Raw genomic sequence first — 57,671 nt, 5'->3', positions numbered from 1 at the left:
CCGGGCTCAGGGAGATCGCCAACGGTGAGTGGGAGGGTCGCATGCCTACCGAAGTCGAGGCGAGATGGCCCGACCTTTGGAAACGCTACGGAGCCGGTGAGGACGTGTCGAGGCCCGGGGGCGAATCGTGGGCAGACGTCGGACGGAGAGCCGTTGCCGCCGTGCAGAGCCTGGCGGACACCGGGGACCGCATGATCGCAGTGTTCACACACGGAGGCCCGATCGCCCAGATCCTTCGATGGGCAACCGGGCTACCGCACGACACGCACGTCTACACGGGTCCGATGGGTGCCATGGCCAACACCGGCATCAGCACCATTTCACTGCCTGAGGTCCGGCTGCTCGGCTACAACGACGTCGGCCACCTGGCCGGACTCTTGCGCCACCCCGACACCCCGTTTTTCGGATGATCCGCGCCTGAACCTTCCCCATTATCTTCCATGATCGAGCTTGCGCTCATTTGACGCCGGACCTAGCCTGCGCTTGTTCCCATTATCACGAGCATGCTGACTCGCGGGACACAGAAGGCGGAGTGGATATTCGGATGCGACTCGTTCGTTTGATCGCGTTAGTTGCATGGGCCGGCGTAGCCCTCCTGGCAGTAGCCGGGTTTGCAGCTTTCTCCCCCGACACCACCGACAACCCAGCCGTTCAGGCTGCAACGTCGGACGGCGTGGCGGGGGTTTCTGACGTGCGCGGAGGAGCAGCCGGACTCGTCGCCGCCCAGGCCTTCTCCGAGCTGCAACTCGTCGGCTCGGAACCCGGGGTCGCCGAGTTCTCGGAGGCGGCGGAGCTCGAGTTGTACGCTCGCCTGGTACCGCCGCAGAGCATTCCGACGACGACTACCACCGTCCCCCCGACAACAACGACGACGGTCCCCCCTACGACCACCACGACTTCTCCGCCGGCGACCACCACCACGACGATCACCGAAGACGGTGAGGTACTGTCACTGGGCGGCGTCGGTCCTTGCAAGGCTTCCTACTACGGCGATGCTTTCGCCGGACGAACGACTTCGAACGGTGAGATATTCGATCCGAACTCGATGACCGCCGCCACGCACTTCGTCGACTTCAACACGATCGTCACCGTGACTCGCCTCGACACCGGCGCATCGGTTCAGGTGCGCATCAACGATCGCGGCCCCTACATGCCGGACCTCAAGACACGACACAGCACCCGTTGCATCGACCTCTCGAGGGCTGCGATGGAGGCTCTCGGCGGAACCGAAGCAGGTGTTATCAGGGTCTCGCTCACAATGGCGTTCGACACCAACGGCCTGGCCCGCCTGCAGGCGAAGTACGGCGCCCTCTAGGTCCGCAATCCCCGGGCCGTGATCCATTGGCCGTCCGCAGTCGGCACCCGGATCTCGCCGCCGATGATCCAAGCGCCGGGAACGGTTGGGATAGAACCCGGAACCCACGACCCTGACCCAGCAGGTCCTCCTACCTGCCACGCGGGATCGCTTCGCCTCTAGACTTCCGCCGTGGCAAAACGTGCATGGTTGCCGATTTCCTCCAGCTATCCGATTGGAATGTCCGAACGGGTATTCGGCTCATCCGAGTTTGCGGTGCTGGTTGCCTCTCTGGCCTTCGGCGCGCCGGCGCTGATGGCGAGCATCGAGTTGCTCGGATTCGATCCCGGCCTCGGCCTGACCGTCTCACAACTGATTCTGGCGGCGCCGCTCGGTATCGTCATCGCCGCCGCCCTGGTGTCCCTGGTCGCGTGGCTGGCTTCCGAAAACGGGGTGCCGACGGGCCTACTTCTACGGCCGGCGCTGGGGGTCGCCGGCTCCTGGGCGGCCATGATTCTGCAGGTCACGTTCCTGGTTGCCTGGATTGCCCTCGAACTCGAGTTCGGCGGCTCCGCCATCGTCGGCGGTTTGAAGGCCCTGGATCTCGGGGAAATCCACGAAAACGTGGCGATCGCCGGACTCGCTCTCGCCGCGATTGCCCTGCTCGTCGCCGGCCTTGCCTGGGTGACTCAGATCTGGCTCTATCGCTTCGCCTTCTGGGCCGCCCTGATATTGACGGTCGTGCTTGCCTGGAGATATCTCTCCGTGGTGGATCTGGCGCCGTTGCTCGAAGCCACTCCCGAAGCCGGCAACTTCTGGTTGGGGGTCGATGGAATCATGGTGCTCGGCATCATCTGGTTTCCCGTGGTGGCAGACACCGCCCGGTTCGCCGTTGCCGCCCCGGCGGCCGCCTCGGGCGCCGGGACCGGATTCAGCGTCGCGGCGCTGATCCTCGTGCTCATCGGAGGCATGCGGACGGCGTCTATCGGCCTCCCCAGCGACGACCCGACGTCCCTCCTCCTCGATGGGGTATCCACCTTCGGAGCGATAGTCGTAGTGGCTTGGTTCATCGTTGCCGGGATGGACCAGCCGTTTCTCCTTGCATTCAGCAGCGGGACGGCCCTTTCAACCCTCAACGACCGTTTCGCCGGCCGGATTCAGGCAATCATGCTCGTTGGAATCGGCACGCTGGCCGCTCTGATGGTTCCTACCGGGATCATCAGGGAAATCACCGATCTGGTGGTCGTGCTCATCGCGCAGCTGCTGTCGGTTCTCCTTGCGGATTACTACGTGGTGCGCCGCCGGCACTACGAAACCGACGACCTCTATCGCAGGAAGGGCATCCACTCGGGTGTGAATCTGTACGGGCTGATCGCCGTCGTGGCGGGGTTCGCGTCGGCTGCGGTAATCCGGCCGGTCGGCCCTGAGAGCTGGGTTGCTTTGCTCGAGTCCTGGATTCCCGGCGAAGCCTCGATCGCCGAGTCCGTCGGCCTTCCCCCGATAATGATCTCCATGACGCTGAGCTTCCTGCTCTATGCGGGCCTCGGACGCTGGAAGATCCGCGAGCCGGAAGTCGTATCGAGGCTGAGGGTCTAGCTCCGGAGAGCTCCCTGGAGGAGTCTCAGATTCGCTGCCGTGCCTGAGCCATCCAATCGGATATGCGCGTCTCGGTGGTGTCCAATCCGGATGCGAGCTCATCAATCGAACCGGCGGCGAGGTCGGCGAACGAAGTAATCCCCAGGTCGGCCAACTTGGCGGCAAACACCGGCCCGATGCCTTTGATCTCCTGCAGGTCGTCCTTCACCAGCGGCTCGAGATCCTCATGCGCAGCCTGGTGCGGTCTATGGGGAACCCGTGGATGGTCCTCCGGATGGCGGAGCACCGGCGGTTCGGGTTCGCGAGGCAGAGCCAGAGAGATGAACCGATCCCTCATGGCCCAGATGATGGCTGCAACAGCTGCGGCGAAGGACATGAGGCGAACCAACCGTTTCATGGCGTCGATTCTAGGAGATCGAGTCCGGGACCGGGCCGGCAGGTGCGCCGGGTCCCGCCACCGGCCGTCACCGGGTGCCGATCGCCGGTTGCGAACGGCCCTATCGCCCGGCCGGCCGGCAGCCGGATACCGGTTACCCTGTCTCTGTGCCCTATCTGACCCATCCCGCAGAGCTTGCCGGCCTCTTCCCCGACGAGAACCCATATCGCGCCAAGCAGCTGTACCAATGGCTGTACCGCAAGCCGGCCCTGGCTCCGAGTTCCATGACAGACCTCCCGCCCTCGATGAGAGAGGCCCTCGAAGAGAGTCTGTGGCCGTTCGACGTTGAGGTCGAGCAGAACGCGGACGGCGGGTCCACCATCAAATGGCTGTTCAGAGCCCCGGATGGTGCGGCCATAGAGGCTGTGCTGATGGGTTACCCGGAGCGCACGACCCTGTGTATCTCGAGTCAGGTGGGTTGCGCCCTCGCCTGTTCGTTCTGCGCTACCGGACAGTTCGGTTTCGAACGGCATCTGCAGGCCGGCGAGATCGTTGCCCAGGTCGCGTACGCCCGAGCGTATCTGCGAGACGTCGGCCTGCCGGTGGGACCCAACCAGCTCACCAACATCGTGTTCATGGGAATGGGCGAACCGCTCGCCAACTACGATCGAGTCCGGGAGGCGACCCGGCGGATCGTGGAGGACATGGATATGTCGCCGCGCCGGTTGACGGTCTCCACGGTCGGATTGGTACCCGGCATGCTCCGGCTCGCCGAAGAACCGTGGCCGGTGAACCTCGCAGTCAGCCTGCACGCCGCCGATGATGAACTCCGCAACACGCTGGTCCCGATCAACAAGAGGTATCCCCTCGCCGAGGTCGAGGCGGCCGCCGCCAACTACTTCGAACGCAAGGGACGGCGCGTCTCCATCGAGTGGACGCTGATCGACGGCGTGAACGACACCGTCGAGCAGGCCACCAGGTTGTCCAGAATCGCTCGCCGTCTCGGCGCTCATGTCAATGTGATCCCCCTCAACGCCACGCCGCTCAGCCAGGATCAGCCGTCGCGCCGATCCCGGATCCAGGCATTCGTCGGCCACCTCCGCGCATCAGATGTCAATGTGACGGTCAGGGACACCCGCGGTGCCGATATCGACGCCGCATGCGGGCAACTCCGGGTCGGCCAGGCCGCCCCGCCGGAAATCCGTTTGCGGAACTCCTAAAGCGGTAGCATGGGATTTCCGATTTCTTGATCGTGGCTCCCGCGCTGGGGTTGAAAAGGCCACCAACGAAGTAGTTGCGGGATTCGACGGGCGGAGCATTTGGAGGACGGATGCTCGTGCCATCATCGACACGCCGCTCGATCGCTGCAACGGCGGTTGCCCTGTTCGTGTTTGCGGCCGGGGCGACCTACACCGTACAACCCGGCGACACGCTGTCCGGCATTGCCAACAAGAACGGCACGACCGCGACCGCCCTGGCGCGAGAGAACAACCTTTCCAACCCCGACCGTATCTACGTCGGCCAGCAGCTGTTGATACCGGGAGCAGCGACCTCGGCAGGAGCGGCTTCCTCATCGACTCATACCGTCAAATCGGGTGAGAGCCTGTCAACCATTGCAGCCAAGTACGGAATGACCACCGAAGAGCTGGCGCGAGCCAACGGGATAACCAACACCAACGTGATCTACATCGGCACACGACTGAGCCTGTCCGGCGAAACGATCGATTTCACGCCGGGATCAGGATCAGCCGGATCGCACACCGTCGCCTCCGGGGAGACTCTCGGCAAGATCGCCGCCGCCTACGGCACGACCGTCGACACCCTGGTGGAACTCAACAGTCTGACGAACCCCGACCTGATCAGAGTCGGGCAGGTCCTGGTAGTCCCGGGCGGCAGCTTCATCTGTCCGGTTCCGGGAGGCACCTTCTTCAACGACTACGGGTTCCCGAGATCGGGAGGGCGCTTCCACGAGGGGATCGACCTCTTCGCCGCCGGCGGTACCGAGGTAGTGGCGCCCGTCTCGGGACGGGTGGAGTTCAAGATCGGCTCCATCGGAGGAATGCAGTTCAATCTGTACGGCGACGACGGCGCGACCTACATCGGCTCCCACATGGACAGTTTCGGGGCCTCCGGATACGTTGCCGCCGGAACGGCAATCGGCACGGTCGGGGACTCCGGCAACGCGGTTGGTTCGCGGCCGCACATTCATTTCGAGATCCATCCGGACGACGGTCCGGCAGTGAACCCGTACCCCTACCTGGAGGACGTGTGTAAGTAGCCGCCGGTCGCCGTCTACCGGCTTTCTCCGAGCATCACTTCGCGCAGGTGGTCGAGGCCCAACGGGCCGCAACCCAGTAGGTCGGAGTGGAACTTCTTCACATCGAAGCTATCACCGTACCGCTGCTCCAGGCCGGCCCTGATCTCCCGGATGACACGCTCCCCCACTTTGTAGGAGATCGCCTGCCCGGGCCACCCGAGATACCTGGTCACTTCTGAACGGGCATACGACGGGTCGAGGAATGCACGCTGCTCGAGGAGTTCGACCGCCAGGTCGTAGGACCACACCTCGCCCGGATGGAATCCGGCATCGTCCGGAATCGCATATCCGACATGACAGCCGATGTCGATGACCACCCGGCACGCCCGATGCATCTGATTGACCAGCAGCCCCATCACGTAGTCGGGCCTGTCGTAGAACCCGAGTTCATCCATGAGTTCCTCGACGTACAGCGCCCATCCTTCACCGTATCCCGGATACCAGACCACCATCCGGTGCAGCCGGCTGAGGTTGTCGGCAAGACCAACCTGGATACCGATCTGAAGGTGGTGGCCCGGGTAGCCCTCGTGATATGCGGTCGAGACCTCGTCGTAGATCGATATCGGCCTCCGGTCCGGCAATGCGTAGAACACGGCGCCAGGCCTGGAGAAGTCCTCCGAGGGCTGCATGTAGTAGGCGCCGAGGGCGCTGCCGGCCGGGGCGAGCTTCACGTCGACATGACGCATCTTGTCCGGTATCTCGAAGTGACTTCCCGACAAACGTTCAACAGCATCCACCTGTCGATTCCGGATGAAGTCGAGAAAAGCACCTTCGTCGGGCACACACCTGTCGGGATCCGTTTTGAGCAGCCGGAGCACATCCGCCACGGATCGGCCGGGAGCGATCTCTCCGGCCACCCTCTCCATGCGGTCCCAGAGTGTCCGAACCTCGGACCATCCCCAGGCATAGGTGTCGAGAGTGTCGATGTCGGCCCCGAGGAAATGCCGTGCAGCCCGTACGTACCTCGCTTCGCCCACCGCATCCTCGATGGGGGCAACGGGTAGATACTCCTGCTCCAGATAGTCGGCCAGGCTGCCGAAGGCCTTACGGGCGGCCTCGACGGCCGTGGAGAGGGATGCAACGTCGGCCTCCTCGCAGGCGGTCACGCGACTCGCCAGGTTCTCGAGGAACGATCCGTGCCCTGCATGCGACCGGCACTCCTCGACGGCAGACGCGACCTGACGGCGAGCTGCAAGAAGGTTACGTACGACACCCTCTTCCAATGCATCCCGGTAGGAACCGAGGACCTGCTCCATGGATGACAGCCGCCGGACGATGTTCGAACACCCTTCCGCCGACTGCGCATCCATCATGTCGAACACCTGGACGACCATCTGCAACGGCGAAGCACTGTTGTTCACGTCGCGCAAGTGATCGCCGCTCTCTATCTCCGAAAGGGACCGGCCGACGAAGTCGAGGAGGACTCTCCTGGCGAGTCTCTCCCAATCATCTCCCGAATCGTCTAGTCGGAGCGCCGCCGCCTCATACGTGCGCAGCATGTCGGCGGCGCGTTGAACTCCCTCCGGGCTGAAGTCCTGCCAAAGATGGTCGTATCCGGGGATGCCCATCAAGGTGGCGGCGATCGGCGAGAGCGAGGCAATGTCGTCGACGAGCCGGTCGCTCAGTTCGAGAATGGACATCAGGTCTTCCGCGAATGCCGGCTCGGAGTCACGTCTGCATCCTAGATGCACGCCGGGCTCTCACCGGTCGGACTCAGGGGCCACCCGAACCGGACTCAAACGAGACGGCGGGCCGCGATCTCGATCGCCTCCGGGTTGATGTCGACGAGCAGGTACTCGCGCCCGAGTTCCCGGGCGGCCACACCGACCGTCCCGGACCCGCAGAAGAAGTCGGCGACGAGGTCGCCCGCGTTCGACGACGCAGCGATGATCCGCCTCGCCAGCGCCAGGGGCTTCTGGGTGGGATATCCGGTTCGCTCGGCACCGCTGGTAGGAACGATCGTCATCCACCACACGTCGGTGGGCAGCTTCCCTCTCGCCGCCTTCTCCGGTCCGACGAGGCCGGGAGCCATGTAGGGAATCCTGTCGATGTCGTCGCGATTGAACGTCCAGCGGTCTCCTTTGGCGTACCAGAGAATCGTGTCGTGCTTGCGCGGCCAGCGATCCCGATGCCGTCCGCCGTAGTCGTACGCCCAGATGACCTCGTTTAGAAATCGGTCGGCGCCGAAGATGACATCGAGCATCACCCTCACGTAATGCACTGCGTGATGGTCGAGGTGCAGATACAACGACCCATCGGGTTTGAGCACACGATGCATTTCACGGAGTCGTGCCTCGATGAAGCCGAGGTACTGCTCGAAGGGAAGGTCGTCTCGATACTCCATCGAGCCGACTACCTCGAACGGATACTCGCGACCTCCGAAACCCCGACGAATCCCGTCACCGTTTCCTGTGCGAATCGTGTCGAGGCGCCGGCGCTTCCCGGTTCCGAACGGAGGATCGGTGTAGATGAGATCGACCGACCCATCCGGCAGATTCCGCAACACTTCGAGATTGTCGGCGCATTCCAAACGTGACATCGAAGCGATTATCCCAGGGCTACTCTGCTCTCGTGATCATCGTTCCCATGACCCAGGGGGATTGGGCGGCTGTGGCCGCCATCTACGCCGATGGAATCGCCACCGGTGACGCTACCTTCGAAACGCACGTTCCCGACTGGCCGGACTGGGATGCCGAGCATCTGCCGGACTGCCGGCTGGTCGCCAAAGAAGCCGGCACGGTCGCCGGCTGGGCCGCGCTGAGCCCGGTCTCCGACAGATGTGCCTATGGAGGCGTCGCCGAGGTGAGCGTCTACGTTGGGGCAGGAGCAAGGGGGCGCGGCATCGGCAGGGCGCTTCTGAGCGAGATCATAAAATCCTCGGAAACGGCCGGAATCTGGACTCTTCAGGCGGGTATCTTCCCCGAGAACGAACCCTCGATCGCCCTGCATCGCGCGGCGGGATTCAGGGTGATCGGTACCCGCGAGCGCCTCGGCGAGATGAACGGAACCTGGCGCGATGTGACGCTGCTCGAACGCAGAAGCAAGACCGTAGGCGTATGAATGGTCGACCGGGCGAACCGTCGACCACTGGCAGAACCTAGAACCTGCGGCTCACTTATACCGCCAGACGATCCGGCCGCGAGTCGGATCGTAGGCAGAGAGCTCTAGGTCGACACGATCTCCGGGCAGGATACGAATGTACCGACCCCGCCGCATCTTTCCTGCGGCGCGGGCGAGAACCTCGAGACCGCCATCGACCTCGACCCGGAACGTCGCATTCGGGAGGGTCTCGACGACGACTCCCTGCACCCGGATCACATCATCCTGCTTGGCCACTCAGGCTCCTTGAATCTACAGACAACCAAGCAAGGGTACCTGGTGAAGTGCCGAGAACGAAGTCGGAGTCGACCCGTCCACTCCTCGAGGAGCGTGACGCGTTGCAGGCTACGGGTCATGTCCCGTCCCGGGAAAACCACTCGGGACCGGCGACCCAGGGACCCGCCGGAGCGGCCTAGCCGCGCACGAAGGACAGCTGCAGTTCGATCAAGCCGTGGTCGTTCACGCCCACCAGGATCGGCGCGGTGGGAAGCGCTATACCGAAGTCGCCGTAGACGACGTCGACGCTTCCGACGACGACGATCTTGTCGCCGACTAGTTGCGCTTCGAGCGGGAACTCCAGCCTTTTCGTGACGCCGTGCAATGTGAGGTCGCCTGTGGCCACCACGGAGATGGCCACTCCTTCTTCCGGGATCGCCCCGAGATCGATCGGTCCGGCCAGAACGAATGAGGCGGTCGGGAACGCGCCGGTCTCCAGGGCCTGGCGACCCATCGCCCCGTCCCGGCGACTGTCATCGGATCGGAGAGAGGTCATGTCGACCTCGATAAGCACCTCGGTCAGCGTCGCACCCTCCAGCTCGAGATACCCGGAAACGGCGCTGGTCCTGCCGACGGCCTCGGTCACCCCTATGCCGGCAAGCTCCTCGCCAACGCGATATCCCGCGAATGAGCTGCCATCGGCCAGAACCGACCAGGTCCCATCCAATCCGGCCTCTACCGATTCGTCGTTAGCAGCGTCGTCGGCGCCACCAGGAAGGGACTGCACCGGGGCAGCTTCATCCGCCGGAACACTTGCCGCGGCAACGGCGTCATCAAGCGACACACGCTCCGGATTGTCCGAACGAAGGAAGAAGAACCACAGCGCGGCCAGAACGACAATCACGACACCGCCAAGTGCCATCCAACGTTTGCTCATTCGGGATCCTCCCCAACGACGAAGTGGACAACAATACGGCCGGCACCGGCTTATGTCTCCAGAGCTTGCGGCCTACCCGCCACCACCGCCTCCGAACCCCCGGCCAATCCGGGAGTCTCCGAAGATGGGCCGGCAGATCTCGCCGGCTGCGATGAAGGTCGGATCGTCCCTGTCCTCGAGCCCTCCGAAGATGCCGCCTCCGCCTCCGCCGCCCGGCCCGGAACCCGGTTGGAAAGCGCTCAGATCCGGGTCGGGCATGTCGTAGCCGTTGTCTCGCATGCAGGCCGCAAACTCGAGAAGCATGTCCTGGAACTCGGTTGTGTCCCGATCCTCGAAGCCGATAGTCACGCCCTCGAGGTGCTCGGAGCAGGCAGCCCGGGCCGCTTGCATAGCCTCGCGGTCTGGTTCGGAGTTCGGTCGCGGAAGTCGCAGCTGACCGTCCTGCCCTACTTCCGGATCGTCCACCTCCACACCCTCTGCGCGGAGACACTCGGCGAAAGACAAGAGAGCCGCCTCACGATCGACTTCCTCGGCGGCCGGTGCCACGAGGTCGTCCTCGGCGGCGGTGAGCGAAGCAACCCCACTCTCATCTGCTCCTGGAGAACAGGCGGCGACCAGCAGGGAAAGCGCAAGGACGGGCAGTAGCGGACGTCGCATCGAGATTCACACTCCTTGTATCGGTCGGATCATGACCAAACGCCCTAAGTCGAAGGTGAAACCGGGATGAGTAAACGATGAGAAGCACCATTCATGCGTTTCTCATGTTGCTCTCAACCTCCTCATACAGGAGCATCGTACGGTGAACGTCATGGATTCAGGAACCGGCCATACTGGCGGGATGCGTGTGCTCATCGTGGAAGACGACGACCAGGTCCGCACGGCGCTGTCCCGCGCTCTGAACTTCGAGGGCTATGAGGTAGAGACGGCCCACGATGGAGCGGAGGGACTCGAACGGGTTCTATCGACATCTCCCGATGTCATCATTCTGGATGTGATGATGCCGCATGTGGACGGGCTCGAAGCCACTCGCCGCTTGCGAGCACGCGGCGACACAACACCCGTTCTCATGCTCACCGCTCGCCATGAGGTGTCGGATCGAGTGGCAGGACTCGACGCCGGAGCGGACGATTACCTGGTCAAGCCGTTCGCGCTCGAGGAACTGCTGGCACGACTGCGCGCCCTCCTTCGCCGATCTGAACCGGAGACCGGCGATCTCATGCGCGTCGGCGACCTGACTCTCGACCCGCCAACCCGCGAGGTCCGCAGGGGCGACAGCCCGATCGAGCTCACCAAGACCGAGTTCCAGCTGCTCGAACTCCTGATGTTGAACCAGGGGATCGTGTTGACCCGCGAGACGATCTACGAACGAATCTGGGGATTCGACTTCGGGACATCTTCGAACTCACTCGACGTGTACATCGGCTACCTGCGCAGAAAGACCGAGCCGAAGGGCGAGCCGCGGCTCATTCAAACCGTCCGGGGCGTCGGATACGTCCTCCGCGCACCATGAGCCTCAGGCTTCGTCTCACCCTATTCGTGGCCGGAGCCGCAGCCGTCGCGGTTGCCGCGGTATCGACCGCCGGATACATCTTTGCCGCCAATGAGGTATACGACGAAGTCGACCTCTTTCTGGAGCAGCGAATCGGATTCCTCGGTGCATTCTCCCTCTTCCCCGGCAGCGGGGATGACCCTTTCCACCTCGGCGAGGATCCCATCATGGGGATGGGAATGGGAATCGGCGGACGTGGCTCACGTTTCGTTCAACCAGACTCCATAGTTCAGATCCTCACAACGGACGGAACGGTCTTTGCCACTTCGGGCCCGTTGCCCGTTGACGAATTGGATCTGGAAGTAGCCGGGGGCGAGAGGCCGGCCACGATCCACACGATCGACGTCGACGGCGAGCAATACCGTGTCATCACCGCTCCCTTCAACCTTCCGGCTCTCAGCGGCCACCCGCTCGGAGCCGTTCAGGTAGCCCGATCCCTCACCGAAGCAACCTCCGTCCTCGACGGCATGAAAGCTCGAATGCTCTCCACCGGCGGCATCGGTGTGGCACTGGCGGCGTTGGCCGGCTGGCTCATCGCAGGTAGAGCCCTGCGACCGGTCGGAGAACTGACGGCGGCAGCCGAACACGTGGCAACGACCCAGGATCTCGACTCACCGATCGACGTCGCACAAAACGATGAAGTCGGCCGCCTGGCGAGCTCATTCAACGCAATGCTGGCCGCCCTGGCAGACTCGAAACGCCAGCAGCAACAACTGGTGGCAGATGCCGGCCACGAACTCAGGACCCCCCTGACGAGCCTGCGCACGAACATAGAACTCCTGGCGCGAGCCGATACTCTGCCCGAGGACCAGCGGCGGGAGTTGATGGACGATGCGACGACCGAACTCCAGCATCTATCCGAACTGGTGGCCGAGCTGGTCGATCTCGCCACCGACCGATCCGTGGAGGAGCCATCCGCCGACATCAGGCTGGATCAGCTGGTCGCATCGGTCGCCAACCGGGCGCAGCGACGATCGGGCCGGCAGGTGAGGGTCGATACGGAGCCGGTGGTGGTGTACGCCCGCGCCGGCGCAATTGAACGCGCGGTCGCAAATCTCCTGGACAACGCGATCAAGTGGGGCCCACCCGGCCGGCCGATCGAGGTTGCCCAGCGTCGGGGAGAGGTGACGGTTCGCGATCACGGACCCGGTATCCAGGCAGGAGATCATGATCGGGTCTTCGATCGGTTCTACCGTGCAACGAACGCGCGCAACATGCCGGGATCCGGGCTCGGTCTGGCCATCGTGCGCCAGATCGCCGAAGAGCATGGAGGATCCGTTTCAGCCACGAATGCCTCCGACGGCGGAGCCGTTGTCGGATTCGTACTACCCGGGGCGGAAGAAGTAGGAAGCAGGTAACAGAACCGGCAGGTTACGGGTTCTGAGTCCTGAGCTCCCGGCCCATCACGCCCCCGGCGGTCGGGTCATTAGCCGTGGGTCAATCCGGAGCAGAATGCCAATCGCCAGCTGCCACGGCCTCTCACCCGCTGCGTGCTACCAGGATCAGGTCCCCGACGTTTGTACCCGTGGGGCCTGTCACGATCACGTCGCCTACAGCGGAGAGATACGAGTATGAATCGTGTCTCCTCAGGTAATCGGCGGCATCGAGCCCGAGTTCCTTCCCGCGCGCCACGGATCCGCCATCGGCGAAAGCCCCCGCTACCTCTGTCGACCCGTCGATGCCGTCCGTGCCGGCGGCCAAGAGGACAACGCCACCGTCACCGGCCAGACCGAGCGCAGCCGCCAGCGCCAATTCCTGATTGCGCCCCCCTCTTCCGTCGCCGTCGACGGTCACCGTGGTTTCGCCCGCGTAGACGAGCATTTCCCCCGGCCGCAGGTGAGATGCCGATGCAACGATGCGGCCCGCTACCTCGCGCGCTTCGCCGGTCACGTCCACAGCTGCCACCGCTGCCTCCCAGCCGAGCGCCCGGGCTCGGTGCACCGCCCCCTCAGCAGCCCTCCTCGCCGTAGCTACCAGCTCGATTGACTGCGTCGCGAAGACGCCCTCGTCCTTTACCGTTTCCGGAACGCGGCCGTCGGCTCCGGCTTCGAGGTGCTCGACGACCCGCCCCGGAACGGTCCGCCGGAGATCGAATCGGTCGAGAACGGCGAGGGCGTCGGCAAAGGTCGAGAGGTCCGGGACCATCGGGCCCGACGCGATCACCGTCAGGTCGTCACCCACGACATCGGAAATCACGAGAGTCACTACCGCGGCGGCACCCGAAACGGTCGCGGCGAGGCGCCCCCCTTTGACGGCCGACAGATGTTTGCGAACGGTATTCAGCTCCTGAATCGACGCCCCGCAACGCAGCAGTAGCGAGGTCGTGGTTGCGAGGTCGGCGAGCGACACGCCGGCTGCAGGCAGGGTCAGCAACGCCGAACCTCCACCGGAGATCGCAACGAGGACGACATCACGCGGGCCTGCGGTTGCAGCCGCCTCCGTCAGTCTCCGGGCTGCGGACACGCTCGTCTCATCGGGTACCGGGTGGGCAGCCCGCAGAACGTCCAGATAGGGCACGTCCCTCGGGTCGTTCGAAACGACGACCCCATCGATCGGCAAGTCGCCGAGAATCGAGACTATGGCACCGGCCATCGGCACCGATGCCTTGCCGAATGCGAGCACCAGGACGCGGTCGATCTCCTCGAGGTCTATCGCCCGCCTACCGGCGAACAGGAATCTGCCATCCCGCCGCAGAGCCGCCCCGACCGCCACGCCGGGGTCTACCGCACGGAGGGCAGATTGGAACACGCGGGCCAGACTCCCCCGCCTTCCGGGATCGTTGGCCAGCGCGGCATGATCCACAGTCGGCCCGGTCACGAGTCGAGTTCGGCCCGACGACGGTATCCGTCCACCATTTCCGCCAGGTACCGCTGGGAATGCTCATAGCCGCGCAGCGCCCGGGTTGCCGTGTAGCTGATCACGCGCGCCACCCAGAGCCGGAACAGCACCGCCTCCCAGTCGGGATCACCGGGCACGAAGGCTTCGAGCAGCGTTCGAAATGAGAGGAACCATGCATCTTCGTCCAGGAACAGGAAGGTCGGCGCCGATCGATTGGCGAGCATCCCTTCCTCCACGCCCGTCGGGAAGTGCCCGAGCAACTCGGCCTGCCGGGGGGTCCAATCCGCGCTGAGTAGATGCAGGGTGGCTTCGAGGTTGTATCCGACCTTCTCGGTGATGGATGACGGGACCGGAGCCGCTGCCTCGATCTGGTGGGTCGCGCCCGGGCCAACAACCTCGCCGGTGAGGCTTTGAATAGCCGAAAAGCACTCCACGAGCATCGTCCGAAGGTCGGTCAAACCACCGTACAGTGCATGTTGTTTGCCCTGCGGAACGTAGGTCTCATATACGGAGAACCCTGCCTGGACCGTGGAGAAGGTGTAGAGGGTGTCTATGCCCCAGTCGCTCTGGTCGCGGACACGCGCGTCTGCGACCAGCGCCTCGACGACCGGGCGGGTGAAGAGCAACTCGCCTCCGAGCGGTTGCTCGATGCGCGGCAGTTCGGTGTGGGGCCAGAGGAGGGCAAAGCCCGTCCGGGTGATCATCCAGGTGATCATGGCGTCGGTGCTGGGGCGCGGAAAGAAGTGCCGCACAACGTCGTATCCGCGGTCGGCCGCCCTCTCGGCCTGGGTGATCCAATCGGGCCCGAAGCTCGTGATGTCTGCGTCGTAGAAGTGGATTCGCCCTGCGTCCGTCTCATTGAGGAAATAGCGGAGTCCCGTGTTCATGCCGTCCCCCTTGCCCGGCCGCTTCGAACCTATCCGGTCCTGAAGAATGAGATCCACGGGAGTACCGGTTGTCGAGGCGAGCTCAGGCCCGAACGACTCGACGGCCCGATAGGTCGACTCCACTTCGGCTCCCACGGCGAGAACTCGCTCAACCGCCGGATGCGATGCAGCAACCCGGAGATTGAACTCGACGACCTTCGGATCTTCGGTCCGGAACGGGAACACGACGAGGGACATGACCCCCCACGCTACTTGCCGGCGAGCATTCCCGGCCAGCGGCCCGGCACTCCCGACCTTTCAGTTCGCGAAATCTTTTCTTAGATCCGGTTCGTATCCTTGGAGACAATCGCCCATAATCTGAGACGTGACTCAGGCGTCAACTCTGAAGGCAGCGGTCACCGCCCCTCCGACCGCGCGCGGTCGGGCGACCAGACAGGCCCTGCTCGACGCCGCCGAATCGGTATTCGGCGAAGTTGCTTTCGAACGGGCATCGGTGTCTGAGATAACCCGGCGCGCCGGCGTGGCACAAGGCACCTTCTATGTCTACTTCCCCGACAAGAAGGCCGCCTTCGCCGAACTCGTGCGCCACCTGAACCATTCCCTGCGCGAAACGATCGCACGGGCCGTCGACGGCTTGAGCGATCGAAGAGAGATCGAACGTGTCGGGTTTCGCACCTTCTTCGACTACGTCCGCGATCATCGGGCTCTGTACAAGGTCGTTCGCGAAGCAGAATTCGTCGATCCGGTGATCTACAGGTGGCACTACGAAACACTCGCCATCGGATACTCGACCGGCCTCGAGCGCGCCAAGCAGGCCGGGCAGTTGCCGCACGACCTGGATTCGGCGACGATTGCTCACCTCCTGATGGGAATCGCCGAGTTCATGGGCGGCAGATATGTGCTCCGCGAAGAGGCAGAACTCTCGGACGAAGTGTTCGAACAGGTGATGGCCTTCGTGGATCGCGGTATCAATTACCAGAACGGCGTCGCTCCATGAGCGTCCCCACACTCCCCGGGATTCGCACCGAGACCGTCACAACCTCGCGCATCACCACCCGTGTGCTCTTCAGCGGACCGACCACCGGCGCTCCGGTGCTCTTCCTCCACGGGAACCTCTCGTGCGCGACCTGGTGGGAAACGACCATGTTGCGGCTCCCCGCCGGTTTCCAAGGCGTTGCGCCGGACCAGAGGGGATTCGGAGAGGCGGATTCGGAAAAGAAGATCGACGCTACCAACGGCCTCGGCGACCCGGCCGGTGACGCACTGGCACTGCTCGATGAACTCGACATCGAACGGGTCCACCTCGTGGGCAACTCGATGGGCGGCAGCGTCGTATGGCGACTGATCGCAGATGCTCCGGAGCGAATCATCACGGCGACCCAGGTCGCGCCGGGCTCGCCGTTCGGGTTCGGCGGCACCAGAGACGTCGACGGCCGCCCTTGCTGGGATGATTTCGCCGGATCCGGCGGCGGGCTCATCAACGCGCAAGTGGTCGAGCGGCTTCGAGCGGGCGACGACGGTATTGAAAGCCCCTTCTCTCCCCGCAACGCCCTCCGCTCGCTCATAGTGGTACCCGGTTCGGTGCCGGAGAACGAGGACGGCCTGGTCGCCGCGATGCTGTCGACGCACCTCGGCGAACAGGACTACCCCGGCGACATGACCCCGAGTGCCAACTGGCCGTTCGTGGCCCCCGGCACGATGGGTGTCAACAACGCTTTGTCTCCCAAATACACATCCGGGCTGGTGGATCGACTCCTGGCGGCAAACCCGAAACCTCCGATCGCCTGGGTGCGCGGCGAACTCGACAGAGTTGTCTCCGATCAGGCGGCCGGCGATCCCGGCACCCTCGGAGCATTCGGCCTCATCCCCGACTGGCCGGGCGCGGAGACCTATCCTTCGCAACCCATGCTCGGCCAAACCCGGCGCATCTTGGAACGCTATGCCGAGATGGGTGGAGAATTCTCCGAGACCATCATCGCCGCGACGGCCCACGTTCCCTTCATCGAAGAACCGACAGAGTTCGATCGTGTGTTCCATGCACACATCGAGAAACCAGGAGGAAACCGAGAATGAGACGAACAACCCGGCGCATCCCGGCGCTACTGCTCGTATTGGCGCTGATCCTCGCCGCATGCGGCGGTGACAGCGACGACACGACGACCACGGTGGCGGACGCGACCACCGAGACGACTGCAGCCGACACGGTCACGGAAACAACGACCGCCGAGGAGACAACAACAACGACCCTGGCCGAGATGACCGGCCTGACCTGCGACGAACCCGTCACGGTCGGTGTGGTCACCGACCTGACGGGGCCGCTGGCCATCTACGGCGCCCACATCAACCGTGGTGTACCGATCGGATTCGCCTACGCCACGGGCGGCGAGGTCGGCTCGGGCCTCGAGCAGAGCTACATGGTCGACGACTGCGAGATCCGGGTGATCTTCAAAGACGACCAGAGCAATCCGGAGCTGACCGCCACGGCGGGACGGGAGCTCATCGAGATCGAGGGAGCCGACATCATCATCGGCACCGTCAGCTCGGGAGCAACAGCCAGCCTGCAGAGCCTGGCAATCGAGAACAACATCATTCTGATTGCAGCACCGGCCGCTGCCACCGACATCACCGGCAAGGATTTCAACGAGAACACCTTCCGGGCCAGCAGGAACAACTATCAGGATGCAATGGCGATCTGTGAACAGTTCGTCAACGGCGACGGGTACAAGACCTTCGTCCAGATCGCGCCCGACTACTCCTTCGGTTACGGCGGAGCGGCCGGTTACAAAGACGCCTGCACGTTTGCAGGCGGCGAGTTCATCGCAGACGACGTGTTCGCGCCGGCCGACACAACGGACTTCACTTCCTACCTCGAGCCGCTGGCGGACACCGACGCGGATGCCTTCCTGGTGACCTGGGCAGGCGGAGGCTTCGTGCCGCTGCTCCAGGGCGCCCTCGACCTCGGTGTCGTGGACGAGGACACCGTTCTCGGTTCCCCGTTCGTGGACAACATCGTCATGCCGGCATTCTTCGCAAATGCGATCGGTTCGACAGCCTCGATCATCTATCACTACACGGCTGCCGACAATGCCATCAACGATTACCTGATCGAGAAGGACGCCGAACTCGGAGCCTTCCCGGATCTGTTCGATGCCGACGGCATGAACGCGGCGATCATGGTCGTCGAGGCCATCAGGGCCACGAACGGGGCCGTGGACGCCGACTCGTTGCGGGCGGCACTCGAAGGGATGTCCTTTGAAGGTCCCAAGGGCACGATCGAGATCCGCGCAGAGGATCACGTCGCCATACAGGACATGTATATCGTCAAACTCTTGAACGTCGACGATCCCGAGTTCAAGTACTACGAGTACGTCGGAACGGTCCGTCCGGAGCCGCCCTGCCTGCTCGAAGGCGATTTCACCGCCCGTTGTGGCAACCTGCCCACCGGCAGCCTGAGCGGAAGCTAGACACGATCGGGTGGGGCGGCTCCGGCCGCCCCACCCCTCACACATGGTGAGGCGATGAGCAACGTCATCCTCGAAACCCGCAACCTGACCAGAGAATTCGGTGCGCTCGTCGCCGTGGATGACGTCTCGGTCTCTATCGAAGCCGGCTCACTGCACTCGATAATCGGCCCAAACGGAGCCGGCAAGACCACCTTCTTCAATCTGGTGAGCGGGACGCTGCGGCCGACCGGTGGTCGCGTCTTCTTCAAAGGCGACGACATCACTCAGCTACCGGTGCACAGGACCATCCACAGGGGTATCGGTAGATCGTTTCAGATCACCAACCTCTTCCCGAATCTGACCGTACTGGAGAACGTTCGCCTCGCCGCGCAGGCCATGGGCGGCGATAGCCTCCGGTTCTTCCGTTCGCACCGACGCTTCGGTCAATACTTCGATCGGGCCATGGATGTGCTCGATCAGGTCGGCCTGACCGACAAAGCCGCACAGTTGGCCGGAACACTTCCGCACGGTGATCAACGGAAGCTCGAACTGGGCATGATCCTCGCCCCGGATCCGGAGGTGCTCATGCTGGATGAGCCCACGGCAGGTATGGCTTCCGAACAGGTGCCGGAGCTGATGCGCCTCGTCCAGTCGATTCAGGAGTCCGGAGACAAGACCGTCGTCCTGGTCGAGCACAACATGAACGTCGTCATGTCGGTATCCGATCGAATAACCGTCATGCACCAGGGAGCCCTGCTCGCCGAAGGCAGTCCGGCTGCGATATCGGCCGATGAACGAGTGCAGACCGCCTACCTCGGCGAGCTCTACAAAGACCCCCAGGGTGACCGATGAGCCTGCTCCGCTTGGACGAGGTCCATACCTTCATCGGTCAATACCACATACTCGAAGGAGTATCGCTGGACGTCCCTGCCGGAGACATCGTCGCGCTGCTGGGCCGCAATGGAGCCGGCAAGACCACCACCCTCAAAACCATCCTCGGACTGACTCCCGCCCGGAGAGGGACGATCCAACTGGATGGCCGGGACATCACGCTGCGCCGCAGCTTCGACATCACCAATATGGGCATCGGCTACGTGCCCGAGCACCGGGCGATCTTTGCCGAGCTCAGCGTCGAGGAGAACCTGCGTATCGCCGAGCGCAACAAGGGCGATCTCGCTGCACGCGCAGACCTCATCTTTGGCCTCTTCCCCGACCTCAAACGCTTGATTCGCTTGCCGGGAACCAACCTCTCCGGCGGACAGCAACAGATGCTGGCCGTCGCCCGGGCACTGGTCGCGGACAACCGGCTACTCCTGATCGACGAGCCGAGTGAGGGCCTGGCGCCCGTGATCATCGAGCAGATGATGGACGCCATCACCCGGTTGTCGGAACACTCGACGGTCCTTCTCGTGGAGCAGAACTTCATCGTCGCCAGCCGGCTCGCCCAGCACTACGTGATCATCGAAGAGGGCAAGTCGGTCAAGGCGGGCTCGATGGCCGATCTGGTTGACGACGAAGAGACGATCAAGAGATACCTGGGGGCGGCATGAAAGCTCGCAACCGTCGGCCAGCAGCCGTCGGCCGTTGGCCGCACGCGTCCGTGAACGGACCAGAGGCACTCTCCCACCGTGCCACGTGGGGGGAGTCCCGGGCTCTCGAGGCAAGGGGGGCACAGCGGTGACCACCGCAACCTCCTCCCCTGCACGCCGGCGTTCTGATTGGTTCAAAGAGAACCGCAATCGGTTCGCCACGCTGGCGATCCTCGTCTTCTTGCTCCTCGCCGCGCTGTCGGGGGTGGAGCGGGAAGACTGGTTCTCAACGATCATGCAGGGGTTGTCGGTCGGTGCCATCACCTTCCTCGTGGCCTCCGGCCTCTCCCTCATCTTCGGCCTGATGGACGTCCTCAACCTCGCGCACGGAGAGCTGTTCATGCTCGGCGCGTACGTCGGCTGGACCGTCTACACGAGGTTCGACACGGTGGTCGACATACTCGTTCCCCTCCTCATCTTGTCTGCCCCATTCACGCTGCTGCCGCTGTGGCGCAGCCTCGCCGCCGCCATCGGGTCGAACCCGCTTCGCCGCCGCTGGGCGGGTCTGGGATTGCTCGCCGCAGGTGCCACAACGACGTTCGTTTCCGTGACTCGCTTCCCTCTGGTCATCTGGGATCCGGGCAATTTCGCGATGAGCCCCAGCAACTTCTCGGTTCAAATCGACCTGGGCACGCTCGCTCCCCTCCCACCGGATACATTCGGCTGGCCGGCGGCGATCGCCGTCCTGGCGACTCTGGCCGGAGGGTCCCTCCTGGCGCTGGGGTTCAACGTGCTCCGCGCTCAGGTCGACGAACGAAGCATCGTTACTCGCAGACATCTGCTCGGATTCGGGTCTCTGATCATCGCCGCAACCGTCCTGCTGGCAGTCAAGGAACCCCTGAACGAGTGGGTCTTCGGACTCAGCACTACCTGGCGCTTCTTCCTGGCGATGGTCGTATCGGTGGCGGTTGGTTCGGCGGCGGGGGCACTGATCGAAGTCGCCCTCATTCGCCCCCTCTACGACCGTCCGATCTATCAACTGATGGTGACGCTTGGAGTCGGGTTCATCCTGATCGAACTAGTCCGCGAGGTGTGGGGCCGCCCGGAGTTCACGATGAGCAGACCGGCAGCCTTCAACGGTACCGGCCCCGGCTGTCCCGGAGAAGGGCTGGGCGGGTTCTTCAGCGGTTGTTCGACCCTCGAGGCCTTCGGGAGCCGCCTCCGGGTCTACAACGAGGGGTTCGTGATCCTGGCCGGGATTGTGGTGCTGATCGGCGTGACCCTCCTACTCAAACGCACCCGGATCGGAATGATCATCCGGGCAGGTGTTCAGGATCCCGAGATGGTCGAAGCGCTCGGCATCAACGTTCGCCGGGTCTTCACCCTGGTCTTTGCCCTTGGATCCGGACTGGCCGCCTTCGGTGGTGTACTGGCGGCCCCGTCCATCGGACTGGGCACCGGCATGGGGGCCGTGTTCCTCCTCTCGGCGATCGTGGCACTGGCCATCGGCGGGCTGACGAGTTTCCCGGGGGCGGCGGCGGGTGCCGTGCTGGTCGGCCTCCTTCAACAGATAATCATTCGCTACGGGCAGTCGGGCATCAACCTGCCTTTCCTCGATGAGCCGTTCAAGCCGTCCCCCACACTCGTTCCGGCAGCCGCGATACTGCTGATGATCGTCGTACTGCTGGTCTTGCCGGCGGGTTTGTTCGGAAGGACCGAACGATGACGGCTTCACGGAATGACGGGAGCCTGCAGTCGATCGTACGCCGCTGGTTGATCCACCGGCGCGGCCTCCTCATCGCGACGGGCTTGATGGTGCTGTTCCCGTTCGTCGTGTCACTGGTCGTGGACGGTCAGGGCGTCGGCGCCGTGTTCGCCAATGACGAAGGCAATGCCAGGTTCCTCCAGGGTCTCGCCATCGAGATCTTCATTCTCGCGCTGTACGCCCTGAGCTACGACCTGATCCTCGGAGTGACAGGATTGCTGTCGTTCGGCCATGCGATGTTCTTCGCAGTTGGGGCGTATACCTTCGGCATCATGCTCAAGACCGCCGAACTGGCATGGCCTACCGCGCTGCTGGTGGTCCTGGCGGCGGCGATCTTGCAGGCTCTGCTGTTCGGCGTCGTGCTACCGCGCGTCAGGGGCATTGCATTCGCACTGATCACCCTTGGCATAGCATCGATGTTCTGGATCGTGATCCAGTCCAGTGACCTGGCGGACTTCGCCGGCGCCGAGATCGGGTTGCAGGGCATTCCTGCTCCGGCGCGCTTCCTCGACAGCACGAACGAGCGGTTCGTCTTCTATCTGATCACCCTCGCCATCCTGGTCGCGGTCTACATGCTGTACACCAGGATCGCCGACTCCCCGCTCGGGAAGGTCGCCAACGCCATCCGGGACAACGAGGATCGGGCATTGATGCTCGGGTTCAATACGTTTTGGTTCAAGCTGGTTGTGCTGGTCATCGCATCGGTCACGGCCGCACTGGCCGGCACGATTCACACGATCCACCAGCCGATCGTGACGCCGAACGTTGCCGGCCTCGGCTACACAGTCACCGCTCTGCTGGTGATCCTGATCGGCGGCGTCGGAACAATCAGTGGGGCCGTCGTCGGTGCCGCCGTCTTCCGGCTGCTCCAGTACTACCTGGACCGCTGGTTCGGTGGTTCTTCCGATCTGCTCATCGGAGCCGCCTACGTCGTCCTCGTCCTATACCTGCCCTACGGGATCGTCGGCACATGGAGGGTCAAGCGGCCGCAGATCGCCGACGGCCGCAAACGGCTGCTAGCGCTCTTTCGGCCATAGGAGGGTCGATGCCCATCAACACACTGTTGTCTCGCCACTCCCGTTACTACCCGGGCAAGCTGGCCGTCGTGTTCGAAGATCACCGGCTCACATTCTCCGAGTTCAACAAGAGGGTCAACCGGCTGGCCAACGCCCTGCTGGGGTTGGGGATCGGCAAGGGCGACAAGGTGGCAACCATCCTCGGCAACTCGCTCGAGGTGTTGGAGATCTACCAGGCCGTGGCGAAGACCGGAATAGTCGTTGTGCCGCTGAGCCCGCTGCTGCGCGGCGAAGGGCTGGCGAATCTGATCACCGACTCAGAGTCGATTGCAGTTATCAGCCAGGCCGACATGGCTCCACACATCCGCGAGGTGCGAGAACGCCTCACCGCCGTCGCCGACGATCGATTCATACTCACCGATGCCGACCTACCCGGATTCCGGTTCTACCCGGATCTGACCGGAACCGCCCCGGATTCCGAACCCCCCGCGGTCGCCATCGACCGGGACGACACCTTCAACATCATCTACAGCTCCGGGACGACCGGCCAGCCGAAGGGCATCGTCCACACGCACGAGATCCGCGAGGCCTACTGCACCGGCTTCGCCTCGTCCTACAGGATCAAGCCTGAAAGCGTGATCCTGCATTCCGGGTCGCTCGTGTTCAACGGGGCGTTCCTCACGTTGATGCCCGCCTTCTACCTGGGCTGCACATACGTTCTCCACCCGTCGTTCGACGCCCGCCGCATGATCGACTCGATGGCGGCCGAGCGGGTGACTCACGTGATGCTGGTTCCCTCCCAGATCATCGACCTGCTCCAGCACGACGACTTCAACGAGGAGCACCTCCCGAGCCTCGAGATGATCGGATCGGTAGGGGCGCCGCTGCTGCTCGAACACAAACAGGACCTGGCCCGCCGGCTACCCAACCGGTTCTCCGAGTTGTACGGCCTGACCGAAGGCTTCGTGACGATCCTCGATCGTGACGACTACGAGGCCAAGCCGGGATCGGTCGGCGTTCCTCCCCCGCTCTACGAAATGCGAATCGTGGACGATCACGGCAACGACCTTCCCCCCGGGGAGGTTGGTGAGATCATCGGGAGAGGCCCTATCACGATGCCCGGCTACTACAAGCGCCGGGACCTGACCGCCGAGGCGATCAAAGAGGGCTGGCTCTACTCAGGTGATCTCGGATACGTCGATGAGGACGGATTCCTCTTCCTGGTCGATCGCAAGAAAGACCTCATCATCTCCGGAGGAGTCAACGTCTACCCGCGCGACATCGAAGAGATCATCATCCAGCATCCCGACGTGACCGACGTAGCCGTGTTCGGCGTGTCCCATCCGAGGTGGGGCGAAACGCCGATCGCGGCAGTCGTCCTCAAGCCGGGGTCGAGCATCGACGGCGACGGGGTGCGCGACTGGGTCAACGCCAGGGTTTCGGCAAGATTCCAGAAGGTGAGCGAAGTGCTCGTCCTCGATTCCTTCCCACGCAGCGTCGCCGGCAAGACACTGCGCAGGATCATCAAACAAGATTACGTCGAGGAGACCCCGTGACGGACCGCTACGTTGGCACCAACGGCATCCGGCTGCACTACATCGAGCACGGCACGGGACGACAAACCCTGGTGCTGACCCATGGGCTCACCGCCAACGCCCACTCGTTCGATGGGCTGATCGCGGCCGGGCTGGCGAGCGGCCTGCGGGTTCTCGCGATCGATCTACGGGGCCGCGGTGAGAGCGACAAGCCGGAGTCCGGCTATACGATGGCCGACCACGCCGCCGACTTGCTCGGACTCTTCGATGCCCTGGGTCTCGGGTCGGTGGCCCTCGGCGGTCATTCGTTCGGCGGACTCCTCACGTATTACATGGCGGCCAACCATCCCGACCGAGTGGACCGCTGTGTCGTCATCGATGCCCCGGCCGAAGTGCATGAGGGAATCCTGGATCAGATCAAGCCGTCCCTCGATCGCCTCGAAGTCGTGCTGCCTTCATGGGAGGCCTATCTGCAGTACATCCGGGCTCTGCCGTATTTCGACGGTTGGTGGGATCCCGTCATCGAGAGCTTCTACCGGGCCGACGTCGAGGAGAACCCGGACGGAACCGTGCAGGCCAGGTCGTTCCCGGACCACATCCGCCAGGCCAGTGAAGGAACGCTCGCAGTGGACTGGCCCACCCTGGTCGCAACGATCGACCGGCCCACCCTCTTTCTGCGGGCTTCGGGCTCATTCGGCCCTCCGGGAGCCCCTCCGATCGTTCCAGAAGACCAGGGCGAGGCGACGGTCGAACGCATCAGGAACAGCCACCTCGAATCGTTTCCGGGCAACCACCTAACGTTCCTGTTCGGATCGAGTGCACCACTCGTTGTCGCCGCAATCCACAGGTTCATGGAGACTGCATGACCGCCGTCAATATCGTCGACGTGGCGTCCTGGCTGCCCGAGCATTGGATGACCGCCGCGGAGATCGGGGAACGTTCCGGGATCGAGGAACGAATCATCGTCGAACGTTTCGGTCTCGAAGGAAAGCACATCGCCGGCCCAGAGGATCACAACTCAGACATGAGCGCCCGGGCCGGTCTGCTGGCGCTCGAACGGGCCGGTGTGGAGGCCGGAGAGGTGGACGTGGTCGCCTACTTCGGATCGATGTGGCGGGATTACGAGGTCTGGTCGGTCAGCCCGAAGATCATGCAACTGGTCGGGGCGACGAATGCCTGGGCGCTGGAGATGGCCAACGTGTCGTGTGGGGCACCGGTGGCACTGAAGGTGGCATCCGACTTTCTACGCGGCGCCGCCGACGTCGACACGCTGCTGCTCGTCGGGGCCAGCAGGGAGTCGCACCTCCTGGACTACTCCAACCAACGATCGCGCTTCATGTTCAACTTCGGCGACGGTGGAGCAGCGGCGGTCTTGTCGAAGTCGCGCCCCGGTCACGAGATCGTCTCTTCGGCGATCATCACCGACGGCCGGTTTGCCGATGATGTGGCCGTCTATGCCGGCGGCAGCAAACATCCTGCCAGTCACGAGACCGTCGAAACGGGCATGCACTATCTGGATGTCGGAGATCCTGCTTCGATGAAGGAGCGCCTCGACCCGGTCTCGGGACCGAACTTCATCAAAGTGGCCCGGCAGGCGCTCGAACGTGCAGGCATCACCTCCGGTGATCTCGCCCTGATGGTGCCGCTTCACTTCAAACGATCGTTCTTCAACTGGGTCCTCGAGGAACTCGACCTTCCCGAGGAGAAAACCGTCTACCTCAACACGACGGGACACATGTCGGGCATCGATCCAATCGTCGGCCTGGCGCAGCGGCGTGAGGACCTCCGTCCCGGCGACTATGTGCTCTTGATCTCGGCTGGAACCGGCTACACGTGGGCGGCAAATGTGGTGAGGTGGTAGCGAGATGGCAGTACCGGCATACGATTGGATCGGTTTCCATGCGGATATCCGTCCGGATTCCGTGGCTCTGATAGACGATTACTCGGGCAAGACTCACACCTACGCCGAACTCGACGATCGGGTGCGCCGGATGGCCGCATGGCTGGCCGGAAAGGGCGTCGGCGAGGGTGACCGGGTGGCTTTCCTGTCGGAAAACACGATCGACATCTTCGAAGTGCTGTTCGCCTGTGCACACCTGAAGGCGATCATCGTCCCGCTCAACTGGCGACTGGCGGTACCCGAACTGCAGTTCATCGTCGGAGACAGCCGCCCGACCGTGCTGATCTACGAAGAGCAGTTCCGGCAGGCGGTCGACCAGCTCGTGGCGCCCTCCTGCCTGAGCCTCGGCGACGCCTACGAAGCTGCCCTCGCCGGAGCAGACCCTGATGCTGCTCCCTCCGTCACGGCCACCCACGACGACCCGCTGGCCATCATGTACACCTCCGGCACGACCGGCCATCCCAAGGGTGCACTAATCACCCACCGGATGTTCTTCTACAACGCGATCAACATCGGCGATGCCGTCGGACTCACTTACAAGTCGCGCAACCTGAACGTGTTGCCGACCTTCCACACCGGAGGATTGAACCTCTACACAACGCCCTGTCTGCGGCTCGGTGCATCGTCCGTCAACCTCAGGGAGTTCGACCCGGAGAGGCTGCTGCACTGGTTGGGGTCCGGGGAGATCACCCACTTCTTCGGGGTACCGGCCGTCTATCAGTTCCTGGCAGAGTACGACGGCTGGGAGTCCACCGACCTGTCCAGAGTCCAGTCGTGGGCGTGCGGCGGGTCGGCCATGCCTGTGACTTTGCTGGAGCGCTATGCCGGCAGGGGTATCTACATCAGGCAGGGAATGGGACTGACCGAAACCAGCCCGACCTTGTTCCTTACAGACGAGGAGCACGCTCTGACCAAAGCCGGCTCTGTCGGAAAACCCGTCCTCCACACCTCGATTCGCATCGTCGACGAGGAGGGTAACGATCTCCCCGTTGGAGCCATCGGCGAACTCTGGGCCAAGGGACCCAATGTCACTCCCGGCTATTGGGAGCGACCGGACGCGAACGCCGAATCGTTCACCGACGGTTGGCTGCATACCGGCGACGCAGCCCGCGTCGATGAGGACGGGTACGTCTACATCGTGGATCGGTGGAAGGACATGTTCATCTCCGGCGGCGAGAACGTATACCCGGCCGAGGTCGAACAGCTGCTGTTCAGGCACGACAACGTGCTCGACGTGGCAGTGATCGGGGTGCCCGATGAGCGGTGGGGAGAGTCCGGGCTGGCCGTGGTGGTGCCGCGCGATCCGGAGATGTTCGACGCCTCCGACATAATCCACTTCTGCGACGGCAAACTCGCCCGCTACAAGATACCGAAGCGGGCCGTGGCTGTGGACGAGTTGCCCAGGAACGCCGCCGGCAAGATCCTCAAACGACAGCTGCGAGAAGAACTGGGCTGAACCCGCGCACGATCCACCGGACCACAGCCGGCAGCCGCCGGCCGGCGGCGCGGCTCGATTTCCAACCACCCCACCGCCACAACCCGCCCCGAACCGAGATGTCCTCAAGCACGGCGGGCGATTCCTCCGATGATGGCCGCCAGCTCGCGCGGTCGCGACCACATCGGCCAATGGCTGGTGGGCAGGTCGACGTAGGCAACGTCGCGCAGTTCGGCCAGGCCGCCGAGCCACGTGTAACCCTCCGTGACCGCGGCCTTGATCTGTGCCGAGGAAAACCCCGTGCACACGACGACGGAGGGCACGTCGAGCCGGGCTTCGTTGGTCAGCTCCGCCGACTCGCGCAGGGCGGCGCCCGGCTCCGGAACGGCCCTCCGCCGAAAGGTATCGAGTTGCTCCTCGCTGAGACCGTCTAGGTTTTCCTCCTCCTCGAGTTCCTCCCGAGAAGGCAGCGGCACCTCGATCGAGGTGAGGTCGGGGTCGAGGGGGCCCTTTGCCGGGCCGGAATCGACGTAGACCATCGCCGCGATCTGCTCCGGAATCCGGTCGGTTGTCGCATACCCGGGGGCCCCGGCGCCGCTGTGCACTGCGAGCACCACCGGAGGCCCCGCAGTAGACACCGCCCGGCAGATGGCGTCGATGTGATCGGTGAGGGTGATATTCGACCGGTCGGCGTCGGCCGATTCGAGACCGGGCAGCGTCACTGCCGTGACATCGTGCCCGTCGGCACGCAAGGCGGCGGTAACCTCGTCCCACGCCCACGCGCCCAGCCAGAAACCGGGAACCAGAACAATCGGTCTACTCATGCCGGAAAGTTAGCGGCGTTCAATCCGATTTCGTGTGGATCATTCGGAGACGGAGAGTCGAACGCCGGCTGCGCCCGACGCGTCAGAAGCAGTCCACAGTGGCCTGAACAACGCTCCGGCGAGGAGTCCGAGGAAAAGCGTGATCGATATCAGGGAGATCACCTCGGAATCCAGATTCCCGGGTCTCGGTTGCGCGAACTGGAAGAAGAAGTCCATGGTGGGAACCAGCACGACGAGCGTCGGAACCGCAACGGCCAGCGTCCGGAACAAACCGAACGGCCGGACTGCTCCGTCGGCCGGAGTCCCGAGCACAACCACGCCGGCCAGCGCAGGCAATGCGAACAGGTAGCCGGCGCCCGGCAGCGTTGCACCGGTGAGAACTGCCAGACCGACCCAGATCAGGACCGCACCTCCGGCCGGGTCGGCACGCCCGGACCGCCGGCCCGATCGTCGCATCAGGAAGACGAGAACAGAGGCCCCCACGGTCAGCAGAACCGCCAGGTATAGGTAGCTCTCCCACATGCCGGGCGTGCGTCGCACACCGGTCAGCAACCACCAGATCACGCTGGAAACGACCGTACCGGCCAGGACTGCCGATAGCACGATCCCTGCGCCGGACAGCAACCGGCGGACCGGTCGGCGACCGGCCGCGGCCACAAACCCGATCGCTATCAGGATGGCGAACGGCAGCGCCCAGGACGCCGGATAGCGGACTACCCACGACCCGGCAGCGGTGAAGAAGACCACCTCGCCGTCGTCGGTTGGCCCGGCGAGATCCAAAGCGCCGAAATGGCGCGAGAGAGACAGGGCGTTCGAACCATGGTGTTGCAGACTTCGCAAGCTCACGCTCTCAACGTCGTCGGCAGGGGTGTGGTAGATGGGTGAGCCGTGGATGTAGGCGAAGTCGAAACCGGCGACACCCGCATCGCGGAACTTGGAGAAATCGGTGTTGGACCCGCCGATGACCCGGTTCACCTCGGTGATCAGGGAATAGGCGGCAGGACTGGGGACCACCGCAGCGTACCGGTCGATCATCGATCGAGCGGGGCCGCTCAACTCGATCATCACCGAAGGTCCGGAACCACCGATTGCCTCGAAGTTGAGCACGAAGCCGACGTCGTCCATCCACGGGTGGCCGGATACGAAGGCAACGGACCCGTAGCGGGGTGCAGGTTCCTCTCCATCGGTGAACAGCAAGATGACGTCGTTCCGCAGGTCCTCTCCGGCCAGCAGCGCCCGGGCAGTCTCGAGCAGCGTCGCCACTGCCGTTGCGTTGTCGTTGGCTCCAGGGCTCCCCGGCTCCGTGTCGTAGTGGCCCATCAGCAAGACGGCACCCGTTGAATCAGTTCCCGGAATACGCGCCATCAAGTTGATCACATCCACCGTGTTGCCCGGATCCCCGAAGTAGTCCGCAGCCACAACGGACTGCAGTTCGGGGTCCAAACCCATGTCCGAAAGGACCTCGACGATGTAGCTGCGAACGCCGGCGGAGGCTTTGCTCCCCATCGGATGGGACTCACGTGCAACGACCCGCACGTGCTCTATCGCCCGCTCTGCCGAGTACTCAACCGGGTCGGCGTCGACCGCCAGGGGCTGTGGCGGGATGAGCGGCATCACGCTCAAGAAGAGAGCTACTCCGATGCCGGCCGCTACGGCGGCGCCGTATCTCATGTCTCTCGGTCGGCGTCCGGAGGCTGAGTTCGAGCCTCCATCGTGGATTGCCATACAGGCATCCTATGCCGTGGGCCATCCGGGATGCCGGGCCTCGCGCCCATCGCAGCGGTACAATCACTCAGAGTTGCTTCCCAAGTCCGGAATACCTGCTATCGTTCCGCAGGCCGCACCGGGTGGAGGCCAGCGCTCTGTCGCTTCCCCGGTGGATCAACGGCTCAGTTTCTCACCCGGTTGGACCGCCTCTTCGGCCGATTCTCGATCCGTCGAGCGATAGACGCAGCGTGATCGAGAGCGAGACCGAAAGTCCAACTACGTCCCCACCGGGACCAGGAGTCACCATGTCTACCAAGTTCGCCCACCTCGGGCTGCCCGATTCGCTCGTCGATGCCCTGTCCAAACGAAGCATCGTCGAATCCTTTCCCGTTCAAGAAGCCACGATCCCCGATGCACTGGCCGGCCGCGACGTGTCCGGCAAGGCACCGACCGGCTCCGGCAAGACCCTCGCTTTTGGACTTCCCCTGCTCGCCAGGGTCGAGATCGCCAAATCACAGCGTCCCAGAGCACTGATCCTGGCCCCCACTCGTGAGCTCGCCGAGCAGATCAAGGAGGAACTGGCCCCGCTCGCCAGGGCAGTCGATCGCTACGTGTCGGCCGTATACGGCGGTGTCAGCTACGGCCCCCAGAAGAGTGCGCTCAGGAAGGGCGTCGACGTTCTGGTGGCAACCCCCGGGCGACTCGAGGACTTGATAGAGCAGGGGTCGGTGAACCTCGGCCAGGTGGACATCGTCGTCGTCGACGAAGCCGACCGCATGGCAGACATGGGATTCATGCCGGCGGTCAGGCGGATCCTCGACCACACTGCTCGGAAACGTCAGACACTTCTCTTTTCGGCGACGCTCGACGGTGACATCGCCGTGCTCAGCCGTGACTACCAGCATGATCCCGTGCGCCACGAGACAGGGTCTGTGGAGCCGGAGACCATCGATGCGCGACACCACTTCTGGCTCGTGCAGCACCACGATCGCGTTCAACACACTGCCGATCTGGTGAGAGCGGCGAGCCGCTCGATTGTGTTCACACGCACCCGCCACGGCGCCGATCGCCTCGCCAAGCAACTCGACCGGGTGGGCGTCCGAGCAGTAGCAATGCACGGCGGTCGATCCCAGGCTCAGCGATCCAGAGCACTCCAAGCGTTCTCGTCTGGCCGAGCCCAGGCGCTCATAGCCACCGATGTAGCTGCGAGAGGCATCCACATAGAAGCAGTTGCCTCCGTGATTCACTTCGATCCCCCGGCGGACCACAAGGATTACCTCCACCGATCGGGCCGGACGGCGCGTGCCGGAGCTACAGGAACCATCGTCAGCCTGGTCACCGGCGAGCAGCAGCGAGCCGTCCGCAAGATGCAGAAGGAACTCGACCTGCACGTGCCGATCGAAGCACCCCGAATCGAAGCGCTGAATCATGATGGACACCCGGTTCCCGTCCCTGCCGCCAAGCAGCGAGAGCACAACCCTGCTCCAAAGCGGGCAGACGCCCGGCGGGAGAGACGCGACGACACCCGCCCGGAGGAGCGCCGCGAGTCAAGCCCTCGCCGGCAGTCCGGAACACGAGATCGGACTCAACCCCACCGTCAGACGACCGGCGAGCAGAGCGTCTACGTCGGCAACCTGCCTTGGGGAGCCACCGGAGAAGATGTTCAGGCCCTGTTCGGACGGTTCGGTAAAGTCGAGAAGACGACCGTCGTCCTGAATCGTCGAACGGGCCGATCGAAGGGCTTCGCATTCGTAGATATGCCGCAACGCGCCGCCAACGATGCCGTTGAAGCCCTGAACGGATCGATGTTGGGCGGTAGGGATCTCACCGTTCGGCTCGCCCACCCCAAGCCCGGCCGCGACTGACCGGCGAACTCAACAACTACCTCAGCACGTCGGGCCTGCACGGCCCGCAACGAAAGGAGTGCCGATGATGGCACCAACCACCTCGCGCGCCAGCGCACCCTGGCAGTTCAATCAACTTCAAAGAGGAGCCGTATACGAGGCAACCACCCGCTTCCGAGTCGTCATCGGGGAGTACCTGGGTATGGCATCCCCATACGGTGAGCGGGCGATTCTTCTTCGCAACGCGGCCGGAACCGAGTCAATCACCCTCAACTACGTCACATCTATCCAGCCGGCGGCCGCCTGACCCGGTCGGGTAGATTCCCCGGGATGACCGGTGGAGGTACCCAATGCTGAGAACCCGATGGCGGGCGATACTCGCCGCCTCCGCCGCGACAATCTCGCTGGCAATCGGGGTCGCCGCCGTGAAGTGGTACATATGGGACATCGCCATCAGGCAGGCCGGAGAGCCCGACAGGTCGATGCTCTTCTGGGGCCTCCCGATCGTGTTCATCGGAGGCGGCGCTCTCGCCGCCGGAGGCAGCCTGGCGGTTTTCGCCGGACGCCGCTTCACGAAGACAGAGGCGGACGACCCTCCGACTCCCTATCTATGACACCACCTCATACTCATCTTGAATCCATCCGTTCTCGTACGACGTCGACCCGACCAGGGCGAGATCGATATCGGCGGGGACGGGCCCGAACAAGGGGATACCCGAGCCGAGGAGAACGGGCAGTCGGGTGATGATCATTCGCCGGACCAATCCGGCGCCCAGGAAGCTCCGAATAGTCTCACCGCCGTCCACGTACACATGGTCGAAGCCTCGCCGGTCGCATTCGGCCGCCACGGCCCGGGGTGAGAGATTCACGACTTCCGCTCGACCGGAGAAGCCGTTGGGGAGGTCGAGGGGGCGATGGCTGAGCACGAGTACCGGCTTTGCTCCGTATGCCCATTTCCCGGTGGCCAGGACTGAGTCGAATGTGTTCCGGCCCATCACCAGAGCATCGACTGAAGCCAGAAACTCGGCGAAGCCGTAGTCGGCGTCACCCGGGTCCGCTCCGGTCAGCCACTCGAGATCTCCGTCATCCCCGGCAAGGAAGCCGTCCAGGCTGGTGGCGACGTAGACGGAGGCATGCATGGATCGTTCACCATAGCCAACGGCAGAGCGGACCATGACCCGGACCGGGTTGCGACATCGACCGGCTCTCGTGCCAGAATCCGTCTTGACGCGGACACATGTGAGGGATAGTGGCAAAACGCATCCTGGTCATCGACGACGCTGAACCCACTCTGCGGCTTCTTCAGGTCGCGCTCGGACGGGAAGGCTACGAAGTGGTGACCGAGCAGAACGGTGAATCGGGCCTCGTGTCGAGCTTCGAACAGACTCCGGATCTGATAATCCTCGATATAGCCCTTCCCGACATCGACGGTTGGGAGGTCCTTGCCAGACTCCGCGACAACGAGCAAACGGCCTCCGTTCCGGTGATGATGATGTCGGCGCATGACTCGGACGAAATCCGCGGCAGGGCGGACCTGACGGAGGCATCGGGTTTTATCGCCAAGCCGTTCGCTCCCGAGCACCTTCGCCAACGAATACGGCGAATCCTCGACGACGACTAGCCGGCCTCAGGCGGCTCGGTCAAACGGACACCGTCCCGGGGCAGCATCGCCGGTATGACCGTCAACGCCGCCAGAGCTGCGGTGATCATCGACACCCACATCATCATCGATACCTGCGGATGAATCGCAAGCGGCGACAACCAGAGAGCGCTCAGCGCGATGGCAATGCCCAGCGCGTTGGCGACGATGGGCCGGCCGGCTCGATCGATGGCGCGGAGCACGTAGCCGTCACCCTCGCTCCGGGCGTTGTCTATCGCAGCAACGAAGTGAATCGAATAGTCGATTCCGACCCCCAGCACGATGCTGGAGATGATGGCCGTCAGGAGATTGAGCTGTATCCCTGAGACTGCAATGAACCCGAGCAACGTGGCGATCGTCAGCGCCACGGGCACCAGCGAGACAACCGTCTCCCTGAAGCGGCGATAGGCGGCCATCAGCATGATGAACACGAGAACGAACGCGACGGCCAGCGACACGACCTGGGCGCGCAGAACCATTCTGGCAATCTCATCCCAGATGATCGGCATACCCGTCAGCAGACGAACTCCGTCGTTCTCCTCGACGAAGTCGAGCCAGCCTTGAAGGTCCTCGTTGGTGAAATCGGAAGGCAGGAGCGTGAACCGCAAGCCGTCGTCCGACACCAGATTGCCGACCCGCAGATCGAGATCCCCACTGAGGGCTGCCTGGAGCTGTTCGGGTGGCAACGCAACGGCGATGTCGGCAACCGAGAACACTTTGCGGACCCCCGGCAGAGCCTCCATCTCCTGCGACAGGGCGGCGACGACCGCCAGCCCGCCAACGCCCTGCGCGGGGTCGAAGGCGAACTCGCCGGTCAGAGGAGTCGCTCCGCCGAAGAGCTCTTCCGTCCTGTTGAAAGCCTCGCGAACGGGGTCGTCGCTCTTGAAGAAGAACAGCTGGTCCGAGTTCACGGTGAGTTGCGGGACGGTGAACGCGACGAAAGCCAGAAGGCCGAGGGTCAGCACGATTGCCGGAACTCTGGTCAACACGAGCCGCTTCAATCCCGCCGTCAATCGGGGACCCAGGAGCGCAGTGTGATGCTTCGCCTCCACGGTGATCCGGCTCAGCAACGCCGGGAGCGAGAAGAACGAGATGATGCCGGCGAAGACGATACCGGTCGCGGCGAACGCTCCCATCTGCCGGATGGGCCGGACGTCCGTGAAAGTCAGGGAGAGGAATCCGGCCGCGGTAGAGATCGTGGTCAGGATCATCGGGATTCCGACGTGCCGCAGCGTCGACCGGACTCTTTCCACCGTGTCCCCGGTTCGTTCTGCGACCTCCTGGTAGTGGGTCACGAAATGGAGACCGTCGGCCGAACCCATCACGATCACGAAAATGGGGACTATCACGGTCACCACGTCTATCTCACGCCCGAGGGCGAAAATGAAACCGAAAGTCCAGATCGCACCGAGCAGCGCAGGGATCAACGCCAGGATGCTCAAACGCCGGTCACCGATCGTCGCGTAGAACGTGCCGATCAGGAGCATCACGATGACCGGGGGGATGATCAAGAGAAACCAGGACAGGATGTCGAGCACTTTGGCGAAGACAACCGGATTGCCGGACAACACGAGGTCGATATCGCCGGGCGGTTGATAGTCGGAGAGTTCCTGCGCAACGTCCAGGCCATCATCGGCAGGCACAACCATCAGCATCGAATGCCGGCCGTCTTCGCTCAGCAGGAGCTCGGTCAGCGGGTTCGCATCGAGGACGCCCGACAACTGGGCGTCCGGTATCAGCTCGAGCATGGCAGCAGTGATCGGCATGCCCGTTAGGGGGTTGACCTCCGGAATGAGCGACGCGACCGAGGTGACACCGGAAACCCGGGAGAGCTCGTCCCGTATCGTGACCAGCGACAACAACGACTGCCTGTCGGCGAACGACCGGCCTTCCGGGAGCGAGACGACCACGTTGATGGGATCCAAGGTGGCGTACTTGCTCTGGAGCTCGCTGAACTCACGGCCGACCTCGCTGCCTTCGAGAATGAAAGAGGAGACATCGGCGTTGAAGTCCATCCGGAACAACATCAACAGCGCCAGAACCGTCACCAGACCGGTGCCCACCAGAATGCGTTTGGAATGTCGGACGATGATGCGAGCCACGCGATCCATGCAACGCAGACTAGGCGCAACAGGTAACGGTCAACGGGCGGCTACTTCCTGCGACCCACCACCCATGCTGCCAGGAACCAGGCGCCGATCGTCCAAGCTCCGAGAATCATCCAGGAGATGCCGGCCGATTCGACGAGACCGTTCGACAGCGAGTCGCGCAACACCTGCGCCATGTGATAGAAGGGCAACACCCGGTGCACCGAAGCCCACCACTCAGGGAACTGGGCAATGGGAACGACGATCGGAGCAAACAGAATCGCCAGGAACATGATGATGTTCGTGAGCAGGTTGGTGAACCGCGGCTCCGGGATGGCGTGCGCTATCGCAAAACCCACGGAGGTCGCCATCAGAGATGTCAGCAGGACGGCAGGGACCAGGAGCGGGGACCACGCCAAGTCCACGCCGTAGTAACCGTCGGCCACGAGAAGCGCGATCAGCGTCCCCGGCACGGCCAGACCCGTGAACACCGTGAATGTGGCGGCCGCCGAGGTCGTTCTCGGTACCGGAAGGGACCACACGAAATCATAGGTGTCGCTGATCTTGTGAATCATTATCGAGTTCGGAACCATCACGAGCCCGATTGGCACCAATGCCAGTGCGGGAATCCCGGTCACGATGAACAACCGGGCGACCTCCGGGACGTCGCCCAGGTAGAAACCGTACAGGAAGGCCATACCGGCACCGGTCATGATCTGAATGACGAACGCCAGCGCCAGGAAGGTTCGCAGATTGATCAGCTCGAAACGAACCATGGCCAGGTAGCTGTTGACCCAGTACGAGGGACCGGTGCGAACGACGGGGGCGTCGACCAGCGTGTTCACTTTCGCCTCCTCAAGACGATGCCGACGATCCCGATGGACAGAGTCGCCCAAACGGCCAGCACGACATAAGACCGCCCGACATCGGTGACGATACCCTCGGTCAGCGAGTCGCGAACTGCGTTGGCCATGGGATAGAAAGGCAGATACCGGTTCACCTCGGCCAGCCATCCTGGGAGGTTCTCTATCGGGTAGCTGATCGGTGCGAATCCGAAGATCACGAAGATGAGCAGCTGCGAGATCAGCTGGGTGATATCAGGTCGAGGAATCCCGTGGGCCAGGGCATATCCGAGGAGAGTGCCGGTCACGAGCGTGAGCCCGACGGCCGGGACGATCATCAGGGATGGTTCGAACGAGACGCCGTAGCGCCAGATGGCTGCGAATAGCGCCCCGAACATGGCAGGCACGGCAATGAAGACATTGAGAGTGACCCAGGCCGCCGACGCAGATGATCGTGGAACCGGCAACGACCACATGAAGTCGTAGGATCCGGCGCTCTTCTGCTGGGCGATCAGCTGTGGGCCCATGATGACACCGACGACGACGAGTGTGACGACGACCGCGCCGGTCGACAGAAAGAGGGCGACGCGCTCCGACACGTCGTCGATCAACAATCCGAATCCGAGGACGAGCCCTACTCCGGAGAGAAGCTGAACCATTACGGTCAGCGGGAGCAGCAGCCGCATGTCGGTCAGCTGCCAGCGCAGCATGGCCGTGTAGCTGCGCAACCAGTGGGCAATCCCTGCCCGTTTGCCGGGGAGCGTCGACGCCGGAGCGGCGATCATGAATCGCCCTGCGACGTGTGGCCCGTCAGCCTGATGTAGACGTCCTCCAAGGTTGTCGCCCCGAGCGCATACTCTTCGGCGATCTCAGCCTCCATCATCTGCTGCGCCCAGGCGATTCCGGCACCGGCGGCGGCCTCGTCGATGACCATCATCAGGTTGTTCCCGACCCTGGCGTGATGATGAACCAGAGTTGGGAGTTCGGGGATTCCGTTGCCGGGGCGGAGCATCAGCTGCAGGCGCAGCCTGCCTCGATCGTCCGACTTCAGAGATGATGGTGTGCCCTGGGCGATCAGCCTTCCCTCGTTGATGATCGCAAGACGATCGACCGCCTTCTCTGCCTCCAGGACGTTGTGTGTCACGAGGAAGACCGCAGCTCCCCCGCTGCCCAGCAGCCGGATCTGTTCCCAAAGCAACCGGCGCCGGCGCGGATCTACGTCGTTGGTTGGTTCATCGAGAATCACGACCTTGCCCGGCCACACCGTCGTCATGATGAAACCGACCAGCCGCCGGACACCGCCGGAGAGCTTGTGCCCCAGGGTATCCCGCCACTCGGTGAGATCCAGCGCTTCGATCAAAGCGTCGCCACGCTCCCGAACCGCATCCGACGGACCGCCGCGAATGAGTCCGGTGATGTGTACCGCCTCGTGCATCTTGAAAGACTGGATCGGCATCTGTGCCTGCGGAAGGTACGAACAGAGCTGGCGGGCAACATCTGGATCCTCCACCAGGTCGTACGGGCCGACCCTGATGGATCCGGAGGTGGGTTTGAGGAGGCCGATGACCTGCTTCACGAATGTGGTCTTGCCTGCGCCATTCGGACCGAGTAATCCGTAGACCTCTCCCGGCTCCACCTCAATGGTGATCGCATCGTTGGCGAATACCTCGCCGTCGTAGGTCTTGGTCACGTTCTCAGCTCGAAACGCCCAGTCGGAGCGAGCTGTAGTGTCGGGCGAAGGAGACATTATCATGATGTCATTATGATGTCACATAGACGGCGGGTGGTCAAGCCCTGTTCCCGAACCTACACCTCCGCCGTAGGGCCGTTCGGCATCCGGAACAGCCCCGCCGACTCTGGGTCGAAGAGCGGGGATGTGCCACAGTTGCCTGGTTGAGTGACCGGAGGTGGTGTTGCTTTCGCTCGTGAACCTTCACAAGAGCTTCGGAGACGTGGTCGCTCTCGACGGCGCCGGTTTCAACGTCCAACCCGGACGAATCGTCGGATTCCTCGGCCCGAACGGCGCGGGCAAGACGACTGCCATGCGTTGCGTATTCGGACTGGTCAACCCGGATTCCGGGACCGTCACATGGAACGGCAAGCCGGTCGATCACATCGACCGCACCGGCTTCGGATACATGCCGGAAGAACGCGGGCTCTACCCCAAGATGAAAATCGGCGAGCAACTCGCCTATTTCGGGCGCCTGTCCGGGCTGGGAAGAGCCGAGGCCGCGTCGGAGGCGGCCACCTGGCTCGGTCAGCTCGGCTTGGCGGAACGTTCCCTCTCCAAGCTGGAGGAGCTCTCGCACGGCAACCAGCAGCGAGTGCAGCTGGCCGCCTCTCTCGTCCACAAACCCCGGCTGGCGGTGCTCGATGAGCCGTTCGCCGGCCTGGACCCGCTCGGTGTCGAAGCGATGGCGGGCATCCTCCGCAACCTCGCAGACTCCGGCATGGGAGTCGTGTTCTCCAGCCACCAGCTCGATCTCGTTGAAGACGTCTGCCAGGACGTCGTCATAATCGATAACGGCCGGGTAATGGTGTCCGGGACCCTCGAAGAGCTGAAGGCCAAGTCCGAACACCTCCACCTCGAAGTGACCGTCGACGGGCGCGAGTGGGATCCCCAGATCTCCGGCGCGGTATTTGCCGGCAACGGGCGGCAAAAGAACCGCTACCTGGTCGATCGGGACGTCGATCTCCGGCAACTCCTCGAGCGGGCACAGGCGGATGGGACGGTGACCCGGTTCTCCGTCGAACCTCCCCGACTGTCGGACATCTTCCGAGAGGCGGTGAGCCGATGAACTCGCTCCGTCACATCCTTCTGGTCGCCTATAGAGACTTCATGCAGCGAGCCAAGAGCCGGGCGTTCCTCATCTCGATAGTTGTGATAATCGGCCTGCTTGCCGCAGTCGGCCCACTCCTGGCGTTCGAGATGCGCGATCCGGCACCCTACGACATCGGGACGCTCGGTTCGCAGCCGGAAGGGCTCTCCGGAGCGCTGGCTGCGTCCGCCGGAGCATTCGATCGGTCGGTCGAGGTCACCTCCTATGTCTCTCTCGAAGAGGGAGAGGCTGCAGTTGAGTCGGGGAGGGCCGATGTTCTGATCGTCGACGGTGCAGAGCTCGTTTGGAACGAGGAACCGTCCTTGCAGCTCGCTTCGATAATCACCGCCGCCGTGCAAGGAATCGACCGCCGGCAAGTAATCGCCGATCTCGGCCTCACCGCAGGAGAAGCCGCCTCGCTCCTCAACCCGTCACCACCCGGTTCCCGCATGCTCAACGACCCCGATCCGGAGGCGGGCCCCAAACAGATCGCCGCATTCGCCGGCTCGATCGTCCTCTATATCTCGATTCTGATGTTCGGACAGTTCGTGATGATGGGGGTTATGGAAGAGAAGTCGTCTCGCGTCGTTGAAGTGGTGCTCTCCCGTGTGCGCCCGCACGAACTCCTCGCAGGCAAGGTGTTGGGAATCGGAACCCTCGGGCTGGCGCAGCTCCTCATACTGGGCGCTGCCGCCCTCTTCACCGTCAGCCTGTTCGATATCGCGGACGTCAATCTCGGCGCCTTGAGCCTTCGGGTCCTCCTGTCCATAGTCTTCTGGTACCTGATCGGATTCTCGTTCTTCTCGGTCGTCTACGCAGCGCTCGGGGCAACGGTTTCGAGGCAGGAAGATGCACAGAGCGTTGCAATGCTGCCTGCCATGCTGCTGCTGCCCGGCTACTTCATCGCACTCACGACGCCCGAGCATCCGGACGGCGCGTTATCAACGATCGCCTCGATCGTCCCTCCGCTGTCGCCCTTGGTGATGCCGATCAGGGCCGCGGTGACCGACGTACCGATCTGGGAGATGCTGGTTTCCATCGGTTTGGTCGTGATCGCCACCTACCTCCTCGTCAGGCTCGGCGGCCGTATCTACAAGGGCTCCATACTCAAGATCGGCGCCAAAGTGAGACTGCGCGATGCCTGGAAGGCAGCCGGCCGGTAGAAGTAGACAGGTCTTGGGTATCGAGTAATCCTGGGCGGCGCGCCACGCCCCAGCACCCAAAACCTAGAACCCATAACCTAGAACTCGAGAGTGAGCGGAATCACTGCCGCAGGCCAACCGTTCCACTGGGGTCGCCCGCTTCGCCCTACTATGGCCCACACCCCCACACTCGGAGGAACACGATGGCGATTCGATCCAGGATCACGGGAGTCGGCGGATTCGTTCCACCGCGGGTCGTCACGAACCACGATCTCGCCAAAATGATGGATACTTCCGACGACTGGATCGTCGAGCGAACGGGGATTCGCCAGCGCCATTGGGCCGCCCCGGGCGATTCGCCCTCCGGCTTTGCTCTCGAGGCGGCCAACGCAGCGCTCGCCGCTGCGGATGTCGCCAAGGAGGACATCGACCTCCTTCTCGTTGCCACCCTCAGTCCGGACCACTTCTTTCCCGGCACAGCGTGCTTCCTCCAGGCCAAGATGGGAATCAGCGAAATCCCGGCCCTCGACATTCGCCAGCAGTGCACGGGCTTCATATACGGAACCTCGATCGCCGACCAGTTCATCCGCACCGGCATGTACGAGAAGGTGCTGGTCATCGGATCGGAAATCCATTCCAAAGGACTCGACAAGACCGATGCGGGTCGCGACGTTACCGTGCTGTTCGGGGACGGTGCCGGCGCAATAGTGATGGAGGCAACCGATGTCGAGAGCACCGACGACTCCCAGGTCTTCTCGACTCACCTCCACGCAGACGGCTCGGGAGCGAACGCGTTGTGGCTCTCCTCCCCCGGCATGGCACATCCGGACGGACTCGTCACCCATGAACACCTCGAGCGCGGGGACCAGTACCCCAAGATGAACGGCAGAGCGGTCTACGTCAATGCCGTGAAACGGATGAGCGAGGGCATAGACGACGCCCTCGCCGCCAACGACGTGACGATCGACGACGTCGACCTGTTCTTCTTCCACCAGGCCAACTTGCGCATCAACGAAGCTGTGGCCCAGCGCCTCCAGATTCCAGAGGGGAAGGTGTACAACACCATCCAGAAATTTGGGAACACCACGGCGGCTACGATCCCGCTCGGGATGAAAGAGGCCGTGGAGGACGGAACCTTGCAGCCGGGAATGCTGGTGGCGTGCGCCGCTTTCGGGAGCGGGTTCACCTGGGGATCGATGCTCGTCCGCTGGTGATGATCCGTCAGGTTCCGGCGCCTCCCCGCCCTGCTCCACCGGCGAAACGGGCGGCGCCTTCGGACGCCACGTTCAGGACACCCAACCCGTAGCGACGCTCGACCTCGAGCCCTTCAGCTATCGGTCGCCCGAGCCCCTCGAGCAGCGCCATCCGGTCTGAGCGAACGGTCTCCTGCTGAAACGAGGCAATCGCCGCGGCGATCTCGATCGCAGCCGTTACCGCCGAGCCGGCAGGAACCACCCGATCGGCGAGTCCGATCCGATGTGCTTCCGCTGCGTCGACAGACCGGCCGGTCAGGATCATGTCGAGAGCGCGCGACGTTCCGATCAGTCGCGGAAGGCGCTGCGTGCCCCCGTCGACCAGAGGCACGCCGAACCGTCGCTCGAAACACCCGAACACGGCACCGTCACCCGCCACCCGCAGATCACACCACAGAGCCATCTCGAGCCCCCCGGCGACGCAGTACCCCTCGACCGCCGCGATGGTCGGTTTCGAAACGACCATCCGGGTGAACCCGAGGAATCCATCCGGATGATCGACCAGGTCGAAGTCCTTGAGATCCGCTCCGGCAGAAAAAACTCCACCGGCTCCACTGAAGACCGCCACATCAGCCCCACCGTCGGAATCGAAGAGCCGCCAGGCTTCCCGCAATCCGTCGGCGGCTTCCTTGTTCACCGCGTTCCGTCGGTCCGGCCGCTCGAGAGTGATCAGCGCGACCCGCTCTCGCCGTTCGTAGCTAACAGGCATACTCACCTCCTCGGGGCCATCCTCGCACGGCCGTCCGGCATGAGTCTCCGCCCAACGGTACGATCGGCACATGGAGTTCCTCGAGAGGAATCACGAAATCGAGGAGTTGAAGGCCGCGCTCGATGCTGCGGCAACCGGCCGCGGGTCCGTCGTGCTGATCGGAGCCGAGGCAGGCATGGGCAAAACCCGGCTGGTGAACGAGTTCACGGGGAACCTGCCAGACACAGCGCGTTTCCTGTGGGGCGCCTGCGACGACCTGATAACACCCCGTATTCTCGGCCCGTTCCGCGACATCTGCGGCCAGCTCGGAGGGGCTGTCGCAGCACTGCTCGACTCCAACCCGCCCCTCGGAGACGTCTACGGCGTGATGCTCGACGCTTTCGACGGTGGACACCGGTCGACCGTAGTCCTTATCGAGGATGCCCATTGGGCGGATGCCGCCAGCCTGGACGTGCTCAAGTATGTGGGCCGTCGAATCGAGCGAATCCCGGTGGTTCTAATCGTGACCTTCAGAGACGACGAACTCCATTCGGGACACCCACTCCGCTTCGTCCTCGGAGAGTTCAAACCGGACACGGTGCGCCGGCTATCGCTTGCGCCGCTCTCGAGAGAAGCGGTCGAGAGACTGACCGATCAGACGAGCGTGCCCGAAGATGTGTACGAGTTGACCGGCGGGAACCCGTTCCTAGTCACCGAGCTACTGTCGGCCGGCGGGTCGAGAGTGTCGCGCAATGTGGTAGATGCGGTTACGGCACGGCTGCGTCGACTTTCGCCAGCCGCCCGATCGATCGCCGACCTGGTTGCCATCATCCCCGGAAGATGCGATCGGCGGTTGCTGGACGACGCTGATATCGAGCCTGCCGTCACGGAAGGACACGAGCGCGGCCTCCTGGAGTTCGACCAGCACGCCATCTGGTTCCGCCACGAGCTGGCCAGAAGGGCAGTGGAGTCGGCGATGCCGGCCAGGCGCCGATTCGAGTTGCACAAGTCTGTTGCCCATCGGCTGAGCGACCTCGACCTCGATCCGGCCAGGATCGTGCACCATGCCGAACTTGGCGGCCTGACCGAGGCGGTTGTTCGGTTCGCGCCCGTTGCCGCTCGCCAGGCACGGACCGCCGGCGCACACCGTGAGGCCGTCTCTCATTACCGTCGCGTCCTACCCCATCTCGAACTCATGCCGCCGGCGGAACGCGCGGAGCTCCTCGGGGAGTACACGACCGAGTGCTACTACACCGACGACCAGCAAGATGCGCTGGACGCGGCCGAGCAGGCCCTGGCGGGATACCGGGAGCTGGGCGATCAGCCGGCCGAAGGGAGAATGCTGCGCTGGTTGTCACGGGTGCGCTGGTGGCTCGGCGATCGCGAAGGTTCCGAAGCGGCAGCAGCGGAGGCCATATCAGTCCTCGAGGCTCTGGAACCGGGCGGGGATCTCGCCATGGCGTACTCCAACCTCGCCCAATTACACATGCTCTCGCAGCGCCTCGATCCTGCCGTACTCTGGGCCACGAAGGCCATCGAAACGGCCGAAGCGGTCGGCGACAAGAGCGTCCTGGCACACGCGTTGAACAACCTCGGGTCCGCCCGGGTCCGGGCAGGCGATCTCGGCGGCCGGCAACTCCTACTCGAGAGCCTGAATGTGGCCCTTCGAGAGGGCCTGGACGAACATGCCGCCAGGGCATACAGCAACTTCTCGTGGGTGGCCCTCGACTATCGGGAGTACGGGCTGGCGGCCGATTATCTCCGACAGGGAATCAACTTCTCGGTCGATCACGAGTTGCACGGTTACGACTACTACATGGTGGCGCAACGAGGCAGGATGAGATTCGAGCGCGGCGATTGGGAAGGAGCAGAGTCCGATGCCCGCTGGGTCATGAGCCGCCCACAGGCGCCCGGTATCACCACCCTGCCGGCGCTCACGCTGCTCGGGCGCGTTCAAACCCGCCGAGGCGACCCGGCGGCATCCGAAACGCTGGCCGAAGCCTGGGAACTTGCCAAGGGAGCCGACGAGTTCCAGCGACTCGGCCCTGTTGCGGTCGGCCGAGCCGAACTGGCGTACCTGGCCGGGAACCTCGACGAGGTTCGCGCCGCGATCGAGCCCGCCTTTGAACTCGCCCTGGAACTCAGGCAACCGTGGGTGGGCGACGAGGCGATCTACTGGATGTGGCGCAGCGGAGGGCTCGAGACCGTCCCGGAGACGGTCGAGCCGTTCGCGCTCCAGATCGGCGGTCATCCCGATCGTGCGGCTGCCGCCTGGGCAAGGCTCGGATGCCCGTACGAGGAAGCGATGGCGCTGGCTGATTCCGATAGGGAGGAACCCCTGCGCCGAGCCCTCGTGATCCTCGACCGGCTGGGCGGCATCCCCGCTGCTTCCCTGGTGCGGCGAAAGCTGAAGAGAGTCGGTGCCAGGGCAATCCCGCGTGGCCCCAGATCGACGACCCGCGCGAACCCGGCCGGCCTCACCGACCGGCAGGTAGAAGTGTTGAGCCTGATCGTCGAGGACCTGACTGATGCTGAAATCGCCGAGCGACTCTTCGTGTCGGCGAAGACGGTCGGACATCACGTTTCGGCGATTCTCTCGAAGTTGGGTGTTACGTCCAGGCGAGAGGCCGCCGATCAAGCCAGGCGTCTGGAGATCTTCCCAACATAGGGAGCGAATCCGGACAAGATGGGGAGCCACGCCCGATGCGCAAACTCCGGGTCGGCCGTACGTTGCATGAGTGAAGCTACGAACCACGGAGACTCTGATGTATCCCCTGACCACCACCCAGATGAGGGCGCTCCAGGAACAGTTCTATGTCTCGGAGACAACGCTGGAAATGCAGGGCGAACACCCCCACCGCATGTCCCGAGCAACGTTGCGGCGGCAGATCCACCTGCGGCCCGCCCGGCGCGACTTGCTCATAGGCCCACTCTGAGCCGACTCCCCCGCCACCCCCGGATCGAGCGCACCGGGGGTGGTCGCGTTGATCCTTGCCCGATGGCGTGAAAACGATTGCCCTCTCATCGCAGCGGCGCGATGCTGGATCTAGGCCCGTTCCGCACGCGGAAGTTGCCAGATGGAGCTCGGCCAAGTGTTCTCTCCGCCTTCGGAACAGGTCGGAAGGAGGGCGTCATGACGCTCCTGCATCATGCTCCTGCCGAGACGTCGGCACCGGTTCGGGAAACGATCCCACCAACCCAAGTACCCTCTCCGCTGCGGAGTCTGGCCATTCTCTTGATGGCCGTTCTCGCTATTACCGCGGCAGTGCTGGTGGCGATGGTGTTTATCGACACGGAACCAGCCGAGATTCACGACTCGTGGATGAACGTACCGGGAGCAGTACAAACAGTCGAGATCCACGACTCCTGGCTGGCCGGCTGACCGGGCATCCAGTTCGTTTTCGGGTCGGGCTCGCCGCCAGGAGGGTGGTTTCCGGCGCGGGAATGATCATCACTCGGCCTTCCGGGTGGCGTAATGTTGAGGCAACTCAGGGGGTCTTTGTTGCAATCAGCGCGCCCGCCGTCGGGAAGAGCCAAATGGTGAGTCCGCCCACGGTCAACCGGCGGCGCAGTTCGCCGCCGGGCTTCAAGCCGCCGGTTCCACTCTGGCCTCTCCTGGCGTCCGCCGCCATCATCATCCTCCTCGGTACCAACGCACTTGCCTGGTATCTCCTCTACTCCGAAGACCCGGAACCCACGACGCCGGCCACAGTCCCGCCATCGCCCGACACCCCGTCCACGGTCGTTCCCTCCTCTCTGCCCATCGTCGATCCCCCCGATCTCGGTGTCTTCGGCCGACACGATTTCCGGGGCAATCTGGCGCTCACGGGTGAGACCGATGGGGGCTTTCGACAGCTCCTCGGCAGCTACTGGAAGCCGGTCCAGCCGGGCGGCTTCTTCGGAGCCGACCCCATTGCCTACGGCCGCTTCCTATATGTCGTGAGCGCCACCCACGACGTCGTGTACGCCGTCGACCAAACAAGCGGAGTCATCAGCTTCAGCATGCAAACGAACGGACGAATGCAGAGCGCTCCCGCGGTAGGCCAGTTCACCTACAGCACGGGCCCGGAGGGCAACTCGGAAACGGCCACCCGCCTCATCGCCGTGAGCGAGGACGGGACTGTCTACTCGAGGAATGCCCTCGGCGGAGGAAGCTCGAGCCACTGGCAGATGCAGCTCGGCGTCGATGTCTCTGCGGCGCCGTTGATCGCGGATGACAAGGTCATCATCGCAACGGAGGGAGGTTCGGTGATTGCCGTTTCCATCGACTCCGAAGTGGTGTGGCGGTACCCGGTTCCAAACACCTACTCGTCTGCCTTTGCGCACACTCCCGCCATCTCCAACGGAATCATCTACGCTCCGGACGAGGCAGGGCGGCTCCACGAGATCGATCTCGAGACCGGAACGGCGGTCTGCGCGCCTATCGCGATGGGCGCCCGCCCGTCGAGCCATCCTCTGATCGCCGAGGATCAGGTGCTGATTCCCTCCGACGGTTCGATTCTCGTCATGCCCACCGACCGGTGCAACGCAGCGCCGCGCTTGATTCTCGACCAGGTCGACCTGCCCCTCTCCCCCGCCTATGCCGACTCGGTCGTCTACTCGGTCGAGAACTCCTACCTTCTCGCCTGGGACCTGGAGACCCTGGCAGACACCGTCTGGGACCTGCCCTTCGACGCCGGCGACCGCATTACCACCGCTCCCACCGTCGCCGAGGGCGTCGTCTATGTGGGCACCCAGGGAGGCACCGTCCACGCAGTCGATGCAGCAACCGGCGAGGCCCTCTGGCGGTTCGAGGTCGGCGAACCGATCTTTGGAGGTCCAATAGTCACCACCAACGGCATCTTCGTCACCACCGCCCAGGAGATCATCTCAATCGCAGGCGAGTGAAGTGGAGCCGGACCGTCTGCCACCCGGCCGGGGGCGATGGGGCATCGGCGTTGTTGCTCCACCACACGGGCCGCGCCGGCCCGCGATCTAGCCGCTTCGCCTGAACAAACCGTAGAGAAAGTGCTGGGTCCCGCCGGTCGGTGTGGTGTGGGCTTCCTCCCGGAACGCGAGCGGCTCGAACTGGTCACCCAGCGCATCCTCCAGGTCGTCCGGCCCGTATTTTCGCACCGGGAGTCCGCTGCACGTGTCCGGCCCCCGGAGTCCGAAGGTTGCGAGTACGACATGACCCCGCTCCGTGAGGTTCGCCGCGAGAGAATCGAGATACACCCGACGCTCCTCCGCATCCGTCAGAAAGTGGAACACGGCGCGATCGTGCCACAAATCGAAGTTCCTCTCGCTCCGGTAGCCCCCGATATCGCCCTCTACGAGCGTCGGTGGACCCGCCACCGGGCCGATGCGAGACCGGACATGAGCTATCGCGGCCGCCGAGACGTCGATTACGGTCACGTCCCGGTACCCGATCTCGATCAACCGGTCGCACAGCAGCGACGACCCCCCGCCGACATCGACGATCCGCTGCGACGCCGACAACCCGGCCAGACCGATGAGGTCCAGCGAGTTCTGGGGGTTCGGCTGATACCAGGTGAGCATCTCGGGCGGCCGGGCCTCGTGAACCGTGTTCCAATGATCCGCACCCGCCCCGAGCGGCGAGGGTTCCTTCATATCCCCATTGTTCCACAGGTTGGATCGGTCCTCAGGTCCGGCCGGAATCCTGTGCTCAGATCCCCGCGAACGGACTCTCCCCACCAACTTCGGTCCCGCAGATCTGACATCGCCCGATTCCCTCCAGGACAACCGAATCGCAGTTCGGGCAGCGGAGCTTCTGACGGTATACGCGCCCGTCGGCGACACCGTCGGCTGAATCCATGGCGAGGATTCGCTCCTCCAGTTGCTCCCGGGTGTATCCGGACTCCGCGAGCAACGACCACATCGCTTCTGTCACGATCACGAGGCGGTCGAGGCGGTCGTTGACGTCGTGGATCCTGGACGTATCGGCGGACGCGAACGTTCCGGCCGAGGCAGCCGCACCGGCCGCCTTGCCTGCCTGTCGCGATCCCATCACATAGCCGGTTATGAAGTCGAACATGAGCGAGAGTACGTTCTCTGTCTCAGACGAACCCGGGATCGTCCGGATGACGGTGAATGACCAGGTCCTCGTCGCGCAGGTCGATGATCGTTCGGATCTTCCCTCCATCAACGGCGAGGGCACCTTCGATCACATCGATTATCTCGTCGTCCACCAGTTCGTTGCGCAGAAGCAGTTGATCACGCAATGCCTCGACGATGTGGCGGTTGCCCGAGAGAAGCGCTGTTACCTCCTGCTTCTGAGCAGCCAGTAACTCGTCGACCGCCCTCCGGGCCTGATCGTCGGCGAGGACCGCAGCCGCCAGATTGCCAGACAGCGGACCGCCGTCGAGGGCTCTGAAGGAGATGAGTGATCCCCCGAGGCCCATTGATCCGACCATCTCGACGGCGATCGTCGTTGCCGCCGCCAGGTCACCGGCCGGACCGCTTCCGGACTCATCGAAGAACAACTCCTCGGCGACCATGCCGGCGAGTGAAATCTGAATCGACGCAAGCATCTCGCTTCGTTGCTGTGTATGGCGCTCCTCGAGGAGTCGATGAGCGAGAAACCCGAGGGCTTCTTTGCGCTTGATGATCGACAGCATCTCGAGCTTGCGCCCCTTTCCGACCAGGTAGGCGGCGGTCGCATGCCCCGCCTCATGGGTGGCGATCGTGCGGCGGTCGCTCTCCGGAAGGTCGAGCGGTTCGGGCAGGCCGATCTCGATCTCCATCCGCGCCTGCCAGAGGTCGGCGATCGTGAGCGCCGAGCGACCGTCCCTCAACGCGAGCAGCAGAGCCTCATCGAAGAGTCGCTCGAGTGACGCCGGCGTGTACCCCAGGGTGGCGGCGGCGAGGTCGTCTCTGGCGCTCTCGTCGGCGAGATCCCCGTCGTGGGCCTTCTTGGACAGGAAGTACTCGATCAACGCCAAACGGGCACTGCGACCCGGGAGATCGAAGTGGAGAACACGGTCGAAACGGCCGGGCCGCAGCAGGGCCGGGTCGAGCGCCGCGGCGCGGTTGGTGGCGGCGATGAGGAGGATGTTGGTGTACTCGGGAGCGTCCTTCTTCAGCTGATTCCCGGGGGCCAGATACCGATTGAGGAAATCTTTGAAAACTCCCTTGACCTTGGAGGCAAAGGGCGGTGAGTCGAAGCTCTGCATCTGAATCAGCAGCTCGTTCACGGTTCCGCCGGTCTCTTGGCTGACTCCGGAACGGTTGACGGTCATCCGTGCCGCCCCCCCTGCCGGAGAACTCACTCCGGAACGACTGAGCCCGATGGCATCGATCTCCTCGATGAACCCGATCGCGCCGCCCTCCGCTCTGGCAGCCTTGCGAAGGTCCTTGAAGAACTTCCGGATCTTGCGGGCAGTCATTCCGTACCACATGCTCTGAAAGGCGGTGGCCGAAACAAACAGGAACGGCACCTCCGCCTCGGCGGCCATCGCCTTTGCCATATGGGTCTTTCCGGTTCCGGGAGGGCCTTCGAACAGAACACCCCGACGCGGGCTTCCACCCATCTCGTCGCGGAACCGCTTGTAATCGAGGAGCACCTCGAGAGTGTGCCGCACCTCTTCCTTGAGCCGGTCCGCTCCGTGGACGTCTGCGAACGAAACCTCGATCTCTTCGGGTCGGAAGGTGATGTGCGGCGACCGGGCGTTGGCCAACATCGGGGCAACGAGCACTACGCCGAGCAGCAGGATGATGAGGACCCCCGGCAGCCAGAACATGGCGTCGGGCCCGAGCTCCGGCATATGCGGCCACGGGGTATCACCCTTGAAGATCCGCGACCACATCCAGGCGGCGATCAAGCCGAGGATGATGGCGAGCGTCCGAAGACGCGCCCTGCGATGCCGTTCCCTTTTGAGTGCGACCGTGCCCGCCAAGACCAGCCCCTTCGGTTGAGTTATTATCAGACTAGCCACGGAGAGTGGTATTGGCTAGGGGTCAAAGGGGAATCTCTCACCGAGAGAGGCGGATTGGTCTGCTGAGGGGGCGCACAAGCGGCAGAATCTGCCTCTTGTTGCGGCCCGGCTCGGCGGATCCCGAAAGCTATCCGGTCCGATGAGCCTGGACGAGCGTTTGCTTCAGTTCGAGAAGCGGCCTCGTTACGGATACGTGATAGGTGTGCGGGTTGACCAGCCTGCGAACGCCGGTGTCCAGGCGGGCGAGATCCGCGGCGCGCCGGCTCCGAGCTTCCGAGATGTCGCCCAGACCGGCCACGACCTCTCCCTCCGTGACGATCGGCTCTAGCAACGCTTCCACGGCCGAAATCTGCGCAGCCTCCAACGATCGCCCAACACCGGGCCGAGCGGGGTGAAGGATCTCCAGAGGCCTCCGGGTGAGGTCCTCACCAACGAGGGCGATGACATCGGCTGTGGCGATGCCGCGCTCGTCGTAGACCCTCCACAGAGACTTCACTCCCGGCAAAGCCAGCTTGTCCGGCGAATCCGAGATCTTGATCGCCGGTTGCCAGGAACCGGCACCGTCCTTGACCGCAACTGCCTTGTACACGCCGTCGAAACTGGGATCCCCGTCGGAGGTTGCCATGCGGGAGCCAACACCGTAGACGAGCCGGGCGAGCATCTGATCGACATCCAGGCCGTAGTTGGGAGCCTCCTCGACGACCTGGTTACGAATCTGCCAGATGGTCAACTCGTCGAGCTGGCTCGAAAGAACGATCGACGTGTCGGCGAACCCGGCTGCATTCAACAGGGCAGCCGACCGAACAGCCAGATGCGCAAGATCGCCCGAGTCGAGGCGGATGCCCACCGGACGGTGACCTCTGGACTTCAGCTCCTCGAAGACGCGGATCGCGTTCGGAACGCCGGACTCCAGCGTGTTTATCGTGTCCACCAGCAACAGACAATCGTCGGGATAGGCCTCCCCGTAGGCACGGAACGCTTCGAGCTCTCCTCCGGCGATCGCCATGAATACCTGCACCATCGAATGGCCGTGAGTTCCCTTCGAGGGAATACCGAGCTCGTGAGATATCCCGACATTCGATGAGAACTCGGCGCCGCCGATCAGCGCCGAGCGCGACGCTCCGATTCCCCCGAATCCATGGGCGCGGCGAAGCCCGAACTCGAGAACCGATCCACCGTGCGCGGCTTCGACCACACGGGATGCTTTGGTGGCAATCAAGGTCGCATAGTTGAGATGGTTGAGCAGCGACGACTCGAGGAGTTGGGCTATCACGAGGGGCGCTTCCACGATGGCTATGGGAGTGTTGCGATGCACAACCCGACCCTCGGGAACAGCCCACAGAGAGACATCGCCGAAACCGCCTATCTCCTGCATCCATTCGAGGAAGTCGTCTTCGAAGATGGCTCCCCCGCTCCCGGAGCGCAGAGATCGAAGGGCGTCGGCAACCGGCGCATCGAACCTGGATTGCTGCATCCAGTCGACGAACGGAGCCAGGCCTGCTGCTATCGAGTACCCGGCCTGGTGGGTTCCATAGTCGGGATAGGAACGGAACGAGTGCTCGAAGCGCGCCGGACGTTCGCCCAGACCGTTCCGGAAGTAGAGCTGGGCCATGGTCAGCTGGTAGTGGTCTGTGAAGAGGATTCCGGTGGTCAGCACCATGCGCACTGTAATCGGCGGACGTAGACTTCAAACATGCCCGCCTACGATCCTCACTCTGTGTTGATAGTCGTAGACATGCAGAACGACTTCGCCGATCCGGCCGGGAGCCTGTACGTTGAGAGCGGCGGCGGACTCGTCGGACCCGTCAATCGGGAGATCATCAGGGCAACGTCGGCGGGGGCATTCGTGGTCTACACGCAAGACTGGCATCCCGGATCCACCCCCCACTTCGAGAAGGACGGAGGCATCTGGCCTGTTCACTGCGTCGAGGACTCCTGGGGAGCGGAGCTGCACCCGCGGCTGATAGTGGCGGGACCGGTCGTGAAGAAGGGCTCCAACGGTGAAGACGGGTACTCGGGCTTCACGGTCCGCGACCCGTCGAGCGGTCGGGAGTCCCCTACCGAGATGGCCGGATTGCTGCACCAGCATGGAGCCACTTCCGTGCTGGTCGTCGGCCTGGCACTGGACTACTGCGTCGGGGCGACCGCTCGCGACGCCGCGGCGGCCGGTTTCCGAACCCGCATCTCATTGGATCACACTGCTGCGGTCGATCTGGCCCCCGGCGACGGAACCCGCATGGTTGAGGCTCTCGCTCGGGAGAACGTCGAAATCGGCTGAGCTGGTTTCCGCGCAGTACCGTGAACGAAGGTGAGTCACGGCACTGCGCGGAAGCTTCTCGGCTACTCGGTGTTGCGCAACCCGCTCAAACCTCCGGCAACGACGAGCACGGTGCCGACGATCAGAATCAGGAACCCTATCCCGGTCCCCACCGTGTAGGCCTCGGGGATCATGCCGCCGGCGGCGGCCTGGGCGAATCCACCTTGCAGGGTCTCTGCCTCATCGCCGGCGTCCAGCATCTTCACGACCGCGTAGACGAGCAACGCTGTGCCGAGCACCGCCACCGTCATCGAGGAGTTCCTGTCCATGGCAGAGGCGCGTGCGCCGTACAACGCCAGACCGACAACCGCAACGATGATGACCACGAGCGCGATCTGTGCCCACGTGTCGAGACCGCCCCAGATAGTCGGGATACTCTCGGGGAACCCCGGATCTGCGGCATTGAGGTCCGGCAATAGACCCTCGCCGTCCGTGCGAAGCGCTTTCAAGAACAGACCGACGATCCCGATGATCACGCCGGTCAAGGCGAACAACCTGCCTGTATGCACTGTCTACTCCCTCTCGTCTCCCAATCGAATAGAAGAGACTCTAGGGAACCGACCGCAGCGATGGCGGATTACCGGAGCGGTTGCAGACCGGCAGCCGTCGAATCTCAGCCCCGCAGATCGACCTCTCCGTACTTGGCCAGTTCGGTGCGGGCGACAACGTTGCGATGGACTTCGTCCGCCCCGTCGTAGATCCGCCCCGCTCGCTCGTGCCGGTACCAGGATGCCAGCGGCGTGTAGTCCGTCATCCCCAAACCGCCGTGCACCTGAATGGCCCGATCGACGACACGCTGAAGCGTGTTGGCAACGAAGAACTTGATGGCAGAGATCTCGGCTCTGGCCGCTTTGTTCCCGACCGTCTCGAGCTTGTGGGCTGCATCGAGCACCATGAACCTGGCTGCATTGGTTTCTGCCCTGCTGTCGGCGATCCAATGCTGCACCACCTGACGTGTCGCCAGCGGGCGGCCCGGTGCAATCTCTCGCTCGATCGCGTGACGTGCCATCAACTCGATCGACCGCTCGCAGATGCCTATCCAGCGCATCGTATGATGAATACGGCCGGGACCGAGACGTGCCTGTGCCAGAACGAACCCCTCGCCCTCTCCGGCGATCCTGTTGGTTACCGGCACCCGGCAGTCGTTGAACGACACTTCGGCGTGGCTCGACCAGCCGCTTCCCACGTCGCCCATCACCGGCGTGTTCCGCACGAGCTTGAATCCAGGCGTATCGGTTGGAACGATGATCATGCTCGCCCGTCCGTAGCGCGGGGCGTCCGGATTCGTGACCGCCATAAGGACCGTGAAGGCGGCACCGTCGGCACTGCTCGAGAACCACTTGTCGCCGTTTATCACATACTCGTCGCCGTCACGAACCGCCGAAGTCGACATCCAGGTCGGGTTCGATCCGGCGTGGCCCGGTTCGGTCATCGAGAACGCGCTGCGGATGTCGCCGGCCACGAGTGGCTTCAGCCATCGCTCCTTCTGCTCGTCGTTTCCGTACCCCAGCAGGAGTTCCATGTTGCCTACGTCCGGAGCCTGCGCGTTGCAGGAGAAATGACCCAGCGGGGTGCGGCCCAGCTCCTCGCTCAGGTGGGCGAACTCGACGAGCGACATCCCGGCTCCGCCCACCTCTGCAGGGATCGCCGGAGCCCACATTCCCATCGCTTTGGCCTTGGCCCGTGCCTTCGCCAACCCCGGCATCAGCTCGTCGGGAGTTCCGGTCAGGAAAGCAGGCTCCAGTGGGATTACCTCGTGGTCGATGAACTCCCGTGCCGTGCGCAGCAGATCGGACAGTGAGGATGAGATCGCAAAGGTCATGTCCGCATCCTAGAAGGGGTTCGCCCGACTCGCTCACCCGGCCTCAGATCCGGATTGCCGGGAGGCCACCGGCTTTGCCGGGCCGGTCAGATGACCAGCAACGCGACCGTAAGGGTGGCGGCGCTGGCCAGGGTCGTGAACAGCACCGTGGTGGTGACGAGATCCGGAACCAGATCGTGCTCGATCGCGATGATGGAGCAGAAGACCGCCGCCGGCATCGCAGATTGGATGATCGTGACGCCGGCATCCACCCCGTCCAGTCCGAACACCGCCACGAGCAGCGCGGTAACGGCCGGCGCCAGTAGCAGCCGGAAGCCCGACGCCAGCATCACATCACGGTCGATCTGGGGCCGGCCCATGCCGGCCAGCTGAATTCCAAGCGTCATGAGCATCACCGGGATCATTGCGTCGGCCAGCAGACCGATCGACCGGTCGGCGAACAGCGGCAGGTTCACGTCGCCCGCATTCACCAGCACCGCAGGCAACGCCACCAGGAGAGCCGGAGTGCGGAGGCCTTTGGCCATGGCCTGTAGCGGACTCAGCCGGTGCCAGGTCGCGGCCGTGACACCGATGAAGAAAGCAAGAGCATTGATGGTGAGGAATGCAATGCCGGCGAGAGGAAGTGCCTCCTCCCCGAACGCGAACGTGACGACCGGAAGGCCGAAGTTGCCCACATTGCCGTAGACGGCGACGAGGACCAGAGCGGCAGTCACCTTGGCCGGCCGGCCGAGAGCTCTGCCGACGGCCAGGGCCACGACGCCGCCGACCAGCGTGGTGATCGTGAGCGTACCGACCATCCGCAGAACCACGTCGGCCTGCAGGTCGGCGGATGAGAGGATTTCGAAGATGAAAGCAGGAGCCAATACGTAGTACGCGGCCCGGGCGAGAGACCGTGCGTCGATTTCCAGGCGCGGACCCAGGAAGTAGCCGGTTCCGACAATTAGGAACACCGGGACCAGAGTGTCGATGAAGATCGGGACGAGGTCGCGCATCCGGCCGGAGGCTAGCGAGGCGGCCGAGGGTTCTGAGTCCCAGGCCCAGGTTCTGAGGAGAAGAACTCGACGCCGGCGGGTCAGCAACCCAACAGGACCCGGCACCCGGAGCACGGGCTGCGGTTCCCTCTACGTCTTGCTCCTCAGTTCCTTCACGAGTTCGATGTACCGGTCCATCTGGGCGATGTATACGGCGGCGTCTTCCGCAACGTCGGCGTGACGCATCTTCATCGCGGTGACGGCAAACCTGGCTCCCCGGAAGTAGGGCTCCATCGCATGCAACGGCATCGCGCGCGGGCCGGGCTCGATCGGACCCAGTTCGACGTCTTCGGCGACGGTGGCAGGCAGACCGAGTCCTGCCAGGGCGGCGATTGCCGCATCCTCGGAAGCGCGATCGGCGAAATCACGACTGGTCTCTCTGAAGGCGACCTCGGACTCCGGTGTCACCACGAACAGCGACGGTCGAGCAAGCTCACGAGGATCATTCGAGTCCGAAACGCCGAACGGTTCGATCGCCCCGGTACGATCCGGGTCGCTGAGCAGCGGGAACGGCAACTGCAGTTTGTCGATCATGGCCGCGTTCTGGCCCGGTGAATCAACGGATATCACCGCGATGCGGCCACCGGCTTGCATGACTTCCCCGTATCGGTTGGACAAGCTGACCAGCTGCCCGTTGCAATAGGGTCACCAATCACCGCGGAGGAATACCAGGAGCCGGGCGGTGTCGAGGTGTCTGGAAAGCACCCACTCCGCTCCCGACTGGTCGATCAAAGCGAAATCCGGCGCTTGCATGGTCCTCCTCCCCGAAGAAGGGCACCATAGCGCAGCGTCGTTGCCGTCGCCGCTTGTAAGGTCCTTTCATGTCCGGCCCCGTCGACGTAAAACGCGCCCAGTTCACCGTCCTCCTGGCAGCCGCAATGGCAGCGGCAACGTTCGCCGGCCCGGCTTTCGCCGTTCTCGCCCGGTTCATCATCGATGACCTCGGCCTGACCAGGGCCCAGTTCGGCCTGGTCGTGGCTGCGTTCTCAGTGGTCGGCGCCGTGGCGTCGCCCCCGATTGGAAGCATGACCGACCGGATCGGTGGTCGGAGATCTCTCGCCGGACTCTTCTTCCTGAGCGGACTGGGAATGCTGGCAGTTTCGGTTGCTTCTTCCTATGCCCTCTTGGTCGCCACCGGAATCCTGACCGGGATAGGGCAAGCAGCGGGAAACCCCGCGACGAACAAGCTGGTTGCGGTGCACATTCCGGTCGGCGGCCGCGGCGCCGTCACCGGTTTGAAGCAATCGGGAGTCCAGGCCGGCGTATTCCTGGCAGGGATTCTCCTCCCCGCCGGTGCCCTCGCCTGGGGATGGAGAGCGACACTTGCCATTGCCGGAGGCATGTCACTTCTCGCCCTGGGAGCCGTCGGCATGATCGTCCCGGCAGATCCTCGCCGGGTGGACCAGTCGACGGTATCTACCAGGATCTCCTGGTCGGAACCGGTTCTCTGGCTATCCGCCTACGGGTTCCTGATGGGCCTGGCCGGTGGAGCTGTCAACACCTACATACCTCTGTTCGGTGAGGAAGCGATCGGATTGTCGGTCTCGGTTGCCGGGTCCGTTGCCGGCATCGCCGGGCTGGTTGCCTTCTTCTCCCGAATCGCCTGGGCTCGCCACAGCGAGCGGAAATCGAGCTACATCTCTTCTCTCACTCAGATATCCGCCTTGTCGGTTCTGTTCGTTGGTGCGCTCCTGGCATCCCGAAGCGCGGGAGCCTGGTTTCTCTGGATCGGCGCTTTGGGACTGGGGGCAAGCGCCACCGCCTGGAATGCGGTCGGGATGCTGGCCGTGATGGTCTTCGCCGGTCACGAGCGCTCCGGAGGGGCCTCCGGAGTGGTGCTCCTCGGATTCCTCGCCGGCCTGGGTGTGGGCCCACCGGTGTTCGGCTGGTCGGTCGACCGGTTCGGCCAATACGGTCCGGGCCTCTGGGGGGTGATGATCACCTTTGGACTGGCCACGCTGGTCGCGGCCCTGTGGAAGCGCTCAACCCG

Annotated in this window: 55 protein-coding genes and 1 pseudogene (1 of these 56 running past the window's edge); 32 read left to right on the top strand and 24 right to left on the bottom strand. The window is 63.7% G+C overall.

Going from position 1 to position 57,671, the window contains the following annotated elements; genetic code table 11:
* From VLT15_08625 to VLT15_08615, 3 genes are all read left to right on the top strand, one after another.
* Positions 1 to 410: the 3' portion of a histidine phosphatase family protein gene (locus VLT15_08625; GenBank protein HSR45279.1), read on the top strand. The gene continues 238 nt to the left of window position 1, outside the view; 410 of the gene's 648 nt are visible here — the last part of the coding sequence; its start codon lies beyond the left edge, outside the window; the stop codon is at positions 408 to 410.
* 134 nt (positions 411 to 544) lie between these two features.
* Positions 545 to 1,315 (top strand): septal ring lytic transglycosylase RlpA family protein, encoded by a 771-nt coding sequence (locus VLT15_08620; protein ID HSR45278.1) that lies wholly within the window; start codon positions 545 to 547, stop codon positions 1,313 to 1,315.
* Positions 1,316 to 1,486: 171 nt separating this feature from the next.
* On the top strand, positions 1,487 to 2,890 hold the full coding sequence (locus tag VLT15_08615; GenBank protein HSR45277.1) for a cytosine permease: 1,404 nt from the start codon (positions 1,487 to 1,489) through the stop codon (positions 2,888 to 2,890).
* Between the two features lie 25 nt (positions 2,891 to 2,915).
* Here the strand turns inward: VLT15_08615 and VLT15_08610 are convergent, their stop codons facing one another.
* Positions 2,916 to 3,287 (bottom strand): helix-hairpin-helix domain-containing protein, encoded by a 372-nt coding sequence (locus VLT15_08610; GenBank protein ID HSR45276.1) that lies wholly within the window; start codon positions 3,285 to 3,287, stop codon positions 2,916 to 2,918.
* A gap of 146 nt (positions 3,288 to 3,433) precedes the next feature.
* Between VLT15_08610 and rlmN the strand changes: the two genes are divergently transcribed.
* The gene (gene rlmN / locus VLT15_08605; protein HSR45275.1) at positions 3,434 to 4,486 is read left to right on the top strand and encodes a 23S rRNA (adenine(2503)-C(2))-methyltransferase RlmN; all 1,053 of its coding nucleotides are present in this window, start codon (positions 3,434 to 3,436) and stop codon (positions 4,484 to 4,486) included.
* A 116-nt stretch (positions 4,487 to 4,602) separates the two neighbouring features.
* Positions 4,603 to 5,544 (top strand): M23 family metallopeptidase, encoded by a 942-nt coding sequence (locus VLT15_08600; GenBank protein HSR45274.1) that lies wholly within the window; start codon positions 4,603 to 4,605, stop codon positions 5,542 to 5,544.
* Positions 5,545 to 5,558: 14 nt separating this feature from the next.
* Here VLT15_08600 and VLT15_08595 read toward each other — a convergent pair whose 3' ends face one another.
* Together VLT15_08595 and VLT15_08590 are read right to left on the bottom strand one after the other, a co-directional pair.
* Positions 5,559 to 7,223 (bottom strand): DUF885 domain-containing protein, encoded by a 1,665-nt coding sequence (locus tag VLT15_08595; GenBank protein HSR45273.1) that lies wholly within the window; start codon positions 7,221 to 7,223, stop codon positions 5,559 to 5,561.
* Between the two features lie 95 nt (positions 7,224 to 7,318).
* Positions 7,319 to 8,122, bottom strand: coding sequence for a site-specific DNA-methyltransferase (locus tag VLT15_08590; protein ID HSR45272.1), 804 nt, complete (start codon positions 8,120 to 8,122; stop codon positions 7,319 to 7,321).
* A gap of 47 nt (positions 8,123 to 8,169) precedes the next feature.
* Here VLT15_08590 and VLT15_08585 point away from each other — a divergent pair, with 47 nt between their 5' ends.
* Positions 8,170 to 8,643, top strand: a complete 474-nt coding sequence (locus VLT15_08585) for a GNAT family N-acetyltransferase (protein ID HSR45271.1) — start codon at positions 8,170 to 8,172, stop codon at positions 8,641 to 8,643.
* A gap of 51 nt (positions 8,644 to 8,694) precedes the next feature.
* Here the strand turns inward: VLT15_08585 and infA are convergent, their stop codons facing one another.
* The 3 genes from infA to VLT15_08570 form a co-directional block, all read right to left on the bottom strand.
* The gene (gene infA, locus VLT15_08580; GenBank protein HSR45270.1) at positions 8,695 to 8,919 is read right to left on the bottom strand and encodes a translation initiation factor IF-1; all 225 of its coding nucleotides are present in this window, start codon (positions 8,917 to 8,919) and stop codon (positions 8,695 to 8,697) included.
* 175 nt (positions 8,920 to 9,094) lie between these two features.
* Positions 9,095 to 9,835 (bottom strand): YceI family protein, encoded by a 741-nt coding sequence (locus VLT15_08575; protein HSR45269.1) that lies wholly within the window; start codon positions 9,833 to 9,835, stop codon positions 9,095 to 9,097.
* Positions 9,836 to 9,907: 72 nt separating this feature from the next.
* The gene (locus VLT15_08570; protein ID HSR45268.1) at positions 9,908 to 10,492 is read right to left on the bottom strand and encodes a hypothetical protein; all 585 of its coding nucleotides are present in this window, start codon (positions 10,490 to 10,492) and stop codon (positions 9,908 to 9,910) included.
* A gap of 181 nt (positions 10,493 to 10,673) precedes the next feature.
* Between VLT15_08570 and VLT15_08565 the strand changes: the two genes are divergently transcribed.
* The gene (locus VLT15_08565; GenBank protein ID HSR45267.1) at positions 10,674 to 11,345 is read left to right on the top strand and encodes a response regulator transcription factor; all 672 of its coding nucleotides are present in this window, start codon (positions 10,674 to 10,676) and stop codon (positions 11,343 to 11,345) included.
* Positions 11,342 to 12,742, top strand: coding sequence for a HAMP domain-containing sensor histidine kinase (locus tag VLT15_08560; protein HSR45266.1), 1,401 nt, complete (start codon positions 11,342 to 11,344; stop codon positions 12,740 to 12,742). The genes VLT15_08565 and VLT15_08560 overlap by 4 nt, the downstream gene beginning before the upstream one ends.
* 121 nt (positions 12,743 to 12,863) lie before the next feature.
* On the opposite strand, the gene VLT15_08555 is transcribed toward VLT15_08560, so the two are convergent.
* Together VLT15_08555 and VLT15_08550 are read right to left on the bottom strand one after the other, a co-directional pair.
* A complete protein-coding gene (locus VLT15_08555) occupies positions 12,864 to 14,201 on the bottom strand; it encodes a DUF4147 domain-containing protein (protein HSR45265.1) in 1,338 nt (445 codons plus the stop codon).
* Complete coding sequence (locus VLT15_08550) at positions 14,198 to 15,346, bottom strand: hypothetical protein (protein ID HSR45264.1); 1,149 nt, start codon at positions 15,344 to 15,346, stop codon at positions 14,198 to 14,200. The genes VLT15_08555 and VLT15_08550 overlap by 4 nt, the downstream gene beginning before the upstream one ends.
* A gap of 127 nt (positions 15,347 to 15,473) precedes the next feature.
* Here VLT15_08550 and VLT15_08545 point away from each other — a divergent pair, with 127 nt between their 5' ends.
* The 11 genes from VLT15_08545 (at position 15,474) to VLT15_08495 (ending at position 27,753) form a co-directional block, all read left to right on the top strand.
* Entirely contained in the window at positions 15,474 to 16,106 is a 633-nt protein-coding gene (locus VLT15_08545; protein ID HSR45263.1) for a TetR/AcrR family transcriptional regulator, read from the top strand.
* On the top strand, positions 16,103 to 17,182 hold the full coding sequence (locus tag VLT15_08540; GenBank protein ID HSR45262.1) for an alpha/beta fold hydrolase: 1,080 nt from the start codon (positions 16,103 to 16,105) through the stop codon (positions 17,180 to 17,182). The genes VLT15_08545 and VLT15_08540 overlap by 4 nt, the downstream gene beginning before the upstream one ends.
* The gene (locus VLT15_08535; GenBank protein ID HSR45261.1) at positions 17,179 to 18,573 is read left to right on the top strand and encodes an ABC transporter substrate-binding protein; all 1,395 of its coding nucleotides are present in this window, start codon (positions 17,179 to 17,181) and stop codon (positions 18,571 to 18,573) included. The genes VLT15_08540 and VLT15_08535 overlap by 4 nt, the downstream gene beginning before the upstream one ends.
* 54 nt (positions 18,574 to 18,627) lie before the next feature.
* Positions 18,628 to 19,404, top strand: a complete 777-nt coding sequence (locus tag VLT15_08530; GenBank protein ID HSR45260.1) for an ABC transporter ATP-binding protein — start codon at positions 18,628 to 18,630, stop codon at positions 19,402 to 19,404.
* The gene (locus VLT15_08525; protein HSR45259.1) at positions 19,401 to 20,102 is read left to right on the top strand and encodes an ABC transporter ATP-binding protein; all 702 of its coding nucleotides are present in this window, start codon (positions 19,401 to 19,403) and stop codon (positions 20,100 to 20,102) included. The genes VLT15_08530 and VLT15_08525 overlap by 4 nt, the downstream gene beginning before the upstream one ends.
* A 127-nt stretch (positions 20,103 to 20,229) precedes the next feature.
* On the top strand, positions 20,230 to 21,807 hold the full coding sequence (locus VLT15_08520) for a hypothetical protein (protein HSR45258.1): 1,578 nt from the start codon (positions 20,230 to 20,232) through the stop codon (positions 21,805 to 21,807).
* On the top strand, positions 21,804 to 22,883 hold the full coding sequence (locus tag VLT15_08515) for a branched-chain amino acid ABC transporter permease (protein HSR45257.1): 1,080 nt from the start codon (positions 21,804 to 21,806) through the stop codon (positions 22,881 to 22,883). Before VLT15_08520 ends, VLT15_08515 begins: the two co-directional genes overlap by 4 nt.
* Positions 22,884 to 22,891: 8 nt before the next feature.
* Positions 22,892 to 24,418, top strand: coding sequence for a class I adenylate-forming enzyme family protein (locus tag VLT15_08510; protein ID HSR45256.1), 1,527 nt, complete (start codon positions 22,892 to 22,894; stop codon positions 24,416 to 24,418).
* Entirely contained in the window at positions 24,415 to 25,263 is an 849-nt protein-coding gene (locus VLT15_08505; GenBank protein HSR45255.1) for an alpha/beta hydrolase, read from the top strand. The genes VLT15_08510 and VLT15_08505 overlap by 4 nt, the downstream gene beginning before the upstream one ends.
* Positions 25,260 to 26,258, top strand: coding sequence for a 3-oxoacyl-ACP synthase (locus VLT15_08500; protein ID HSR45254.1), 999 nt, complete (start codon positions 25,260 to 25,262; stop codon positions 26,256 to 26,258). Before VLT15_08505 ends, VLT15_08500 begins: the two co-directional genes overlap by 4 nt.
* A 4-nt stretch (positions 26,259 to 26,262) precedes the next feature.
* Positions 26,263 to 27,753 (top strand): long-chain fatty acid--CoA ligase, encoded by a 1,491-nt coding sequence (locus VLT15_08495; protein HSR45253.1) that lies wholly within the window; start codon positions 26,263 to 26,265, stop codon positions 27,751 to 27,753.
* A gap of 104 nt (positions 27,754 to 27,857) precedes the next feature.
* Here the strand turns inward: VLT15_08495 and VLT15_08490 are convergent, their stop codons facing one another.
* Together VLT15_08490 and VLT15_08485 are read right to left on the bottom strand one after the other, a co-directional pair.
* The gene (locus VLT15_08490) at positions 27,858 to 28,556 is read right to left on the bottom strand and encodes an alpha/beta hydrolase (protein ID HSR45252.1); all 699 of its coding nucleotides are present in this window, start codon (positions 28,554 to 28,556) and stop codon (positions 27,858 to 27,860) included.
* Between the two features lie 39 nt (positions 28,557 to 28,595).
* Positions 28,596 to 30,281, bottom strand: coding sequence for a M28 family peptidase (locus VLT15_08485; GenBank protein ID HSR45251.1), 1,686 nt, complete (start codon positions 30,279 to 30,281; stop codon positions 28,596 to 28,598).
* A 287-nt stretch (positions 30,282 to 30,568) separates the two neighbouring features.
* Between VLT15_08485 and VLT15_08480 the strand changes: the two genes are divergently transcribed.
* From VLT15_08480 to VLT15_08470, 3 genes are all read left to right on the top strand, one after another.
* Complete coding sequence (locus VLT15_08480; GenBank protein ID HSR45250.1) at positions 30,569 to 32,128, top strand: DEAD/DEAH box helicase; 1,560 nt, start codon at positions 30,569 to 30,571, stop codon at positions 32,126 to 32,128.
* 64 nt (positions 32,129 to 32,192) lie between these two features.
* Positions 32,193 to 32,414, top strand: coding sequence for a hypothetical protein (locus VLT15_08475; GenBank protein ID HSR45249.1), 222 nt, complete (start codon positions 32,193 to 32,195; stop codon positions 32,412 to 32,414).
* A gap of 43 nt (positions 32,415 to 32,457) precedes the next feature.
* Positions 32,458 to 32,721, top strand: coding sequence for a hypothetical protein (locus tag VLT15_08470; GenBank protein ID HSR45248.1), 264 nt, complete (start codon positions 32,458 to 32,460; stop codon positions 32,719 to 32,721).
* On the opposite strand, the gene VLT15_08465 is transcribed toward VLT15_08470, so the two are convergent.
* Positions 32,716 to 33,246, bottom strand: coding sequence for a dihydrofolate reductase family protein (locus VLT15_08465; protein HSR45247.1), 531 nt, complete (start codon positions 33,244 to 33,246; stop codon positions 32,716 to 32,718). The two genes, VLT15_08470 and VLT15_08465, sit on opposite strands and share 6 nt — an antisense overlap.
* A 110-nt stretch (positions 33,247 to 33,356) precedes the next feature.
* Here VLT15_08465 and VLT15_08460 point away from each other — a divergent pair, with 110 nt between their 5' ends.
* Positions 33,357 to 33,728, top strand: coding sequence for a response regulator (locus VLT15_08460; GenBank protein ID HSR45246.1), 372 nt, complete (start codon positions 33,357 to 33,359; stop codon positions 33,726 to 33,728).
* Here the strand turns inward: VLT15_08460 and VLT15_08455 are convergent.
* From VLT15_08455 to VLT15_08440, 4 genes are read right to left on the bottom strand one after another with little or no spacing between them, the layout of a single operon-like run.
* Positions 33,725 to 35,857 (bottom strand): MMPL family transporter, encoded by a 2,133-nt coding sequence (locus tag VLT15_08455; protein HSR45245.1) that lies wholly within the window; start codon positions 35,855 to 35,857, stop codon positions 33,725 to 33,727. The two genes, VLT15_08460 and VLT15_08455, sit on opposite strands and share 4 nt — an antisense overlap.
* A 41-nt stretch (positions 35,858 to 35,898) precedes the next feature.
* Positions 35,899 to 36,678, bottom strand: coding sequence for an ABC transporter permease (locus VLT15_08450; GenBank protein HSR45244.1), 780 nt, complete (start codon positions 36,676 to 36,678; stop codon positions 35,899 to 35,901).
* Positions 36,675 to 37,460 carry an ABC transporter permease gene (locus VLT15_08445; GenBank protein ID HSR45243.1) on the bottom strand — a complete coding sequence of 262 codons (786 nt, stop codon included), beginning with the start codon at positions 37,458 to 37,460 and terminating at the stop codon, positions 36,675 to 36,677. Before VLT15_08445 ends, VLT15_08450 begins: the two co-directional genes overlap by 4 nt.
* The gene (locus tag VLT15_08440; GenBank protein ID HSR45242.1) at positions 37,457 to 38,428 is read right to left on the bottom strand and encodes an ABC transporter ATP-binding protein; all 972 of its coding nucleotides are present in this window, start codon (positions 38,426 to 38,428) and stop codon (positions 37,457 to 37,459) included. Before VLT15_08440 ends, VLT15_08445 begins: the two co-directional genes overlap by 4 nt.
* Before the next feature lie 154 nt (positions 38,429 to 38,582).
* Here VLT15_08440 and VLT15_08435 point away from each other — a divergent pair, with 154 nt between their 5' ends.
* The 3 genes from VLT15_08435 (at position 38,583) to VLT15_08425 (ending at position 41,850) form a co-directional block, all read left to right on the top strand.
* Positions 38,583 to 39,473, top strand: coding sequence for an ATP-binding cassette domain-containing protein (locus VLT15_08435; protein HSR45241.1), 891 nt, complete (start codon positions 38,583 to 38,585; stop codon positions 39,471 to 39,473).
* A complete protein-coding gene (locus tag VLT15_08430) occupies positions 39,470 to 40,657 on the top strand; it encodes an ABC transporter permease (GenBank protein HSR45240.1) in 1,188 nt (395 codons plus the stop codon). Before VLT15_08435 ends, VLT15_08430 begins: the two co-directional genes overlap by 4 nt.
* A 182-nt stretch (positions 40,658 to 40,839) precedes the next feature.
* Entirely contained in the window at positions 40,840 to 41,850 is a 1,011-nt protein-coding gene (locus VLT15_08425) for a beta-ketoacyl-ACP synthase III (GenBank protein ID HSR45239.1), read from the top strand.
* A gap of 7 nt (positions 41,851 to 41,857) precedes the next feature.
* On the opposite strand, the gene VLT15_08420 is transcribed toward VLT15_08425, so the two are convergent.
* A complete protein-coding gene (locus VLT15_08420; protein ID HSR45238.1) occupies positions 41,858 to 42,598 on the bottom strand; it encodes a crotonase/enoyl-CoA hydratase family protein in 741 nt (246 codons plus the stop codon).
* A 70-nt stretch (positions 42,599 to 42,668) separates the two neighbouring features.
* Here VLT15_08420 and VLT15_08415 point away from each other — a divergent pair, with 70 nt between their 5' ends.
* The 4 genes from VLT15_08415 (at position 42,669) to VLT15_08400 (ending at position 47,464) form a co-directional block, all read left to right on the top strand.
* Positions 42,669 to 45,245 (top strand): AAA family ATPase, encoded by a 2,577-nt coding sequence (locus VLT15_08415; protein HSR45237.1) that lies wholly within the window; start codon positions 42,669 to 42,671, stop codon positions 45,243 to 45,245.
* A 70-nt stretch (positions 45,246 to 45,315) separates the two neighbouring features.
* Positions 45,316 to 45,513: a hypothetical protein gene (locus tag VLT15_08410; GenBank protein HSR45236.1), complete on the top strand. Its 198-nt coding sequence runs from the start codon at positions 45,316 to 45,318 to the stop codon at positions 45,511 to 45,513.
* Positions 45,514 to 45,710: 197 nt separating this feature from the next.
* Positions 45,711 to 45,959 (top strand): hypothetical protein, encoded by a 249-nt coding sequence (locus VLT15_08405; GenBank protein ID HSR45235.1) that lies wholly within the window; start codon positions 45,711 to 45,713, stop codon positions 45,957 to 45,959.
* Between the two features lie 158 nt (positions 45,960 to 46,117).
* Positions 46,118 to 47,464, top strand: a complete 1,347-nt coding sequence (locus VLT15_08400; protein ID HSR45234.1) for a PQQ-binding-like beta-propeller repeat protein — start codon at positions 46,118 to 46,120, stop codon at positions 47,462 to 47,464.
* Positions 47,465 to 47,551: 87 nt separating this feature from the next.
* Here VLT15_08400 and VLT15_08395 read toward each other — a convergent pair whose 3' ends face one another.
* From VLT15_08395 to VLT15_08380, 4 genes are all read right to left on the bottom strand, one after another.
* On the bottom strand, positions 47,552 to 48,187 hold the full coding sequence (locus VLT15_08395) for a class I SAM-dependent methyltransferase (GenBank protein ID HSR45233.1): 636 nt from the start codon (positions 48,185 to 48,187) through the stop codon (positions 47,552 to 47,554).
* A gap of 55 nt (positions 48,188 to 48,242) precedes the next feature.
* Positions 48,243 to 48,611 carry a hypothetical protein gene (locus VLT15_08390; protein ID HSR45232.1) on the bottom strand — a complete coding sequence of 123 codons (369 nt, stop codon included), beginning with the start codon at positions 48,609 to 48,611 and terminating at the stop codon, positions 48,243 to 48,245.
* A 22-nt stretch (positions 48,612 to 48,633) separates the two neighbouring features.
* Positions 48,634 to 50,472 carry an AAA family ATPase gene (locus VLT15_08385; GenBank protein HSR45231.1) on the bottom strand — a complete coding sequence of 613 codons (1,839 nt, stop codon included), beginning with the start codon at positions 50,470 to 50,472 and terminating at the stop codon, positions 48,634 to 48,636.
* Positions 50,473 to 50,638: 166 nt separating this feature from the next.
* Positions 50,639 to 52,168 (bottom strand): nicotinate phosphoribosyltransferase, encoded by a 1,530-nt coding sequence (locus VLT15_08380; GenBank protein ID HSR45230.1) that lies wholly within the window; start codon positions 52,166 to 52,168, stop codon positions 50,639 to 50,641.
* 36 nt (positions 52,169 to 52,204) lie between these two features.
* Here VLT15_08380 and VLT15_08375 point away from each other — a divergent pair, with 36 nt between their 5' ends.
* Positions 52,205 to 52,789: an isochorismatase family protein gene (locus VLT15_08375; protein ID HSR45229.1), complete on the top strand. Its 585-nt coding sequence runs from the start codon at positions 52,205 to 52,207 to the stop codon at positions 52,787 to 52,789.
* Positions 52,790 to 52,851: 62 nt separating this feature from the next.
* Here the strand turns inward: VLT15_08375 and VLT15_08370 are convergent, their stop codons facing one another.
* The 4 genes and pseudogenes from VLT15_08370 to VLT15_08355 all read right to left on the bottom strand — a co-directional run bounded on the left by VLT15_08370 (position 52,852) and on the right by VLT15_08355 (position 56,314).
* Positions 52,852 to 53,337, bottom strand: a complete 486-nt coding sequence (locus VLT15_08370; GenBank protein ID HSR45228.1) for a hypothetical protein — start codon at positions 53,335 to 53,337, stop codon at positions 52,852 to 52,854.
* Positions 53,338 to 53,441: 104 nt separating this feature from the next.
* Positions 53,442 to 54,650: an acyl-CoA dehydrogenase family protein gene (locus tag VLT15_08365; GenBank protein HSR45227.1), complete on the bottom strand. Its 1,209-nt coding sequence runs from the start codon at positions 54,648 to 54,650 to the stop codon at positions 53,442 to 53,444.
* A gap of 86 nt (positions 54,651 to 54,736) precedes the next feature.
* A complete protein-coding gene (locus VLT15_08360) occupies positions 54,737 to 55,642 on the bottom strand; it encodes an AEC family transporter (GenBank protein HSR45226.1) in 906 nt (301 codons plus the stop codon).
* A 129-nt stretch (positions 55,643 to 55,771) separates the two neighbouring features.
* Positions 55,772 to 56,314, bottom strand: a pseudogene (locus VLT15_08355) (redoxin domain-containing protein).
* Positions 56,315 to 56,502: 188 nt separating this feature from the next.
* On the opposite strand from VLT15_08355, the gene VLT15_08350 reads away from it, so the two are divergent.
* Positions 56,503 to 57,671, top strand: a 1,169-nt coding sequence (locus VLT15_08350) for an MFS transporter (GenBank protein ID HSR45225.1), incomplete at its 3' end; no start/stop codon positions are given.

It is taken from the genome of Acidimicrobiia bacterium (genome assembly GCA_035471805.1).
Taxonomy (GTDB): domain Bacteria; phylum Actinomycetota; class Acidimicrobiia; order Spongiisociales; family JAHEDJ01; genus JAHEDJ01.
This window is presented reverse-complemented; position numbering and strand designations above follow the sequence as displayed.

Coding starts and splice junctions, on each gene's coding strand:
- VLT15_08590 (HSR45272.1), bottom strand. CDS start 8,122: ATGTCACGTTTGGAATGCGCCGACAATCTCGAAGTGTTGCGGAATCTG.
- VLT15_08445 (HSR45243.1), bottom strand. CDS start 37,460: ATGATCGCCGCTCCGGCGTCGACGCTCCCCGGCAAACGGGCAGGGATT.
- VLT15_08390 (HSR45232.1), bottom strand. CDS start 48,611: ATGTTCGACTTCATAACCGGCTATGTGATGGGATCGCGACAGGCAGGC.
- VLT15_08420 (HSR45238.1), bottom strand. CDS start 42,598: ATGCCTGTTAGCTACGAACGGCGAGAGCGGGTCGCGCTGATCACTCTC.
- VLT15_08375 (HSR45229.1), top strand. CDS start 52,205: ATGCCCGCCTACGATCCTCACTCTGTGTTGATAGTCGTAGACATGCAG.
- VLT15_08485 (HSR45251.1), bottom strand. CDS start 30,281: ATGGCAATCCACGATGGAGGCTCGAACTCAGCCTCCGGACGCCGACCG.
- VLT15_08595 (HSR45273.1), bottom strand. CDS start 7,223: ATGTCCATTCTCGAACTGAGCGACCGGCTCGTCGACGACATTGCCTCG.
- VLT15_08610 (HSR45276.1), bottom strand. CDS start 3,287: ATGAAACGGTTGGTTCGCCTCATGTCCTTCGCCGCAGCTGTTGCAGCC.
- VLT15_08525 (HSR45259.1), top strand. CDS start 19,401: ATGAGCCTGCTCCGCTTGGACGAGGTCCATACCTTCATCGGTCAATAC.
- VLT15_08575 (HSR45269.1), bottom strand. CDS start 9,835: ATGAGCAAACGTTGGATGGCACTTGGCGGTGTCGTGATTGTCGTTCTG.
- VLT15_08470 (HSR45248.1), top strand. CDS start 32,458: ATGCTGAGAACCCGATGGCGGGCGATACTCGCCGCCTCCGCCGCGACA.
- VLT15_08360 (HSR45226.1), bottom strand. CDS start 55,642: ATGCGCGACCTCGTCCCGATCTTCATCGACACTCTGGTCCCGGTGTTC.
- VLT15_08480 (HSR45250.1), top strand. CDS start 30,569: ATGTCTACCAAGTTCGCCCACCTCGGGCTGCCCGATTCGCTCGTCGAT.
- VLT15_08540 (HSR45262.1), top strand. CDS start 16,103: ATGAGCGTCCCCACACTCCCCGGGATTCGCACCGAGACCGTCACAACC.
- VLT15_08570 (HSR45268.1), bottom strand. CDS start 10,492: ATGCGACGTCCGCTACTGCCCGTCCTTGCGCTTTCCCTGCTGGTCGCC.
- VLT15_08430 (HSR45240.1), top strand. CDS start 39,470: ATGAACTCGCTCCGTCACATCCTTCTGGTCGCCTATAGAGACTTCATG.
- VLT15_08515 (HSR45257.1), top strand. CDS start 21,804: ATGACGGCTTCACGGAATGACGGGAGCCTGCAGTCGATCGTACGCCGC.
- VLT15_08415 (HSR45237.1), top strand. CDS start 42,669: ATGGAGTTCCTCGAGAGGAATCACGAAATCGAGGAGTTGAAGGCCGCG.
- VLT15_08620 (HSR45278.1), top strand. CDS start 545: ATGCGACTCGTTCGTTTGATCGCGTTAGTTGCATGGGCCGGCGTAGCC.
- VLT15_08500 (HSR45254.1), top strand. CDS start 25,260: ATGACCGCCGTCAATATCGTCGACGTGGCGTCCTGGCTGCCCGAGCAT.
- VLT15_08465 (HSR45247.1), bottom strand. CDS start 33,246: ATGCATGCCTCCGTCTACGTCGCCACCAGCCTGGACGGCTTCCTTGCC.
- VLT15_08550 (HSR45264.1), bottom strand. CDS start 15,346: ATGTCCCTCGTCGTGTTCCCGTTCCGGACCGAAGATCCGAAGGTCGTC.
- VLT15_08405 (HSR45235.1), top strand. CDS start 45,711: ATGACGCTCCTGCATCATGCTCCTGCCGAGACGTCGGCACCGGTTCGG.
- VLT15_08425 (HSR45239.1), top strand. CDS start 40,840: ATGGCGATTCGATCCAGGATCACGGGAGTCGGCGGATTCGTTCCACCG.
- VLT15_08535 (HSR45261.1), top strand. CDS start 17,179: ATGAGACGAACAACCCGGCGCATCCCGGCGCTACTGCTCGTATTGGCG.
- VLT15_08365 (HSR45227.1), bottom strand. CDS start 54,650: ATGACCTTTGCGATCTCATCCTCACTGTCCGATCTGCTGCGCACGGCA.
- VLT15_08440 (HSR45242.1), bottom strand. CDS start 38,428: ATGATAATGTCTCCTTCGCCCGACACTACAGCTCGCTCCGACTGGGCG.
- VLT15_08530 (HSR45260.1), top strand. CDS start 18,628: ATGAGCAACGTCATCCTCGAAACCCGCAACCTGACCAGAGAATTCGGT.
- VLT15_08395 (HSR45233.1), bottom strand. CDS start 48,187: ATGAAGGAACCCTCGCCGCTCGGGGCGGGTGCGGATCATTGGAACACG.
- VLT15_08455 (HSR45245.1), bottom strand. CDS start 35,857: ATGGATCGCGTGGCTCGCATCATCGTCCGACATTCCAAACGCATTCTG.
- VLT15_08510 (HSR45256.1), top strand. CDS start 22,892: ATGCCCATCAACACACTGTTGTCTCGCCACTCCCGTTACTACCCGGGC.
- VLT15_08475 (HSR45249.1), top strand. CDS start 32,193: ATGATGGCACCAACCACCTCGCGCGCCAGCGCACCCTGGCAGTTCAAT.
- VLT15_08560 (HSR45266.1), top strand. CDS start 11,342: ATGAGCCTCAGGCTTCGTCTCACCCTATTCGTGGCCGGAGCCGCAGCC.
- VLT15_08585 (HSR45271.1), top strand. CDS start 8,170: ATGACCCAGGGGGATTGGGCGGCTGTGGCCGCCATCTACGCCGATGGA.
- VLT15_08565 (HSR45267.1), top strand. CDS start 10,674: ATGCGTGTGCTCATCGTGGAAGACGACGACCAGGTCCGCACGGCGCTG.
- VLT15_08490 (HSR45252.1), bottom strand. CDS start 28,556: ATGAGTAGACCGATTGTTCTGGTTCCCGGTTTCTGGCTGGGCGCGTGG.
- VLT15_08495 (HSR45253.1), top strand. CDS start 26,263: ATGGCAGTACCGGCATACGATTGGATCGGTTTCCATGCGGATATCCGT.